General features: G+C 34.4%; 44 protein-coding genes and 6 pseudogenes (1 of these 50 running past the window's edge). 31 read left to right on the top strand and 19 right to left on the bottom strand.

Features of this window, described 5'->3' with window-relative positions; genetic code table 11:
- Nucleotides 1-93 precede the first annotated feature (93 nt).
- Nucleotides 94-972, top strand: a complete 879-nt coding sequence (locus ACXKY9_RS27255) for a radical SAM/SPASM domain-containing protein (RefSeq protein WP_000713633.1) — start codon at nt 94-96, stop codon at nt 970-972.
- Nucleotides 973-1,009: 37 nt separating this feature from the next.
- Here ACXKY9_RS27255 and ACXKY9_RS27250 read toward each other — a convergent pair whose 3' ends face one another.
- From ACXKY9_RS27250 to guaC, 3 genes and pseudogenes are all read right to left on the bottom strand, one after another.
- Nucleotides 1,010-1,114 carry an oligoendopeptidase F gene (locus ACXKY9_RS27250; protein ID WP_009327392.1) on the bottom strand — a complete coding sequence of 35 codons (105 nt, stop codon included), beginning with the start codon at nt 1,112-1,114 and terminating at the stop codon, nt 1,010-1,012.
- A gap of 60 nt (nt 1,115-1,174) precedes the next feature.
- Nucleotides 1,175-1,645, bottom strand: a pseudogene (locus ACXKY9_RS27245) (oligoendopeptidase F); the annotation flags it as partial.
- Nucleotides 1,646-1,781: 136 nt separating this feature from the next.
- Nucleotides 1,782-2,765, bottom strand: coding sequence for a GMP reductase (gene guaC, locus ACXKY9_RS27240; protein ID WP_000432447.1), 984 nt, complete (start codon nt 2,763-2,765; stop codon nt 1,782-1,784).
- Nucleotides 2,766-3,241: 476 nt separating this feature from the next.
- Between guaC and ACXKY9_RS27235 the strand changes: the two are divergent.
- From ACXKY9_RS27235 to ACXKY9_RS27215, 5 genes and pseudogenes are all read left to right on the top strand, one after another.
- A pseudogene (locus ACXKY9_RS27235) lies at nt 3,242-3,556 on the top strand (DEAD/DEAH box helicase); the annotation flags it as partial.
- 91 nt (nt 3,557-3,647) lie between these two features.
- Nucleotides 3,648-4,697 (top strand): annotated as a pseudogene (locus ACXKY9_RS27230) (IS4-like element IS231C family transposase); the annotation flags it as partial.
- Nucleotides 4,698-5,210: 513 nt separating this feature from the next.
- A complete protein-coding gene (gene ltrA / locus ACXKY9_RS27225; RefSeq protein ID WP_000169371.1) occupies nt 5,211-6,518 on the top strand; it encodes a group II intron reverse transcriptase/maturase in 1,308 nt (435 codons plus the stop codon).
- A gap of 143 nt (nt 6,519-6,661) precedes the next feature.
- Nucleotides 6,662-7,054, top strand: a pseudogene (locus ACXKY9_RS27220) (IS4 family transposase); the annotation flags it as partial.
- 126 nt (nt 7,055-7,180) lie between these two features.
- Nucleotides 7,181-8,323: pseudogene (locus ACXKY9_RS27215) on the top strand (DEAD/DEAH box helicase); the annotation flags it as partial.
- A 40-nt stretch (nt 8,324-8,363) separates the two neighbouring features.
- Here ACXKY9_RS27215 and ACXKY9_RS27210 read toward each other — a convergent pair.
- The gene (locus ACXKY9_RS27210) at nt 8,364-8,924 is read right to left on the bottom strand and encodes a DUF1836 domain-containing protein (protein ID WP_000427884.1); all 561 of its coding nucleotides are present in this window, start codon (nt 8,922-8,924) and stop codon (nt 8,364-8,366) included.
- A gap of 164 nt (nt 8,925-9,088) precedes the next feature.
- On the opposite strand from ACXKY9_RS27210, the gene trhA reads away from it, so the two are divergent.
- The 4 genes from trhA to ACXKY9_RS27190 all read left to right on the top strand — a co-directional run bounded on the left by trhA (nt 9,089) and on the right by ACXKY9_RS27190 (nt 12,973).
- The gene (gene trhA, locus ACXKY9_RS27205) at nt 9,089-9,736 is read left to right on the top strand and encodes a PAQR family membrane homeostasis protein TrhA (protein WP_001099730.1); all 648 of its coding nucleotides are present in this window, start codon (nt 9,089-9,091) and stop codon (nt 9,734-9,736) included.
- 184 nt (nt 9,737-9,920) lie between these two features.
- Entirely contained in the window at nt 9,921-10,937 is a 1,017-nt protein-coding gene (gene galE, locus ACXKY9_RS27200) for a UDP-glucose 4-epimerase GalE (RefSeq protein WP_000996548.1), read from the top strand.
- Nucleotides 10,938-11,395: 458 nt separating this feature from the next.
- On the top strand, nt 11,396-11,986 hold the full coding sequence (locus ACXKY9_RS27195) for an AmiS/UreI family transporter (protein ID WP_000542569.1): 591 nt from the start codon (nt 11,396-11,398) through the stop codon (nt 11,984-11,986).
- Between the two features lie 105 nt (nt 11,987-12,091).
- The gene (locus ACXKY9_RS27190; RefSeq protein ID WP_015382520.1) at nt 12,092-12,973 is read left to right on the top strand and encodes an NAD-dependent epimerase/dehydratase family protein; all 882 of its coding nucleotides are present in this window, start codon (nt 12,092-12,094) and stop codon (nt 12,971-12,973) included.
- An 88-nt stretch (nt 12,974-13,061) separates the two neighbouring features.
- On the opposite strand, the gene sodA is transcribed toward ACXKY9_RS27190, so the two are convergent.
- Nucleotides 13,062-13,688: a superoxide dismutase [Mn] gene (sodA, locus tag ACXKY9_RS27185; protein WP_000094035.1), complete on the bottom strand. Its 627-nt coding sequence runs from the start codon at nt 13,686-13,688 to the stop codon at nt 13,062-13,064.
- 217 nt (nt 13,689-13,905) lie between these two features.
- Between sodA and ACXKY9_RS27180 the strand changes: the two genes are divergently transcribed.
- Both ACXKY9_RS27180 and ACXKY9_RS27175 read left to right on the top strand, forming a co-directional pair.
- Nucleotides 13,906-14,976 (top strand): nitric oxide synthase oxygenase, encoded by a 1,071-nt coding sequence (locus ACXKY9_RS27180; protein ID WP_000047618.1) that lies wholly within the window; start codon nt 13,906-13,908, stop codon nt 14,974-14,976.
- Nucleotides 14,977-15,336: 360 nt separating this feature from the next.
- The gene (locus tag ACXKY9_RS27175; protein WP_001242443.1) at nt 15,337-16,905 is read left to right on the top strand and encodes a BCCT family transporter; all 1,569 of its coding nucleotides are present in this window, start codon (nt 15,337-15,339) and stop codon (nt 16,903-16,905) included.
- 52 nt (nt 16,906-16,957) lie between these two features.
- Here ACXKY9_RS27175 and ACXKY9_RS27170 read toward each other — a convergent pair whose 3' ends face one another.
- Nucleotides 16,958-18,256, bottom strand: a complete 1,299-nt coding sequence (locus tag ACXKY9_RS27170) for an MFS transporter (protein WP_001103413.1) — start codon at nt 18,254-18,256, stop codon at nt 16,958-16,960.
- A 324-nt stretch (nt 18,257-18,580) separates the two neighbouring features.
- On the opposite strand from ACXKY9_RS27170, the gene lytS reads away from it, so the two are divergent.
- The 6 genes from lytS (at nt 18,581) to msrB (ending at nt 24,784) form a co-directional block, all read left to right on the top strand.
- Nucleotides 18,581-20,350 carry a two-component system sensor histidine kinase LytS gene (gene lytS, locus ACXKY9_RS27165; protein WP_000933590.1) on the top strand — a complete coding sequence of 590 codons (1,770 nt, stop codon included), beginning with the start codon at nt 18,581-18,583 and terminating at the stop codon, nt 20,348-20,350.
- Entirely contained in the window at nt 20,328-21,068 is a 741-nt protein-coding gene (locus ACXKY9_RS27160; protein WP_000921841.1) for a LytR/AlgR family response regulator transcription factor, read from the top strand. The genes lytS and ACXKY9_RS27160 overlap by 23 nt, the downstream gene beginning before the upstream one ends.
- Nucleotides 21,069-21,200: 132 nt before the next feature.
- Nucleotides 21,201-21,632, top strand: a complete 432-nt coding sequence (lrgA, locus tag ACXKY9_RS27155) for an antiholin-like murein hydrolase modulator LrgA (RefSeq protein WP_000104901.1) — start codon at nt 21,201-21,203, stop codon at nt 21,630-21,632.
- A 35-nt stretch (nt 21,633-21,667) separates the two neighbouring features.
- Nucleotides 21,668-22,360 (top strand): antiholin-like protein LrgB, encoded by a 693-nt coding sequence (gene lrgB / locus ACXKY9_RS27150; protein WP_000168868.1) that lies wholly within the window; start codon nt 21,668-21,670, stop codon nt 22,358-22,360.
- A 323-nt stretch (nt 22,361-22,683) separates the two neighbouring features.
- A complete protein-coding gene (locus tag ACXKY9_RS27145) occupies nt 22,684-23,727 on the top strand; it encodes an AI-2E family transporter (RefSeq protein WP_001166008.1) in 1,044 nt (347 codons plus the stop codon).
- Nucleotides 23,728-23,818: 91 nt separating this feature from the next.
- On the top strand, nt 23,819-24,784 hold the full coding sequence (msrB, locus tag ACXKY9_RS27140) for a peptide-methionine (R)-S-oxide reductase MsrB (protein ID WP_000290157.1): 966 nt from the start codon (nt 23,819-23,821) through the stop codon (nt 24,782-24,784).
- Between the two features lie 27 nt (nt 24,785-24,811).
- Here msrB and ACXKY9_RS27135 read toward each other — a convergent pair whose 3' ends face one another.
- Nucleotides 24,812-27,928 (bottom strand): efflux RND transporter permease subunit, encoded by a 3,117-nt coding sequence (locus tag ACXKY9_RS27135; RefSeq protein WP_001033505.1) that lies wholly within the window; start codon nt 27,926-27,928, stop codon nt 24,812-24,814.
- 140 nt (nt 27,929-28,068) lie between these two features.
- Between ACXKY9_RS27135 and ACXKY9_RS27130 the strand changes: the two genes are divergently transcribed.
- On the top strand, nt 28,069-28,944 hold the full coding sequence (locus ACXKY9_RS27130; protein WP_000659640.1) for a TetR/AcrR family transcriptional regulator: 876 nt from the start codon (nt 28,069-28,071) through the stop codon (nt 28,942-28,944).
- A gap of 51 nt (nt 28,945-28,995) precedes the next feature.
- Here ACXKY9_RS27130 and ACXKY9_RS27125 read toward each other — a convergent pair whose 3' ends face one another.
- The 5 genes from ACXKY9_RS27125 to ACXKY9_RS27105 form a co-directional block, all read right to left on the bottom strand.
- Nucleotides 28,996-30,549, bottom strand: a complete 1,554-nt coding sequence (locus ACXKY9_RS27125; protein WP_000055410.1) for an ABC-F family ATP-binding cassette domain-containing protein — start codon at nt 30,547-30,549, stop codon at nt 28,996-28,998.
- 156 nt (nt 30,550-30,705) lie between these two features.
- On the bottom strand, nt 30,706-31,644 hold the full coding sequence (locus ACXKY9_RS27120; RefSeq protein WP_000175827.1) for a glycosyltransferase family 2 protein: 939 nt from the start codon (nt 31,642-31,644) through the stop codon (nt 30,706-30,708).
- Between the two features lie 96 nt (nt 31,645-31,740).
- Entirely contained in the window at nt 31,741-34,407 is a 2,667-nt protein-coding gene (locus ACXKY9_RS27115) for a YfhO family protein (protein WP_000023702.1), read from the bottom strand.
- Nucleotides 34,408-34,715: 308 nt separating this feature from the next.
- Nucleotides 34,716-36,137, bottom strand: coding sequence for an oligosaccharide flippase family protein (locus ACXKY9_RS27110; RefSeq protein WP_000856129.1), 1,422 nt, complete (start codon nt 36,135-36,137; stop codon nt 34,716-34,718).
- Nucleotides 36,138-36,234: 97 nt separating this feature from the next.
- The gene (locus tag ACXKY9_RS27105) at nt 36,235-37,215 is read right to left on the bottom strand and encodes a glycosyltransferase family 2 protein (RefSeq protein ID WP_000970520.1); all 981 of its coding nucleotides are present in this window, start codon (nt 37,213-37,215) and stop codon (nt 36,235-36,237) included.
- 225 nt (nt 37,216-37,440) lie between these two features.
- On the opposite strand from ACXKY9_RS27105, the gene ACXKY9_RS27100 reads away from it, so the two are divergent.
- Nucleotides 37,441-38,718 carry a glycosyltransferase family 39 protein gene (locus ACXKY9_RS27100; RefSeq protein WP_000901470.1) on the top strand — a complete coding sequence of 426 codons (1,278 nt, stop codon included), beginning with the start codon at nt 37,441-37,443 and terminating at the stop codon, nt 38,716-38,718.
- A 76-nt stretch (nt 38,719-38,794) separates the two neighbouring features.
- Here the strand turns inward: ACXKY9_RS27100 and ACXKY9_RS27095 are convergent, their stop codons facing one another.
- The 3 genes from ACXKY9_RS27095 to ACXKY9_RS27085 form a co-directional block, all read right to left on the bottom strand.
- On the bottom strand, nt 38,795-39,151 hold the full coding sequence (locus tag ACXKY9_RS27095) for a DUF2304 domain-containing protein (RefSeq protein WP_001121767.1): 357 nt from the start codon (nt 39,149-39,151) through the stop codon (nt 38,795-38,797).
- Nucleotides 39,152-39,157: 6 nt separating this feature from the next.
- On the bottom strand, nt 39,158-39,886 hold the full coding sequence (locus ACXKY9_RS27090) for a glycosyltransferase family 2 protein (RefSeq protein WP_000021476.1): 729 nt from the start codon (nt 39,884-39,886) through the stop codon (nt 39,158-39,160).
- Between the two features lie 216 nt (nt 39,887-40,102).
- On the bottom strand, nt 40,103-40,615 hold the full coding sequence (locus ACXKY9_RS27085; protein WP_000412120.1) for an acyl-CoA thioesterase: 513 nt from the start codon (nt 40,613-40,615) through the stop codon (nt 40,103-40,105).
- A 298-nt stretch (nt 40,616-40,913) separates the two neighbouring features.
- Between ACXKY9_RS27085 and ACXKY9_RS27080 the strand changes: the two genes are divergently transcribed.
- The gene (locus tag ACXKY9_RS27080) at nt 40,914-42,227 is read left to right on the top strand and encodes an ArnT family glycosyltransferase (RefSeq protein WP_001015638.1); all 1,314 of its coding nucleotides are present in this window, start codon (nt 40,914-40,916) and stop codon (nt 42,225-42,227) included.
- Between the two features lie 242 nt (nt 42,228-42,469).
- Here ACXKY9_RS27080 and ACXKY9_RS27075 read toward each other — a convergent pair whose 3' ends face one another.
- The 3 genes and pseudogenes from ACXKY9_RS27075 to ACXKY9_RS27065 all read right to left on the bottom strand — a co-directional run bounded on the left by ACXKY9_RS27075 (nt 42,470) and on the right by ACXKY9_RS27065 (nt 44,538).
- Nucleotides 42,470-43,171 carry a methyl-accepting chemotaxis protein gene (locus tag ACXKY9_RS27075; protein WP_370658441.1) on the bottom strand — a complete coding sequence of 234 codons (702 nt, stop codon included), beginning with the start codon at nt 43,169-43,171 and terminating at the stop codon, nt 42,470-42,472.
- A gap of 54 nt (nt 43,172-43,225) precedes the next feature.
- A pseudogene (locus tag ACXKY9_RS27070) lies at nt 43,226-43,771 on the bottom strand (protoglobin family protein); the annotation flags it as partial.
- A 134-nt stretch (nt 43,772-43,905) separates the two neighbouring features.
- Nucleotides 43,906-44,538 (bottom strand): trimeric intracellular cation channel family protein, encoded by a 633-nt coding sequence (locus tag ACXKY9_RS27065; protein ID WP_000924369.1) that lies wholly within the window; start codon nt 44,536-44,538, stop codon nt 43,906-43,908.
- A gap of 494 nt (nt 44,539-45,032) precedes the next feature.
- Here ACXKY9_RS27065 and ACXKY9_RS27060 point away from each other — a divergent pair, with 494 nt between their 5' ends.
- The 8 genes from ACXKY9_RS27060 to ACXKY9_RS27025 all read left to right on the top strand — a co-directional run bounded on the left by ACXKY9_RS27060 (nt 45,033) and on the right by ACXKY9_RS27025 (nt 54,419).
- Nucleotides 45,033-46,505, top strand: coding sequence for an O-antigen ligase family protein (locus ACXKY9_RS27060; protein ID WP_000880749.1), 1,473 nt, complete (start codon nt 45,033-45,035; stop codon nt 46,503-46,505).
- Between the two features lie 95 nt (nt 46,506-46,600).
- Nucleotides 46,601-47,710 carry a glycosyltransferase family 4 protein gene (locus ACXKY9_RS27055; RefSeq protein ID WP_000697464.1) on the top strand — a complete coding sequence of 370 codons (1,110 nt, stop codon included), beginning with the start codon at nt 46,601-46,603 and terminating at the stop codon, nt 47,708-47,710.
- Nucleotides 47,711-47,731: 21 nt separating this feature from the next.
- A complete protein-coding gene (locus ACXKY9_RS27050; protein ID WP_000290750.1) occupies nt 47,732-48,472 on the top strand; it encodes a WecB/TagA/CpsF family glycosyltransferase in 741 nt (246 codons plus the stop codon).
- A gap of 214 nt (nt 48,473-48,686) precedes the next feature.
- Nucleotides 48,687-49,886 (top strand): MFS transporter, encoded by a 1,200-nt coding sequence (locus ACXKY9_RS27045; RefSeq protein ID WP_000521077.1) that lies wholly within the window; start codon nt 48,687-48,689, stop codon nt 49,884-49,886.
- Nucleotides 49,887-50,104: 218 nt separating this feature from the next.
- On the top strand, nt 50,105-50,821 hold the full coding sequence (locus ACXKY9_RS27040; RefSeq protein ID WP_000698256.1) for a LytR/AlgR family response regulator transcription factor: 717 nt from the start codon (nt 50,105-50,107) through the stop codon (nt 50,819-50,821).
- 122 nt (nt 50,822-50,943) lie between these two features.
- Complete coding sequence (cstA, locus tag ACXKY9_RS27035; RefSeq protein WP_000854295.1) at nt 50,944-53,019, top strand: carbon starvation protein CstA; 2,076 nt, start codon at nt 50,944-50,946, stop codon at nt 53,017-53,019.
- Nucleotides 53,012-53,215: a YbdD/YjiX family protein gene (locus ACXKY9_RS27030; RefSeq protein ID WP_000914504.1), complete on the top strand. Its 204-nt coding sequence runs from the start codon at nt 53,012-53,014 to the stop codon at nt 53,213-53,215. The genes cstA and ACXKY9_RS27030 overlap by 8 nt, the downstream gene beginning before the upstream one ends.
- Before the next feature lie 145 nt (nt 53,216-53,360).
- Complete coding sequence (locus ACXKY9_RS27025) at nt 53,361-54,419, top strand: GGDEF domain-containing protein (RefSeq protein ID WP_000942900.1); 1,059 nt, start codon at nt 53,361-53,363, stop codon at nt 54,417-54,419.
- Between the two features lie 86 nt (nt 54,420-54,505).
- Here ACXKY9_RS27025 and pdxK read toward each other — a convergent pair whose 3' ends face one another.
- Nucleotides 54,506-55,330, bottom strand: coding sequence for a pyridoxine/pyridoxal/pyridoxamine kinase (gene pdxK / locus ACXKY9_RS27020; RefSeq protein WP_000174252.1), 825 nt, complete (start codon nt 55,328-55,330; stop codon nt 54,506-54,508).
- Between the two features lie 134 nt (nt 55,331-55,464).
- Between pdxK and ACXKY9_RS27015 the strand changes: the two genes are divergently transcribed.
- A complete protein-coding gene (locus ACXKY9_RS27015) occupies nt 55,465-57,036 on the top strand; it encodes a GAF domain-containing sensor histidine kinase (RefSeq protein ID WP_000488136.1) in 1,572 nt (523 codons plus the stop codon).
- A 20-nt stretch (nt 57,037-57,056) separates the two neighbouring features.
- A protein-coding gene (locus tag ACXKY9_RS27010) for a response regulator (protein ID WP_000695813.1) crosses the window boundary here: on the top strand, nt 57,057-57,671 show its 5' portion. Its footprint extends 33 nt past the window's final position; only the first 615 of its 648 coding nucleotides appear in the window; it begins with the start codon at nt 57,057-57,059; its stop codon lies off the right edge, out of view.

The raw sequence follows: 57,671 nt of genomic DNA, 5'->3' as shown, positions 1-57,671 counted from the left end.
TTTCCTAAAATAAGTATGTTTCTATTTCCATAAAAATATGCTGTAATATGAAGAGGAAAAAGTATAAGTAGTTAGAGAAGTGAGGAATTAAAGGTGAAGAAGTTTAAGAAGTTTTACTTGGAGATTACGAGTGTATGTAATCTTGCGTGTAGCTTTTGTCCGCCGACGGAAAGGCAGAAGCAATTCATTTCTGTGGAGGATTTTGCTAAAAGATTAGACCAAATTAAACCTCACACAGACTACATTTATTTGCACGTGAAGGGTGAGCCGTTGCTCCACCCGAAAATAGATCAACTATTAGACTTAAGTCATGAAAAAGGGTTTAAAGTTAATATTACAACGAACGGAACGTTAATTAATAAGAGAAGACATAGGCTGTTAAATAAGCCTGCGTTAAGACAAATGAATTTTTCACTGCATAGTTTTGATGGACATCCAGGTTCGCAAGATAAAGAGGGCTATGTAAGGAGTATACTTTCCTTCATTAGGGAAGCGACAAGTCAATCAGATTTAATTGTATCGTTAAGGTTATGGAATTTAACTCAGGATAATAAAACGAATGCTGAAATCCAGAAAAATAGAGAGTTATTATCTATAATTGAAAATGAATTTGATCTATCTTATCAAATTGAAGAGAAGCTTACACCAGGAAAAGGTATAAAAATTGCAGAACGTGTCTTTATTAATCAAGACTATGAATTCCAGTGGCCAGCATTACATGAAGAAGAGGATGATGGGAAAGGATTCTGTCATGGACTTCGTAATCAAGCGGGTATTTTAGCGAATGGAACAGTTATTCCTTGTTGTTTAGATGGTGAAGGGATTATTAACCTTGGGAATATTAATAATGATTCATTTTCTAACATTATCGAAGGTGAAAGAGCAACAAACATTGTCGATGGATTTTCGAAAAGAGTTGCGGTTGAAGAACTTTGCAGGAAATGTGGATATCGCAAACGGTTTGGGAAGTAAATATGAAATAAGCCCTCATAAAGCGAGGGCTTATTTTTTATACTTGATAAGAATGCTCTAATTTATCAATTAATGAACCAACGTAAGAAACAGCTTTACGGATTGCGTCTGGTTTTGACATATCTACTCCGGCATGTTTCATTGTACCACCAGCGATCAATAGCGGGTTGTCCTTCCTCTTTAATCATTTGAGCTACTGCAGTGGATGCAGTGTGTGCTGCCTTTTTTGTAGTATTTCTAGTAACGATTTACGGAAAGGTTCAAGTTTTGTTTCTTCAGTTAAATATTTTTCAATTGTTCCTTCGCCGAATATGAGGATTTCATTATGAATAAAGGATAGTGCAGTATGTACTTTCGTCCATAAAGCAGAAATTTTGGAAGAGTTCGCTTGAATACTTGGATTTGTACGATCAGTAGATTCTTTTAAATTTGCATATGAGTACAGTTTTGTTAACGTCATTAAAAGTTCTTCTTCTAAAAGTAGGCAATTTAATAAAGTGTGGGAGCTAGTATGTAAATGTCCTTTAAATGAATCAAGTTTCTGTATATCATTTTCCAATGCGTTTAATGCAGTATGCTATTCGGCATCAGAATTATACAAATCGGATAAATCCCATGTTAGTTCAGCAGGTACCTCTGCGCAATTAAGACGATTTTCTATTACATTTTTCAAGTCGTATATCCTCCTTATTAAGACTATCTAAAAATATAATGATAGAAAATTCGGTTAAATTAAAATATTTTTCATTTTTATATACAAAAAAGAAGGACAAGCATGAAAATGCTTGTCCTTCAAGTTAATTTAAGAATTAATATACTTTGTCACCATTGAAAATCGAGTTTTTCACGACAACATAATCTACAGTACGAATAGCATCTAATTTTGTTCCACCAGCGTAAGAGATAGAAGATTGAAGATCTTGTTCCATTTCGATTAACGTATCTTCTAAAGAACCTTTATGCTCAACGAACATTTTCTTACCTTCAACGTTTTTCTTCTCACCCTTTTGGAATTCAGAAGCAGAACCGAAGTATTCTTTATAAAGTTTGCCATCTCTTTCAATTGTTTCCCCTGGAGACTCTTCGTGACCAGCGAATAGAGAACCGATCATGACCATAGTTGCCCCAAATCGTATAGATTTAGCTACGTCGCCGTGTGTACGAATACCACCATCAGCGATAATTGGCTTACTTGCAGCTTTTGCACACCAGCGAAGTGCAGCTAGCTGCCAACCACCAGTTCCGAAGCCTGTTTTAATTTTAGTAATACAAACTTTACCAGGTCCAATACCAACTTTTGTTGCATCGGCACCAGCATTTTCTAATTCTCTTACCGCTTCTGGAGTTCCAACGTTTCCAGCGATAACGAAGCTCTCTGGTAAATGTTTTTTAATATGTTGAATCATGTTGATCACAGCATTAGAATGACCGTGTGCGATATCAATCGTGATATATTCAGGTGTCAGTTGCTCAGCAGCTAATTGTTGTACGAATTCATATTCGTCCTCTTTTACACCAACGCTGATAGAAGCGATTAATCCACGTGATTGCATATCTCTAATGAATGAGATTCGTTTCTCTGGTTGGAAACGATGCATGATATAAAAGTAGTTGTTCTCAGCTAAATAAGTTGCAATTCTTTCATCAATAATCGTTTGCATATTTGCAGGTACGACAGGTAATTTAAATTTATGTTTTCCTAAAGTGACAGTTGTATCACATTCAGAGCGGCTATTTACAATACATTTTGCAGGAATTAATTGAATATCTTCATAGTCGAATACGTTTTCCATCATTTACACCCCTAAAATACGAATATTTTATTTTTATTAATTAAAAATGTTCGTCCATAGGATAATTTACATTATTTTTATTAAGAAGTCAAAGAATTTCTTAACATTTTTTGAAAAAGTAGATTTTATACCTGAAAAACAACGTTAAAAACGAATTTAAAACGTTTTTTTATTTTTATTGTTCGTTTATGAAAAAGGTTGAAAAATTAAGATAATTACACAAGGTTGTATGTATTCTTTTTATTTTTTTGGAGTGGATGTAGGATACTATGAAAAGGTTAATGCTAACAATGCAAGCAAAAGATGTTATCAAGTAGTTGAACAATATATGAAATGAAAAGGTTTGTTTCTATATAAAAAGATGAATCTGGCATGATTCACCTTTTATGTAAGGTTTCAAGTATAATAAGTAGGGTGATAGTAACGTATACAAAAGATAAAAAAGAAAATAATACAGAATAAAATGAGGTTAATATATGAGTAAAAAAAGTTTTTCTGATTATAAATTAAGTAAGGAAATTGTAAGGGCACTTACTGGGTTAGGGTATGATCATCCAACAGAAGTACAAGGTGAGGTTATTCCAGTTGCATTACAAAAGAAGGATCTTGTTGTGAAGTCCCAGACTGGAAGTGGAAAAACAGCTTCATTTGGTATTCCACTTTGTGAAATGGTGGAGTGGGAAGAGAATAAACCACAAGCATTAGTTTTAACACCAACGAGAGAGCTTGCGGTACAGGTAAAAGAAGATATTACAAATATAGGTCGATTCAAAAGGATTAAGGCTGCGGCACATGCCCATCAACTTAAGAATTTGCACTACCCCCAAGTGTCAAAAAACGTTATTCTTTCTAAAAAGCTAGCTAGAAAGGATGACATTTTTTATGAATCTTTCAATTCAAGATGAATTACAACTATTTTCTGAAGAGCTGTATCGTCATTTAACCCCTTCTCTTTTGGAAGAACTCGCTAAAGAATTAGGTTTTGTAAAAAGAAAACGAAAGTTTTCTGGAAATGAATTAGCTACCATATGTATCTGGGTCAGTCAACGTACAGCGAGTGATTCTCTCGTTCGACTATGCAGTCAATTACACGCCGCCACAGGCACTCTTATGAGTCCAGAAGGACTCAATAAACGCTTTGATAAAAAAGCGGTTGAATTTTTGAAATATATTTTTTCTGCATTATGGAAAAGTAAACTTTGTAAAACATCAGCCATTTCAAGTGCAGCACTCACGTATTTTCAACGAATCCGTATTTTAGATGCGACGATTTTCCAAGTACCGAAACATTTAGCACATGTATATCCTGGGTCAGGTGGTTGTGCACAAACTGCAGGTATCAAGATTCAATTAGAATATGACTTACACAGCGGACAGTTTTTAAACTTCCAGGTAGGTCCTGGAAAAAATAATGATAAAACATTTGGAACAGATTGCTTAGATACCTTACGGCCGGGTGATCTGTGTATTCGTGATTTAGGATATTTTTCATTGGAAGACTTAGATCAAATGGATCAACGTGGCGTGTGCTATATATCAAGACTTAAGTTAAACCATACCGTCTATACGAAAAATCCATTTCCAGAATACTTTCGAAATGGGACAATCAAAAAACAGTCACAGTATATCCAAGTTGATTTAGAGAACATTATGCACACGTTAAAACCAGGACAAACGTATGAAATAAAAGAGTCGTATATTGGCAAGAATCAAAGATTATTTACAAGAGTAATTATCTACCGATTAACAGAGGAACAAATACTGGAACGTAGAAAAAAACAAAGCTATACCGAAAGTAAAAAGGGGATTACATTTTCAGAAAAGAGTAAACGATTAACGGGTATCAACATATATGTTACGAATACGCCTTGGGAAGTGGTTCCGATGGAACAAATCCATGATTTTTACTCCCTCCGCTGGCAGATCGGCGTGTCCAGATAAGGACACATTATCTAGTTGGTGAAAGTCCAATCGGGAGAATAGACTCCACTCCCGTAGCCTGAGAGGCGCCATGAAGTGAAAGCGACATGGCGAAGCCCTCTGACATCACATGCAAAAGGCATGTGGGCAAATCTCCAGGTTGTAACGTACAGTGAACGTAGATGTAGCCTCGTTACACGCAATTCCGGTGGCTGAGACGGTCGATAACGTGCGAAAGCAACAAGAACTGACCGAAACGAGTCTGGAACGGCAGTTCTCACCGGCGGGGTATCAGCGGCGACATGGAGAGAAAGATAATGTGGAAACTGGAGAAGCCCTCGACACCCGATGAAGAAATCTCATCGAGGAGACCGTCTCTATAACCGCGATCGGGAAGTGAGAACGGTAGGTGTCAGGGTGGCGGAACGGATCGTAGTACCAGAGATCTGCGTGCAGCAAAACACGCGGGGAGGAAAGGATCCGAACCTGTAAACATTTCGTATGACTAAAGGAGGCAAGGGTGCTATGACAAAAACACCCATCACTTTGCAGGAACTAAGGCAACGAATCTATCGAAAGGCGAAGTCTGAACCTACGCACCGGTTTTGGGGGATATTTACCCACATTACCAAAATTACAACCCTTCACGAAGCATATCAACAGGCGAGGAAAAACAATGGTGCCCCAGGCATTGATGGAAAAAGTTTTGCTGATATAGAACTAGAAGGAGTTATCCCATTCTTAACGGGTATTCAAGAAGAATTACAAGCTGGAATATACCAACCACAAGCCAATCGAAAAGTAGAAATCCCAAAGACAAACGGCAAAATGCGAACTCTGCAAATTCCGTGTATACGAGATCGTGTAGTACAAGGAGCGCTAAAACTCATATTAGAAGCAATTTTTGAAGCTGATTTCTGTCCAAACTCGTATGGGTTTCGGCCGAAACGCTCTCCACATCAGGCATTGGCAGAAGTACGACGCAGTATATTGCGCCGTATGACCATAATAATTGATGTTGATTTGTCACGCTACTTTGATACAATCCGACACAACATATTATTGGAGAAAATCGCGAAACGTGTCCAAGACCCACAGGTTATGCATCTTGTAAAACAGGTAATTAAGGCAACAGGAAAGATCGGTGTCCCGCAAGGGGGACCATTTTCTCCACTAGCCGCGAACATTTACCTCAATGAAGTGGATTGGACATTTGATACCATTCGACGTAAAACAGCTGATGGCAATTACGAAGCTGTAAACTATCACCGTTTTGCCGACGATATAGTTATCGCTGTAAGCGGACACTCCAGTAAAAGTGGATGGGCTGAACTGGCATTACGACGACTGTGGGAACAGTTAAAGCCTTTGGGAGTTGAACTGAATCTGGAGAAGACTCAGATGGTCAATGTCCTAAAAGGAGAATCCTTCGGATTTTTAGGATTTGACCTGAGACGAATACCGAACCGAAATAAGAATGGATTCTTCGTTTTCATGATCCCGAAGAAGAAAGCTCGCACGACAGTGAAAGCAAAAATTCGCGAACTCATTCAAAACGCAGGAGCGAAGCCAGCACAAGACTTAATAAAACAAATCAATGCCGTACTGACTGGATGGGTGAACTACTTCCGGGTTGGGAACTCTAGTCAAGCTTTCAGTGAAGTACGTGATTATACGGAGATGAAAATTCGCACACTGTTAACGAGAAGGAAACGACGACGAAAGCGTAGCATCGGATGGCAGAGATGGAGTAACGAATATCTCTATGGTGTACTGGGGCTTTACTGGGACTGGAAAGTCCTTCCCCTGAAAAGTGCAGAGAGTTTCCGATGAAAGTGTCTGCCATTTGATAGGTCTCATAACCCTTTTGATGAAGTTTATGGGGTGAGCTGCTTGAGGGAAAACCTCACGAGCAGTTCTTATGGGGAGAGGCTGGAAACGGATCACAACTGATACCGCGCCAGTCTTTTACCCGACAAATCATATTTAAAACGTGGAAATCTCTATTTCAAATTCATCATTGGCAAACTATCAAACAAGAGCGATTAGAATGCCATGTGTATGGAAAACTCATTGCCATTTTTATATGTTCTTCCACGATGTTTAAGATGCGCCAACTTCTGTTGCAAAAGCACAAAAGAGAACTAAGCGAATATAAAGCAATTGGGATGATTCAAGATCATCTATCCCTGTTATATCAAGCGATACAGAGAAACACCCGTATAATAACAAAGGTTTTAATCCGCCTGTTTACCCTACTAAAGAAAAATGGCCGGAAATCCCATCGATATGAGAAGAAAACTATCTTTGATATTATGGGTGTTGTCTATGAGTATAATGGATTGAGAAAACAAAAGAAAGCTGCATAAGAAAAAAATGAAACCCGTTAGGGTTTATTTCGTATGCTCATTTTTAAGAGGATTATACTGTTTAAAAGTTTGTTCATTTCAATTAATGGAAAACCGTAGAGTTTCTATCCTTAAGTTGATGGGCATGAGGCTGCGGCAGTTTATGGGAAATCTCCATTTGCACGTCAAAAATTAGAATTAAAGCAAAAGACACATATTGTAGTTGGTACTCCTGGTCGTGTGTTGGATCATATTGAGAAGGGTACCCTTTCTTTAGAGTGTTTGAAGTATTTAGTTATTGATGAAGCAGATGAGATGCTAAATATGGGCTTTATCGATCAAGTAGAGGCAATTATTGATGAATTACCTACAAAAAGAATGACGATGTTATTTTCAGCAACACTTCCAGAAGATGTTGAGAAATTGTCTCGTACATATATGAATTCACCAATTCATATTGAAATTAAAGCAGCTGGGATTACGACGGATAAAATTGAACATACTCTTTTTGAGGTGATAGAAGACGAGAAGCTTTCACTACTTAAAGATGTAACAACGATTGAGAATCCTGATAGCTGTATTATTTTCTGTCGTACACAAGAAAATGTAGATCATGTATATAGACAATTAAAACGAGCTAACTATCCTTGTGATAAAATACATGGTGGTATGGTACAAGAAGATCGTTTTGAAGTCATGGATGATTTTAGAAAAGGAAAATTCCGTTATTTAGTAGCCACAGATGTAGCTGCGAGAGGAATTGATATTGATAATATTACACATGTTATTAATTATGATATTCCACTTGAAAAAGAAAGCTATGTACATCGTACTGGAAGAACGGGACGAGCTGGAAATAGTGGAAAAGCTATTACATTTATAACACCATATGAAAATAGATTTTTAGAAGAGATTGAGGAGTATATTGGATTTGAAATTCCAAAGGCAATTGGACCTTCAAAAGAAGAAGTTATGAAAGAGAAAGCTGCATTTGAAGAAAAGATACATGCTAAACCAATTATAAAGAAAGATAAAAATGCAGATATCAACAAAGGCATTATGAAGCTGTACTTTAATGGCGGGAAGAAAAAGAAAATTAGGGCGGTAGATTTCGTCGGTACAATTGCTAAAATTAAAGGTGTTACAGCAGAAGATATAGGTATTATTACGATACAAGATAATGTTTCTTACGTTGAAATATTAAATGGAAAAGGACCACTTATCTTGAAAGTCATGAAGACTACAACGATTAAAGGGAAACAACTAAAAGTTCATGAAGCAATTAAGTAAATAAAAAACTATCCACTTTAATAGGTGGATAGTTTTTTATTTATGATTCTTTTAAATCATCCACTAGTTGCTCCGCTAAACGTCTATACATATTACTCATAGTCACGAAGGATGTTAGTAGTAGAAATTTTTCTAGCTTTGTATCTTCTAAGGAAGAAATCTCATTTACTTCTGTAACACGGTTATTTACGTCTTGTTTAAAGCTTTCGACATTGCTTTCAGTAAGAGCAAGATAATTTTTGTATAACGTATTTAATTCGAATGAATCATCATTTAATAAGGAGTCATTTATAGTTTCTAATGAACTTTTTATGTCGTTAATGGAGAGAGCTCCCTTTAATTGATAAATTAGGCTAATTAAAATCATATGCTCTTTTGAATACTTTTTATTTTTGATAGGGATGAATAGTTTCCCTTTTGCGTAATTATTAATCATCGTTTTTGTTAATACTTTTTCATCATCAGTTCTCGTTGTATCTGCATAAGTATTCTCAAATAGTTGGACAACTTGGTCTACATATAAGTCAACATTTGGAATATCCTCAAGTTTAATGTTTTTTTCTAAATGTAATGTCTTAAGTAATTCATTTATATTTTCCACGTAGAATCCCTCACTTTTATAACTTAGTGGAACTTAATGTTTAATATATCTTTAAATATGGTATTACGAAACAAATGAATTGTAAATGTTGACCTTAAAAAGAAATGTGTATATAATTACATGTAGTTATCAAAACTACATGTAATTATATGAGGGGTGTTATTATGAATACTTATGTAAGGGAACCAGTTAATGCATTTACTCACTTAGGTGGAGCGATATTATCATTTATTGCGTTATTAGCTATGCTTGTGAAAGTTTCTATCAAGATGCCATCATTTGCTGCAATTACAGCTGTTATTTTGTTTGGTATTGGAATGATGGTCCTTTATACGGCGTCAGCTGTATATCATAGTGTTGTGGCAAATGAACGTGTTATATACTTCTTTAGGAAGCTAGATCATTCTATGATTTTTATATTAATTGCAGGTACATATGCACCCTTTTGCTTAATTACATTAAATTCAGCAAGTGGTTTGCTATTATTTTGTTTAGTCTATGCAACTGCGATTTGTGGCATTGTATTTAAGATGTTTTGGTTTAGTTGTCCAAGGTGGTTATCGACAGCAATTTATATTACGATGGGTTGGTTAATTGTTTTATTCTTTGCACCGTTAGCTGAGAATTTAAGTACAGGAGGCATTATTTTCTTAGTACTTGGGGGCATTTTTTATACAATTGGTGGATTTATTTATGGAACAAAGCCAAAATGGTTAGAGTTTAAATATATGGGGCATCATGAAATTTTTCATGTTTTTGTATTATTAGGTAGTCTTGCGCATTTTCTAAGTGTATATTGTTACGTAATTTAATAAAAAAACGTCACATAATTTTTATTATGTGGCATTTTTTTATTACCTGATTAGAATCGTATATGTTATAAAATTATTATGGGATAAAATGTAAGTTTCTGTGTTCGCATGTTAAACATAGGATAAGAAATATGTGATATACTTTGAGAAGTTTATAATGAATGAAATATGGAGGACTATAATTATGGCAATACTTGTAACAGGTGGAGCAGGATATATTGGTAGTCATACATGTGTAGAATTACTAAATAGCGGTTACGAAGTTATAGTAGTGGATAATCTTTCGAATAGCTCGGTAGAATCTATAAATCGAGTAAAAGAAATAACAGGAAAACAATTTAAGTTTTATAAAGAAGATGTTTTAAATCGCGAAGCGCTTGACGCAATTTTTGAAGAAAATTCAATTGAAGCAGTTATTCACTTTGCAGGATTTAAAGCTGTAGGGGAGTCAGTAGCGATTCCATTAACATATTATCATAACAACATTACAAGCACGTTAGTGCTATGTGAAGTAATGCAGAAACATAATGTAAAGAAGATAATCTTTAGTTCATCTGCAACTGTATATGGTATCCCGGAAACGTCACCGATTACGGAGGAGTTTCCATTAAGTGCAACAAATCCATATGGTCAAACGAAATTAATGATTGAGCAAATTATGCGTGATGTAGCATTTGCAGATGCAGAATGGAGTATCGCATTACTTCGCTATTTCAATCCATTTGGTGCACACGAAAGTGGGCGTATCGGAGAAGATCCAAATGGAATCCCAAATAACTTAATGCCATATGTAACGCAAGTAGCGGTAGGTAAGTTAAAAGAATTAAGCGTATTCGGAAATGACTATCCAACGAAAGATGGAACAGGAGTCCGTGATTACATCCATGTTGTGGACTTAGCAAATGGTCATGTAAAGGCGCTTGAGAAAGTACTGAGTACAACAGGAGTAGATGCTTATAACCTGGGCACAGGCATGGGCTATAGTGTACTAGAGATGGTTGAAGCGTTTGAAAAAGTTTCGGGCAAGAAAGTTCCTTATAAAATTACAGAGCGTCGCCCAGGTGATGTGGCAGTATGTTTTGCTGATGCATCGAAAGCAAAGCGTGAATTAGGCTGGGAGGCAACACGCGGATTAGAAGAAATGTGTGCTGACTCTTGGAAATGGCAATCAAATAATAAAAATGGCTATTTAGAAGTTTAATGATGAATATAAAAAATGACCTTTGCATAAAAGCAAGAGGTCATTTTTTATATTCATTTTCTACTAAGTTTATTAGCGAACCTAGAAAAGAACGTTCGCTGTTTTAAATGATATGATTTTACAATATCTTATGCTAGAAGGTAGTAGAATGAGATAGAGTAATGTATTATTTTATTAATTTTTTATGGGAATTGAAAGCGTATTATTGAAATGTATTCCAACACTTGTATCATTGCTAGAGTCCGTTTATAATCAAGGAATCCTAGTTCATGTTTTGATAGGAGTATTTATTATTGAAAGCGTTTTAAGTTCACTCCTTTTTTGAGGTAGGAGGTCTGACTTATTTAGGTGAAAAATTATGTATGTAGTTTTAAATGGGAAGAAAAATAATATAAGTATCATTTTATAGTGTGGGGAGGTTAAAAGTGTGAAAGGTAAAGATTTTCACACGAATATATATGGGTTATGTAGGATTATTACTTTCAGGGGCAGCTTTATTTTTAAATAGTCTTGTTATATTAGGGAAAGCAGAGATGAAAAGTGCGGGTGTTTTTAATTTATTTGTGGGTGCACTACAAATTATTATTCCGTTTTATTTGATTATGATTTCTGACCAAAGCAATTGGACAGTGTATTCATATGCGGCTACTTTCTTATTTGGATTAACTTATTTATATGTAGGTGTTACTTTTATAAAAGGAATGGATAGTAGTGGTCTAGGATGGTTTTGTATTTGGGTAGCAATTATAGCCTTATTCTATATGGTTGTTTCATTTGTTCAATTCCATGATGTTGTTAATGCGTTAACGTGGTTTATGTGGGCATTACTTTGGTATTTATTCTTTGTATTAAATACACAAAAGAAGAACATTAATCAATATCTTGGAAGGATTGCCTTCGTACAATCATGGGTAACATTGACTTTACCTTCACTCTTTTATTTTATGGGAGTGTGGGGAGAGGGATTCGTATATGAATTATGGGTTTATGTATCTGTAATTTCTATTTTATACTTCTGTTATTGTATTTATAAATATCGAGTACGTTAATATATTATCTGTATAAAGGCATGGAATCGTTAAACGAATTCCATGCTTTTTATATGTTAGCACTTATAATAGAGAGGTAGTATTTTACAATTTGCTAAAGTGGGGATGATGAAGTTGAAAAAAGTATTGGTGCTAGGGGGAACAAGATTTTTTGGTAAACATTTAGTAGAAGCACTTTTGCAAGAGGGGCACGATGTAACGATTGCGACGAGAGGAATTACGGAAGATTCTTTTGGCAGTAGAGTAAAAAGACTTATTGTAGATAGGGAAGATGAAAAACAACTAGCAGAGCGTCTAGGAGATAAAAGTTATGATATTGTATACGATAATTTATGCTATAGCTCGAATGCAGCGAAGGTAATATGTGAAGTGTTACGAGGGAAAACGAAGAAATATGTTATGACATCTTCAATGGCCGTCTATGAACCTGCCCTAAGCTTATCAGAAGAAGACTTTAATCCGTACGAGTATGCAATCGCGTATGGAGATAGGAATGACTTCAATTATGGTGAAGGAAAGAGATTAGCTGAAGCCGTTGTATTTCAACATGCAACATTCCCAGTCGTTGCAGTGCGTTTTCCAGTTGTTATTGGAGAAAATGATTATACGAAAAGGTTACAATTTTACGTTGAATGTATTGTGAACCAAAAACCTATCGTTGTGGATCATGTAGATGGAACTTTGTCATTTATACATGAAAAAGAGGCAGGAGAGTTTCTAGCTTGGTGCGGAATGGCAAATGTGAGAGGACCAATTAACGCCTGTAGTAACGGAGCAGTTTCTATGGAAGAAATTATTCATTTCATAGAAGAGAAGACAGGAATAAAAGCACTCATTCAGAAAGCTGGGGGAAATATAGCTCCTTATAATGAGGTAACTAACTGTACGTTACATAATGGAAAGGCTCGTGAATTCGGATTTTTGTTCCGAGAGCTGAAACTAGAAATAAAAAATATTTTAAAACATTATATAAATACAATGAAGTAATCATAAATCCCCCGGTGGCAATCCGGGGGATTCTGGAGGATTTCGACAATACTGATTTTACATTACCAAATTTACCTTATACGTACGACTAATGTTTTTGTGATTGAATTGCTTGTAAATACTTCTCGTTTACTTGGTCCCAGTTTACTGTATGCCACCAGTTGGTAACAAACTCTGGGCGCCTATTTTGATACTTTAAATAATAAGCATGTTCCCATACATCAATTACGAGTAAGGGGATTTTCCCTTCTTGCAAAGGCGTATCTTGATTTGGTGTACTCATAACAGAGAGTTCCTCACCGTCAAGAACAAGCCATCCATAGCCACTTCCAAAACGACTAATAGCTGCTTTGGAAAGTTGATCTTTTAAGTTGTCAAAGGTATTGAAATAATAATCAATTACTTTTGCAACGTCTCCATTAGGCTCACCGCCACCTCGTGGGCTCATCACTTCCCAAAAAAGACTATGACAATAGTGACCACCGCCGTTATTTCGTACAGCTGTAACAATTTCCTTCGGTAAAGCATCTAAATTACATAGCAATTCTTCTAAAGATTTATTATGTAATTCAGTATAATTTTCTAAAGTAGCATTTAAATTGTTTACGTATGTCGCATGGTGCTTTCCATGATGAATGGCAAGTGTATTGCTATCAATATGTGGCTCTAGTTCATCATAGTCATATGAAAGCTTTGGCAATTGAAATGAAGACATAACATTCCCTCCTTTCGACTTAAAAAGTTGGTCTAGGTAAAAATACTTTACCTGAGTCAAAAATACACCCATTTTCCATATAAGTCAATAGTAATTCCATTAATTTTCTGAAAAATATTACAATAAAAGTAACACTCTCACTTTCATTTGTGACTCCTATCCTTTTTGCTTATACTGTAAAGTAGCAGGGTTTTGTTGAAATAGAAGGAGATTGTTTATGAGTAAAACGAAACAATTAATAGAGGAAGCAAGTAATTTTATTACGATTTGTTATAAGGAGCTTCATAAAGAACAATTGATAGCAGAACGTATAAAAGAAATTCAAATTGAGATAGAGAAGACAGGGACATATGAGCATACATTTGAAGAACTTGTTCATGGTTCACGAATGGCATGGCGTAACAGTAATAGATGTATTGGAAGACTATTTTGGAGTAAGATGCACATATTAGATGCGCGCGAAGTAAATGATGAAGAGGGTGTATATAATGCATTAATTCATCATATTAAATATGCAACGAACGACGGAAAAGTTAAACCAACCATTACGATTTTTAAGCAATATCAAGGTGAAGAAAATAATATAAGAATTTATAATCACCAATTGATTCGATATGCAGGATATAAAACAGAAACGGGAGTGATTGGTGATTCTCATTCCGCTACATTTACGGACTTTTGTCAGGAGCTTGGTTGGCAAGGAGAGGGTACGAATTACGATGTATTGCCACTTGTGTTTTCTATAGATGGAAAAGCGCCTATATATAAAGAAATTCCGAGAGAAGAAGTAAAAGAAGTGCCAATTGAACACCCAGAATACCCTATTTCATCACTTGGAGTAAAATGGTATGGTGTTCCAATGATTTCAGATATGCGTTTAGAAATTGGCGGTATTTCTTATACAGCCGCTCCGTTCAATGGATGGTATATGGGAACAGAAATTGGGGCGCGCAACTTAGCAGATCATGATCGTTATAATTTACTTCCGGCTGTTGCGGAGATGATGGATTTAGATACATCGAGAAACGGTACCTTATGGAAAGATAAGGCGCTAATTGAGTTGAATATTGCCGTACTACACTCCTTTAAAAAACAAGGAGTTAGTATTGTTGATCACCATACTGCTGCACAACAATTTCAGCAATTTGAGAAGCAAGAAGCTGCTTGTGGTCGTGTTGTAACAGGTAATTGGGTATGGCTTATTCCACCATTATCTCCAGCTACCACCCACATTTATCATAAACCGTATCCGAATGAAATTTTGAAGCCAAATTTCTTTCATAAATGATATTTAGTGTAGTTTTTTTCTGTGAAATATAATTTTTTTAATTACTGTTATGTAGCAAATGGAAGCCTTTACTCTCGGTTATTTTTGGAAGAGGCTTTTTGAACCAAGGAGTTCCTTATGTTATAATCAAATTTCTGTTTCGAAGACCTTATAGAAATATAAGGTCTTTTGTTTTGCTTTTTTATGTAAGAGGAAGAGATTCTTTCTTTTTAATAAGGGATTTGGCATATTTTTAGGGACAACATAAGTATGTGGGAAGTCGATAAAATGTTATGCATATATAATTATTGTGTTTTGGTTTTAAACAATAAAACATAATAAAGTTGTTTTTTTAGATTGCTGAGGAAGGAGGAAGTGTAAATGAGGATGAAGAGTCGAAAAACTGATTGGCCTGTATTTATTATTAGTGGTGGTTCACTTTTATTATTTGTAATTGCAGTTTTTTTGAACAAGGATTATGTAGAGAGTGCGATTAATAAAAGTTTCGCTTTTTCAATTAAATATTTCGGTGCCTTCTGGCAAGTTTTATTATTAGGTACATTTATTGTTGCGATGTGTATGGCGTTCTCCAAATATGGGAGAGTTAAGCTTGGAGGATTAGAAAAACCTGAGATTAGTACGGCAAAATGGCTTGCTATTATTATGTCTACATTACTTGCCGGAGGTGGCGTTTTTTGGGCAGCAGCAGAGCCAATGTATCATTTGATGACGGTGCCACCAATACATGATGGTATATCTGCTGGAACGAAAGAAGCAGTTATGCCTGCTTTAGCACAAAGTTATATGCATTGGGGATTTTTAGCATGGACGATTTTAGGTACAATTAGTGCGGTAGTTATGATGTATGGACATTATCATAAAGATATGCCGCTAAAACCTCGAACGCTTTTATATCCTATTTTTGGGGAAAAATTAAGAAAGAGCCTGCTTGGAACGATAATTGATGCAGCTGCAATTATTGCAGTAGCTGCAGGTACAATTGGCCCAATTGGATTTTTAGGTTTACAAGCAAGTTATGGATTACAAGAATTATTTGGAATTTCTAATGTGTTTACTACTCAATTAGCAATTATTGTTTGTGTGGTGGCCGTGTCTACCATATCGGCAGTAACAGGTATTGATAAAGGGATTCAAATTATAAGTAATTTAAATGTTAGATTGGCAATTGTATTAATGGCATTCATATTACTATTTGGGCCAGGTGGATTTATTATTGATTCGTTTGTTTCTTCGTTTGGATTTTATGTAAATGAGTTTATACCGATGAGCACATACCGTGGTGATACAAGTTGGTTAGGATCTTGGACAATCTTTTTCTGGGGATGGTTTATTGGATACGGACCAATGATGGCAATTTTAGTGAGTCGAATTTCAAGAGGGAGAACGATTCGAGAAATCATCGTTGCAATTGGAATTATCGCACCTATTATTACAACGTTTTGGTTTACTATATTAGGTGGATCAGGCGTGTTTTATGAGTTGATGAATCCTGGGTCTATCTCGGACGCATTAAGTGAATCTGGTATGCCGGCAGCTATGATTGCAATTACAGGACAATTGCCACTTTCTAATATTATTGGACCAGCATTTCTTTTATTAACAATTTTATTTGTAGTGACAACAGGGGATTCAATGGCGTATTCCATTTCAATGGCAGTGACTGGAGACGGAGATCCTAGAATTAGTTTGCGAATTTTTTGGTCGCTTATTATGGGCGCAGTTGCAGCAATTCTTTTATATATGGGTGAAGGAAGTATTAATGCGCTACAATCGTTTATCGTGGTGACGGCAGTTCCGGTATCAATTTTGTTATTCCCAATGCTATGGTTAGCGCCTAAAGTTGCGGGAGAATTAGCATTAAAACAAGGTATTGTAAAAGAAGAAGATAAAACTGCATTCTTATTTCAGAAGGCTAGTAAATCAAAATAAATAAAAACGTAAAAGAGGAAGCATCTTAAATAAGATGCTTCCTCTTTTACGTTTAATCTAATACTTTTCCCTTTGTTTCTGGTACACATAGTAGCATTGTAATTAACCCGATTGGGTAGATGATAAAAATCAAGGACAATGCTCCAAGTAGGTTGCCACCTGTAGCGAGTAAGCCAATAATAACAGGCCCAAATCCAGCTAACCCACGTCCTGTACCGAAAATAAAGTTTTCAGCGGTAGAGCGAGCTTCAGCAGGATAGTTTTCAGCTAAAATTGCTCCAAATCCTCCCATCATTCCATTTGCAAAGAATCCAAGCAATGCACTTCCCCATAATAATAATGTTGAATCTGTGAATAAGAAGAAGTAAATGAGACAGTATGCTGTACCGCCAATATAATAGATTGCAAAAGTTTTACGGCGACCAATTTTATCAGCTAGAATACCAAAGATTGCAATTCCAATTAGCATACCGATGGTAGAAATGAACATCCAGCCACTTGCTTTTGCTAATGTATAGTTATATTTATTTGCTAAAATAGTGGGCATCCATGTGAAGATTCCGTAATATCCGAAGTTTTGGATAAACGACATAATAATAAGACCAATTGTTGTAATTGTTACTTTTTTATTGGCAAATAACTTTCGAAGTGGGAATTTTTTTATATGTTTTAGTTGTTCTGCTTCAGTAGTTGTTAATTTACCTGTAGCTTCTTTTTGCAACAGTTCCTTTTTGTAGCGTTGTTTTTGCTCCCATATTTTCGGTTCACTTAAACTTTTACGGACATAGACAGCTAGTAAAGCTGGAATTAATCCAAATAAGAAAACGGCTCTCCATCCAAAGTGTGGGACAATAAATGCTGGAAGGAGTGAAGCAATCAGTACACCAAATTGCCATCCAAGTGCAACAACAGATGTCGCTTTAGCGCGCATTTCTTTAGACCAGGTTTCTGTTACGATGGCCATTCCGATTCCGAATTCACCACCAACTCCCATTCCAACTAAAAAGCGCAGAATTAATAATTGCCAGTAGTCTGTTGCGAAATAAATGAGTGCGGTTGCTAGTGAAAACAGTAAGATTGTGAAGGCCATTGTACGAATACGGCCAAATAAATCAGCAATAAATCCAAATAAATAAGAACCAATTAACATTCCTATTGTGGTAGCTAAAGTTAAGTTTCCACCTTCAACAGGACTTAAGTGAAACTCTTTTAAAATATAGACAAGTACGAAAGATAATAGCAACATATCTAAACCTTCTGCTGCATATCCTAGCGCAGAACCAAATAATGTTTTATATCTTTTCGCTTTTGTCTCCTCTGTTGTTTGTTGTACATCAGTAGTGACGTTCATTATTACTCCTCCTTATTTTCTACAGTCGCTATGGAAGAATAACAAAAGGCCTTCTCACCTGATATGATGAGAAGGCCAAAAAAGCATACGTATCCCCAAAAAAGAACATACGTATATTGTATTCCGACTTCCTTCTCAACCTCACGGGGTTGGGTTAAAGGACTGTATTATATTACTTTATTTTTAGCACTCTTCTATTGTATTGTCAAATAAAGAGGAAGTTATTATGTGTAAAATATTTCAAAAAACATTTCGTTCTTCTTGACGCCGACTTCATTATTTTCCCATAATAAAACTAACTAAATAAAAAGGAATGAATCAAAGATGCTAAATTTAGTACTCATGATGATCGAACGAGTCGGACTTATAGTTATTTTAGGATTTTTACTCTCTCATATTAAAACTTTCAGACGCCTCCTTCATAAACAGGATGGCTATGTAGATAAGCTGAAGCTTATTTGTATTTTTTCGGTATTTACAATTGTAAGCAATTACACTGGGATTGAAATAGCAGGAAATACGATTATGAATGAAAACTGGTTACAAGGTGTTTCTTCGTCAAGTACAATTGCGAATACGCGTATTATGGGTGTCGGTATTAGCGGCTTACTTGGTGGCCCTATCGTAGGGGTTGGAGTAGGATTTATTGCTGGTATTCATCGTTATATGCTTGGTGGTACGACAGCGCTAAGCTGCGCAATCTCTTCTATTTTAGCTGGGATTATAACTGGTTATATTGGATATATTTTCAAAAAATATAATCGTACAATTACTCCTAAGTTTTCAGCAGTTTTAAGTGTTTTTATCGTATCTTTAGAAATGCTAATGATTTTATTAATTATAGAGGATGGAATTAGCGTTGTGAAAACAATAGCGATACCAATGATTCTTGTAAATAGTTTTGGAAGTTTTATTTTACTTTCTATGATACAAGCTATTTTGCGTCAGGAGGAGAATGCAAAGGCACTTCAGACCCATAAAGTATTACGTATTGCAGATAAAACGTTACCGTATTTCCGCCAAGGCTTAACAGAAGAATCATGTAAGCATGTGGCACAAATTATTCACCGTTTTACAGGAACAGATGCGGTATCCTTAACAGATACAGAGAAAATATTAGCTCATGTTGGATTAGCATCAGATCACCATATTCCTTCACATAGTTTAATAACCGGTTTGTCGAAAGAAGTGTTAAACACAGGGAAAATAATGAAAGCGAAATCACGTGAGGTTATTAATTGTCAACATGAAGGCTGCCCTTTGCAAGCGGCGATTGTAATTCCACTAACTTCGCATGGAAATACGATAGGGACATTAAAACTCTATTTCAAAAATCCTAACCAGTTAAGTCGTGTGGAAGAGGAATTAGCAGAAGGGTTAGCAAAAATATTCTCCACGCAGTTAGAGTTAGGAGAAGCTGAGTTGCAAAGTAAATTACTTCAAGATGCGGAGATAAAAGCATTACAAGCGCAAATTAACCCACACTTTTTATTTAATGCGATTAATACAGTATCAGCTCTATGCCGAACAGATGTAGAAAAAGCAAGGAAGTTATTATTACAGCTTAGCGTATATTTCCGTTGTAATTTGCAAGGGGCACGTCAGTTATTGATTCCACTAGAACAAGAATTAAACCATGTACAGGCATACTTATCACTAGAACAAGCAAGGTTCCCAAATAAGTATGAGGTAAAGATGTATATTGAAGATGAGCTAAAGACAACTTTAGTACCACCATTTGTTCTTCAACTATTGGTTGAAAATGCATTGCGACATGCTTTTCCGAAGAAGCAACCAGTATGCGAAGTGGAAGTGCATGTTTTTGAAAAAGAGGGTATGGTTCACTTTGAAGTAAAAGATAATGGACAGGGAATTGAGGAAGAACGTTTAGAACAATTAGGAAAGATGGTAGTTTCGTCAAAGAAAGGGACTGGAACAGCTTTATATAATATTAATGAACGTCTTATTGGGTTATTTGGGAAAGAAACGATGCTTCATATTGAAAGTGAATTAAATAAAGGGACGGAGATTACCTTTATTATTCCAAAAAAAGTAGGGGAGGAAGAGCCGGGTGTTAAAAGTATTAGTAGTTGACGATGAAATGTTAGCACGTGATGAACTAAAGTATTTATTAGAGAGAACGAAAGAAGTTGAGATAATTGGTGAGGCTGATTGTGTGGAAGACGCATTAGAAGAACTAATGCAAAGTAGACCAGATATTGTGTTTTTAGATATTCAATTATCCGATGATAACGGATTTGAAATCGCGAATATATTAAAGAAGATGAAAAATCCACCTGCAATTGTATTTGCTACTGCCTATGATCAATATGCGCTGCAAGCATTTGAAGTAGATGCGTTAGACTACATTTTAAAACCATTTGATGAAGAGCGTATTGTGCAGACATTAAAGAAGTATAAAAAACAAAAACAAGCGCAAATAGAAACGAAGCACGAAATAAAGGGGACAGATGTAACAGCAGAGATGCATAAATTAGCATTACCAATTGAAGAATCAATCGTACTTGTGAATATTGAAGATATTATATATGTAGGGCTTGTAGATGGGAAAGTAACAGTAAAAACAACGAGGGAAACGTATGTAACACATGATACACTTGTAATTTTAGAGAAGAAGTTACCACAAGCAAGCTTCATGCGCGTACACCGTAGCTTTATTGCGAATATTAATCATATTACTGAAATTCAGCCATGGTTTAATTCTACTTATAATTTAATCATGAAAGAAGGATCGAAAGTACCTGTTAGCCGTACATATGCAAAAGAACTCAAGAAGCTGCTTCGTATTTAAGAAGCAGCTTTTGTATTTCATCCTTTTATATTTGTAACTGATTCTGTATATTTGACGTTCTGTTATGTAAACGCTTACTTATACGTTTGTATCCTATACAATAAAGGTACCAAATCGAAAGAGGTGGCCAAAATGAGTACGAAAAAAGTATATAGTTTCTTATCACAAGCATTCATATTCTCAGCTATTATGTTAATTTCTAATATTATTGCAACACATTTACCAATTCCAATGCCTTCATCGGTAATCGGGTTAGTTATTTTATTTAGTCTATTATGTTTAAAAGTTATTAAATTGGAGCAAGTTGAATCACTCGGAACAGCTTTAACAGGTATTATTGGATTCTTATTCGTCCCATCAGGTATTTCAGTTATTAATTCTCTTGGTGTAATGGGGCAATACTTTGTACAAATTTTAACTGTAATTGTTGTAGCAACAGTTATTTTACTTGCTGTAACAGGGTTATTTGCACAATTTATTTTAGGAAAAGATGAAAAAGAAACAGAAGATACAAAAGAATTGAAAGTAGTAAATAAAGGACGCAAGCACGGAAAGGTTGCGTAACCATTGCATTTATATATTGTTAGGAGGTAATGAACATGGCAAGCACAATGACTCCATATTTCGGAATCGTCGTTTCATTAATCGCATACGGAATCGGAACATTATTATTCAAGCATTCAAAAGGGTTCTTCCTATTTACACCATTATTCGTAGCGATGGTATTAGGGATTGTCTTTCTAAAGGTAGGTAACTTTACTTTTGAAGAATATAATACTGGCGGAAAAATGATTAGTTTCTTCTTAGAGCCAGCAACAATTGCATTTGCTATCCCACTCTATAAACAAGTTGATAAGTTGAAAAAATATTGGTGGCAAATTTTATCAGCTATCGTGGTTGGATCTATTTGCTCAGTAATTGTCGTGTTCATTGTTGCAAAAGCAATCGGTTTAGATACAGCAGTAATGAATTCAATGCTACCACAAGCAGCAACAACAGCAATTGCGTTACCAATTTCAGAAAGTATTGGTGGTATTCCAGCAATTACATCGTTTGCAGTTATTTTCAACGCAGTTATCGTATACGCATTAGGAGCATTATTCTTAAAAACATTTAGAGTGAAACATCCGATTGCAAAAGGTTTAGCACTTGGAACAGCGGGTCATGCATTAGGAGTTGCGGTAGGAATTGAAATGGGTGAGGTAGAGGCAGCGATGGCAAGTATTGCTGTAACGGTAGTTGGAGTTGTAACAGTAGTTGTCATCCCAATGTTCATACCATTCATTGGATAGTAAAACTTACTTAAAAAATAAGAAAAGCAAGCTATTTGTAGGACAGATTTCTACTGATAGCTTGCTTTTTATGTTACAGTAGTGGTAAGACCTATTTAAAAAAATGTAAGTTTCCTTAAATCTTCATTAATACTATGTAGAATACGTTTTGAATTAGGTCATTGTATTGTAAAATAAGAAGTAAGCTACTATATACCTGTTAAGGTAGGCATATAATGAGTTTATAAAAATCTTAATATGAATAATAATTAAAAGTAGAAAAAAGAGAGAAATCTACTTATTAACGTTTTAGTTTATAGGACAGGAGAGAGTATTCGTCGATTATGCAAATAAAAAACCTGTTTCAAAGTAAAGGATTCCAGAGGTTACTCGTATTAGTAATACTTGCTCTCGTGTTATACGGGCTGCAAAGTATGTTGAATTTAATATTAATTACGTTTATTCTCACGTATTTAATGGATCGATTCCAAAAGTTTATTTCCCGCAAATTAGATCATTTCATGCCTATTAATCGAAAAATTATTATAGCGTTTCTATATGTAATGTTAATTGGTGGAATTGCCATTACGCTATTTAAATATTTACCAGTATTAACGATACAAATTTCACAATTGATTTACCAATTCAATGTATTTTTAAGAAACCCACCAGATAGTGAACTAATTAAGTATGCAGTTAATGCTGTCAATCATATGGAGCTTTCTAAATATGTAGGACAAGGCGTAGACATTTTGTATAAATCAATTACGAATGTTGGTAAATTTGGCCTTCAAGTTTTACTTTCTTTAATTTTGAGTTTGTTTTTCTTATTAGAAAAATCTCGTATTGTCGGTTTTACTGCAAAGTTTAAAGAAAGCAGGCTTGCAATTTTCTATACTGAAATTGAGTACTTCGGAAAGAAATTTGCACGTTCATTTGGAAAGGTAATCGAAGCGCAATTTTTAATTGCTGTTGTTAACTGTGTTCTTTCAGTTATCGCATTATGGATATTAGGATTTCCGCAATTATTAGGTTTAGCATTAATGATTTTCTTGCTTGGATTAATTCCAGTAGCCGGGGTTATCATTTCTTTATTCCCACTTTGTATGATTGCTTATAATATTGGCGGTATTATGTACGTTGTTTATATTTTGATTATCGTAACAGTGATTCATGCGCTTGAAAGTTACGTATTAAATCCGAAGTTTATGTCGCAAAAAACAAATTTACCGATTTTCTATACTTTTATGGTATTAATTTTCTCAGAGCACTTCTTAGGTGTATGGGGACTGATTATCGGTATTCCAATCTTCATTTTCTTACTAGATGTTTTAGACGTGACAAGTGATGAAATGGAGAAGGATGTTGGAAAAAATAAAGTGAAGTAGAGAAAAAGCATCGATGTTCGATGCTTTTTCTTTTATAACATTATGTTTCTTATGCCATACTGTAAGGAGAATATAGAATAGGGGTGAAGTAATGGCTGTAAATGAAAAGGTAGAATTGGCTACATTTGCTGGAGGGTGCTTCTGGTGTATGGTTTCGCCATTTGAAGAGATGGAAGGGATTATAAAGGTTGTTTCTGGCTATACAGGTGGTCATAAAGAGAATCCAACGTATAAAGAAGTATGTTCTGAAACGACGGGACATTATGAGGCAGTACAAATTACATTTGATGCAAATAAAATGCCGTATGAGGAGTTATTAAATATATATTGGAGACAAATTGATCCGACCGATATTGGGGGGCAATTCCACGACCGCGGGCAGTCTTATGAAACGGTGATTTTTTATCATAATGAAGAACAACATAAAAAAGCTGAGGCCTCAAAAGAAGGGCTTGAGCAGAGTGGACGCTTTTCAAAACCAATTGCGACAAAAATACTACCAGCAGCTACATTTTATCCAGCTGAAGAATATCACCAAGGATATCATAAGAAAAACACATTCCGCTATGAGTTATATCGTAAAGGCTCAGGACGAGATGCTTTTATTAAGCAACATTGGCCAAAGGATACTGCTCATTTAAAAGAAAAACTCAATGAGATGCAGTTTTATGTAACGCAGGAAAATGGTACAGAACCACCATTTCGAAATGAGTATTGGAACCATAAAGAGGAAGGTCTTTATGTAGACATCGTTTCAGGTGAGCCGCTATTTACTTCTCTAGACAAATTTGATAGTGGATGTGGATGGCCTAGTTTTACAAAACCAGTTATGTCAGCAAGTGTGAAAGAAAAGATGGATGTGAGTCATAATATGACACGTACAGAAGTGAGGAGTAAAGAAGGAGACTCACATCTTGGGCACGTATTTCCAGACGGTCCAGGACCAAATGGCCTTCGTTACTGTATTAATTCCGCAGCTCTTCGATTTATTCCAAAAGAGGAATTAGAGAAAGAAGGCTATGGCGATTTCCTAATCTTGTTTGGAAATAAAAAATAACCTCGCAGTTAGCGAGGTTATTTTTTATTATTTTGTTTTTTTCTTTTTAAATTTGCTTAATATTTCATAAACGATTGGAACAATAAGAAGTGTTAATAACGTTGAACTTGTTAATCCACCAATTACCGTTACACCAAGCCCTTTAGAAATTAAGCCACTACCTTCAAATCCTAATGCAAGCGGGATAAGAGCACCGATTGTTGCAATTGCAGTCATTAAAATTGGACGAAGGCGTGTTGCACCAGCTTCTAATAAAGCTTCACGTGTTGATAGTCCTTCATTTTCTTTATGAATAACGCGGTCGATAAGCACGATTGCGTTTGTTACAACGATACCGATTAACATAAGCGCACCAATCATTGCAGATACACTTAATGTTTCACCAGAGATTAATAAGGCAACAAGAGCCCCAATAATTGTAAATGGTAGCGAGAATAAAATTGCGAATGGTGCAAGGGCACCACCAAATGTAACGACAAGAACGAAGTATACAATGGCAATCGCAGCTAACATCGCTAGGCCAAGTTGCTTAAATGATTCTTGAATATCTTTAGTAACACCGCCCATAGAAACATCTACACCAGAAGGAAGATCCATTTTATCTACTTCTTTTTGTACTGCAGCAGATGCTTTTGAAACGTCATCAGATGTTAATTTGGCACTAACCTCTGCATAAACACGTCCATCTCGGTGTGTTACTGTATTCGATGTTTCACCTTCTTTTACAGTCATAACATCTTTCACAGCTACTTCATTACCAAGTGGTGTTGTAATTTTGCGATTTGTTAAGTCATCGATTGTTTCATAATTTTGTTTTTCAGCTTCTACATATACATTGATATCTTTACCGTCTTTTTTAATTGTTGTCAGAACAGGGCGATCATGTTGATTAGAAAGTCCCATTCCAATTTGAGCAGCCGTTAAGCCCATTTTACTCAGCTTTTCTTGATCTGCGACTAAAGTGTACTCTGCATATGTTTTTGCAATACTAGAATCTATATCTTTTAAGTCTTTATTTTTCTTCATGATATTTTGAATATCTTTTACGACAGGCTTAATGTCTTCTGAGCTATCTCCGTAAACGTATAGTTTAATTTCGTTACTACCGCCACTTGCTCCGAAGTCTTGGTTTTTCCATTCGCCTTTGCCAGACATCTTCTGTAAATCTTTAACGACTTGTTCTTTCTCTTTTTCAAAGTTTTTCGTGTCGTTATCATATTGCACGAAGAACATTGCTTGGTTTGATTGACCAGGACTCATTGGATTCTCTCCACCTAATGAGAACTGAATTGTTTTGACGTTTTTATTATCTTGGAAGTGCTTCTCAGCTTTTGTTGCAATTTTTTCAACGTCTTCTAACGTTTGACCTGGTTCAGGATTATATGTTGCAATAATCATTTTTTCTTCTTCAGAAGGTAAGAAACTTACACCGATAACTGGTACAAGTGCAAGACTACCAACCAATAGAAGGACAGCGATACTTGATGTAATAATTTTGTGATTTAAAGCCCATGCAAGTATGCGTTTATACCCATTTGCTAATTTACTTGGTTTTTCTTCATGATGTACTTCTTTTTCCCTCATACTCTCTTTCTTAAATAAAGAGTGAGCTAGCATCGGTACGATTGTAACAGCTACTAGTAATGATGCTAATAAAGCGAAGACGATAGTTAAGGCGAATGGTAAGAACATTTCACCAATCATACCTTTTACTAGTCCAAGTGGTAAAAATACAGCAATTGTTACGATGGTAGAAGACATAATTGGGATAAACATTTCTTTCGTAGCTTCACGAATTAAATCTTTTCCGCGCAATTTCTCTTCTGATAACGACATACGTCGGTAAATATTTTCAATAACAACAATTGAGTCATCGACAACGCGGCCTATAGCAACGGTCATTGCTCCAAGTGTCATAATGTTAAGTGTAATATCCATTTGCTTTATGACTAAAACAGCAATTAATAAAGAAAGTGGTATTGAAACGACAGAGATTAACGTTGTTCGAATATTTCGCAGGAACAGCATAATAATAACGATCGCAAAGATAGCACCGAAAATTGCTTTGCTTAGCATTGTTTCAACTGATTTTTCAATAGGTGCACCTTGGTCGAATGTTGAAATAATCTCTAAATCTTTATATTTTTTCTCAAGATCTTTTACTTTATCTTTTACTGCATTTACAACATCAACTGTATTTGCATCAGAGGCCTTCACAATTTGAATTCCAATTGCTTCTTTTCCATTTGTTCGAGAAATGGATTCTGCTTTCCCAACTTCTTTAATGTCAGCAATTTCTTCTAATGTAACTGTTGGAATCCCGTTCATAGCAGCTGGATTCATTTGCGGCGTTTGTGCACCAGCGCCGGCATTTTGACTACCTTGACCGTTAGGTGAGGAAGGTATAGCTGGGATTTTAAGTTCTTTTAATGCTTTAATCGTTGTAATATTGCCATCTACAACAACTGATTTTTCCGTGTCTTTAAATGTATATAAGCCAAGTGGTAAAGATACATCCGATCCCTTAATCACATTTTTTACAGTATCTTCACTTAGTCCTAGTTCTTTCATTTTATCTTTCTTGAAGACAAGCTGTACTTCATCTACTTGTTGGCCAGCAATTTGGACAGATGCAACACCATCAAGTCCTTTTAATCCTGGTACAACATTCTTTTCTACATTTTCAGTTAAGGTAGCTAAAGATTCATTCTTGCTTGCTACGCTTAACGAAATAACAGGAAAAGCATTGAAGTTTACTCGTGAAACTTTAGGGTCTTTAACACCATCTGGGAGCTTCACATTCGTAAGAGCTTCTTTAATTTCTGTTTCTGCTTTTTCCATATTTTTATCAAAATCGTATTCTACTCGAATAGAAGATGCGTTTTGAAAAGATGATGAGCTCACAACGTTAACACCGCTTAAATTTTGTAGTTGTTCTTCCATCGGCTTTGAAACTTTATCAGCTACTTCTTCTGGTGTAGCACCAGGATAGACCGTAGTTACTGTCACAATCGGTGTTGTAATATCAGGGATTGTTTCCAGCTTCATATTGAGTCCAGAGTAGATCCCCGCAATAGTAACAATAATGGTTAGTAGCCAAACTGCGAACTTATTTTTTAACGAGAAATTGATGATTTTGTTCATGTTTGCGCTCCCTTTTTATTATATTGACCAACTGGTCAGTCTAATACATAATATAACTGACCGTTCGGTCAAACGTCAATAAAAAGAGATGGTATAATACATTTATAATCAGATGCGAGATTAAATTTAGGAGAGAAGATATGAAAGAAAAAGAGCGTTTAATTATAGAATCGGCCATGAAGTTATTTGCTACTAAGGGTGTAAATGCGACATCAGTGCAGGAAATTGTGACAGCTAGTGGTATATCTAAGGGAGCTTTTTACTTATATTTTAAATCAAAAGATGAGCTTTTATTAGCGACACTTCGATATTATTATGACAAAATCCAAAAGAAAATGCTGGATATTGAACAAGAGTCTTTATTACCACGTGAAAAATTTGCAAAACAATTACACTGTCAGTTTAATGATATACAAAAACATAAAGAATTTATTATTATGCATGCAAGGGAAAATGCAATTCCGTTTAATAAAGAAGTGGAAGAATTTATGATGCGGATGAAGTTAGAGTCTCATGCATTTTATCGGAATAGTTTATTGTCCATTTATGGTGAAAAGATTATGCCATATTTATTGGATTTAGTAATTATAGTAGAAGGCATATGCCGTGGTTATTTAGAATTAATTATTTTACAAGCACCAGAAATTGATTTATCGTATGTCGCTGCTTTTATTTTAAAAAGAGTAGATCATTTAGTAAATGGTTTGGTAGAATCTTCAGAAGAACCTATTTTACATGAAGAAAAGCTTGGAGAATTCCTTTGTAAATCAGAGCTCATTAAGGAACAAGTTAAAGAGCATTTTTTAAAAGAAATTATTGTATTTAAGCGTAATTTAGCGGATCAATTAGAGGATGATGAGTTGTTAGTAACGTTAGATGTTTTAGAGGCGGAAATGCGATTGCTTAATCCAAGAATTCCGGTAATTAGAGGTATGTTAGCAAATTTAGAGGCGTATCCGGAATTAAAAGAATTTCGATTACGCCTTATAGGATACTACAATATAAAAAATTCTTAATAGAAACAAGTAAAAAACTCCTTGTGTACACAAGGAGTTTTTTCTTAAAGACTATTTACTATTTTGAGACCATTCTTCAACATCCCAAACTTTTGTGATCCAATCTTCATAGAAGTCCGGTTCGTGACATACAAGGAGGATTGTTCCTTTATATGCTTTCATAGCCTTCTTAAGTTCCGCTTTTGCTGTAACATCAAGATGGTTTGTCGGCTCATCAAATAGTAGCCAGTTACTTTCCTCACCCATTAGCTTACATAAACGAACTTTTGCTTGTTCTCCACCACTTAATTGACTTAATGGGCGAGAAATATGTTCATTTTTTAATCCGCATTTTGCTAACATCGCACGAATTTGATGCTGGTCTAAACCAGGGAATGTATTCCATACATCATCAATTGGTGTTATATTATCAGCTTTAACTTCCTGTTCAAAGTATGCAGGCTCTAAGAAGTCACCAAGGCTTGTTTTACCGCTTAAAGGTTTAATTTTACCTAAGATTGTTTTTAGTAACGTTGATTTACCAACACCGTTACATCCAACAATAGCAATTTTTTCACCACGTTCAATCGTCATTGATAGCTTTGGTAGTAGCGGATGTGTATATCCGATTTCTACATTTTCACCTTCAAAGACGAAGCGACTACTTGCGCGACTTTCTTTAAATGAGAATTCCGGTTTAATTGCTGTTTCCGGACGATCAATAAGCTCCATGCGATCAAGTTGTTTTTGACGACTCTTTGCACGACCTGTTGTTGAATAACGAGCCTTGTTCTTTGCAATGAAGTCTTCTTGCTTTTTGATAAACTCACGCTGCTTTTCATAAGCGTTTATATGTTGATTTTTATTGATTTCTGCTAGTTCTAGGAATTTTTCATATGTCGCTGTATAGCGTGTCATTTTTGTGAATTCTAGATGGAAAATAACATCAACACATTTGTTCATAAATTCCGTATCATGAGAAATTAATAAGAATGCATGTGGGTATTCTTTTAAATAATTTGTTAACCAATGAATATGTTCAACGTCTAAATAGTTAGTAGGTTCATCAAGCAATAATACTTCTGGCTGTTCAAGTAATAGCTTTGCAAGCAATACCTTTGTACGTTGTCCACCACTTAGTGCTGAAACATCACGATCTAAACCAATAGCATCAATTCCAAGACCACGTGCAGCCTCTTCAATTTTCATATCTAGTAAATAGAAACCACCTGCTTCAAGTGCATCTTGTATTTCTGCCATTTGTTCAAGAAGTTCTTCTAGTTCTTCTGGTGTAGCAGTTCCCATTTTTTCTGTAACTTCATTTAAAGCTTTTTCCTTTTCGAATAACGGTAAAAATGCATCCGCTAGTACGTCACGGATCGTACGTCCAGGCGTTAAAACAGTATGCTGATCTAAGTAGCCGTAATGTGTGCCCGGTGTCCATTCTACACGACCTTGGTCATGAATAAGCTGACCAGTAATGATATTCATGAATGTTGATTTACCAACACCGTTTGCACCAACTAATCCAACGTGCTCACCTGCTAATAATCGCATAGATACATCTTTAAATAATGTACGATCACCAAATGTATGTCCTAATTTTTCAACTGTTAATAAGCTCATAGTATCCTCCGTCCAACTTGAAATAGTACCTTGAATCATGATACTAAATTCTTTCATATAATGCCATCATTTCAAAATGTATATTTTTTCAAAAGAAGTGTTTGTAAATGTTAGTATATAAAAAAGTTACTTCTACCTACAGAAGTAACTTTTTGGTTATGCCTTTTGTTTAACTTCACTAACTTTCTTTTCAGCTACAATAAAATGCGGTCTACGTTTTGTTTCATAATAAATACGACCGATATATTCACCAATAACACCTAGGAATATGAGTTGAATACCGCCAATAAATAGTATAGCGGAAATGAGAGTAAAGTAACCAGGAACTTCCACACCACCAAGGATGATTTGAACGAACGTAGTGATTACGTATAAAAGTCCTAAAATGGTTGTTAGTAATCCGAGATATATAGATAGACGTAACGGTTTATTATTAAATGAAATTACACCATCAATTCCGTAATTTAATAATTTCGAGAAGGTCCATTTACTTTCTCCATCAGAACGTAATACATTTTCATATTCAATGATTAATTCGTTATAACCGATCCAAGAAAATAAGCCTTTTGAAAATCGGTTGTATTCACTTAAAGATAATAAAGAATCTACTGCTCTTCGACTTAAAAGTCTAAAGTCACCAATACCGTCTACTAATTCAATATCTACAAATTTATTCATCACTTTATAGTAAAGACGAGAGACGAAAGAGCGAACGGGTGAATCACCAGTTCTTGTTCTTTTTGCAATGACTTGGTCGTAGCCGTCGTTATATCCTTCTAACAGTTCTTTTATTAACGTAGGAGGGTGTTGTAAGTCAGCATCCATAATAACAATTGCATCGCCTGTAGCATATTTTAAACCAGCTAACATTGCAGCTTCTTTTCCGAAGTTTCGACTAAATGATATGTAGTGTACTGACGAATCTGAACTAGCTAAATCACGTAAAATATTTAAAGTATCATCTTTACTACCATCATTAACAAAAACAAATTCATAATCGGTAGTTAATTTATGAATTTCAAGAGAAGTCTCTGAATAAAAGGCTCGAAGCACCTTTTCTTCATTGTAGCATGGTACAACGATTGAAAGAGTCATTTTTGACACTCCTTGTTTGTAGTGGGTTAAAACAATGTTATGCGTTTTTATATGAATCTATCCAATTGGATAGATTCATGATTCATTGATTGCTCATTATTGCTTTTTAAAAGAAAATTTTCGTCGTGCTTTTGGATTTTTGAAAATTAGTAAAGCTATACAGATAATTAGTGAGATGATTGATATAATCATACCTAATTTGAAGTAAGGTGTAACGTAAGTCATTTCGATTACATGTGAACCTTTTGTAATGGGAACACCGATAAAGGCAGAATTCGCTTTCGTAAATTCTGTTTCTTTTCCATCAATTTTTATAGTCCAGCCTTTACTATATGGGACAGATAAATATAAGAGCCCGTCTTTATTTGATTTGATATCCCCTTTTAAATAATTGTTCTTATAATAAATATTTTCAAGCCTATTTTCAGTTAGTTTTTTTGTTTCTTTTTGTACACTTTCATAGTTTACAATATTTGCTTGCAAGTCACCTAATTCATACTCACCTGCCATATCAATAGAGATAGTTAGGTTTTCTGGACGCTCATTGCCCAAATTGTAAACAAACCTTTCTAACGGATAAGAGTATGCACCAGCATCGTCCCCTTTTCCTATCGTTTTTCCATTAACAGTTGCATTGAATGTGCCTGCATTTTTTAATTTTAATTCTATCAGTAGATCACCAGGTGTATCAGGATAATTGATAGGTACAATCATATTTCCAAAGCCATGAACAATTAGTTTATTTTCTTGTTTTTCTATGTTTTCGAATTTTGCTTTTTCCGTTTTAATAGATACTGCCTTTGATTTAAGGTCTTGTTTATTAAAATGGTTTAATGAAAATTCTTTTGTATTATTAACGACAACAGCATGTAATAATAATTGATCACGCTGAGCGAAGTTTAATTTAGAAAATTCTTCCTCACTTATAGCCGAATCATATACATATCCTAACGGTAAAGCATAGTCATTTTTGTAAATATTATACGGTCCTACTTGCTGTAATAGTTTATATCCATAAGGCACATTCTTTGAATCTGTATCAGCACTTAATACGCGATATTTTACACCTAGCATATTTTCAAGTAGTAGTCGACTATCAGCTTGATAAAACATTGAAGGTGTATCGTACATTTGGAATACACCATATTTATTTTTCATAAAGTCATGGACATAATAATTAACTAAGCTTTGATACGTACTTAAGCCATGATAACCTTGTAGCATTGGTGTGTTATATTCGCTATATGGATTAAGAATACGATAAAAGTCTTTATCATTTTCTTGTATGTAGCGAATTGCAGCAATTTCTTCTTTATTATCATAGCCTGGTTCGTGTAACTTTTCAGTTGAAATCTGGCTCTGTCCGTAAACGGTGCTAAGTATATTATTCGCATACATATAATTCATAGAAATTGTGCTAACGAGTACATTCAATACAACTAAAAATTGTATGAAAGGTTTGGAAATATAACGCCATAAACATACTGTAATAACAGAAAGAACGACAGTTCCGAGTAAAATGTTATCAACGTCTTGTAAAGGTTTATCAGTTACATTTATATTTGCTTTTCTATAAAATGCATAAATGAATAATCCAATAGACACTAATAAACTTATTAAATAAGGTAATTTGTAGTCTTTCTTATGAATAATCATCCAATCTAGAATGTATGCAATTGTTTGGGCAATTACAAATACAAATAAATAGAACCATCTAGATTGCATTGCTGAAAAACCATTAAACACAGAATATGTATATGGAAGCATAAACAGAATGAACATGAATAACGTAAAGAATACTTTATTTTTAACGAGTTTATCACGTATAAACATTCCAAATACGATTAAGAATAAAATTAAAGCTGGTAAAGCTAATTGATGATTTTCAGCATTATACATGAAGAAAATATTTTCCATTAAATCTTTATAAAATTTATCTTCAAATAATAATGGTATCTCAAACTTTTTTGATAGTCGATCAGCACTAAATACGGCATTAACTGATGGGAGGAAGCAAACGGCGGCTAAACCGAGTGATAATCCATACAATAAACCGATTCTAATATAATAAGTTAGAAAAGAGACAATCGTTTTATTTTGTTGTGTCGCAAAGTATTGGAATAATGCATAAATAAATATGAAAATACTTGTGATAAAAGCAAAATAAAAGTTTGATGCTAACATTAAAGTAGCAGCGATTAGGAAAAGTCCGCGCTTCTTTTCAATAATATATTTATCAAGTCCCCATATTACTAATGGTAAAAATACAATGGCATCAGCCATGAAATCCCATAGTAAAGAGTGGCGGATGAAAGTAATACAACCACCATATATAATAGCAGCAACAAAAGATGAGAATGCTGTTTTATTATGGTAACGTAAAGAACCATATATGAATACCATAGCTAAAAAGTTTTTTAAAATACTCATGTATAATTTCACGTCATATACTTGCTCAAGACTTAGTTTAGGTAGTAACAGTGTAATCCAGAAAAACGGTGATGTGCTGTAATAATAACTAAACTCTCCAAATAAATCTCCACCTAATCCATAATCAAAAGACCAAAAAAGGTTGCCATCTTTAAAGGCATGTTGTAGAAGAAACGTAAAAAAACCAAATTGACGTAACGCATCCCCTGTACCAGAAAAGGCTTGATTAGATGTTAAAAAGAAATAATGAAAAGCAAAAGCGCACAATAATAATATTGGCATAATTATTATTGTTTTCTTGGAAAAGAATTTATTATTCGGCTTTATGCTCATAAAAATTGATAATCCTCCTTTGAAAGTCGTTACATGTAGCAACTAGTTTTTAGGTAGCATATAAAAACACACCAATTTTTAAAGGTGTGTTCTTTAGTTTTAACATGAGAAAATATATATTTTTGTTGAAGCATATATATTTTTACAAGCGTTGAAGTTCATAGTTTACATGTAATTTAGTATAAGGCATTTTCAGAAAGTAAGTCAATTTGAGCTGGAATATATAGCATTTTTTTACTGAAGAAAAATGATGGTATATAAAAAAGCAAAAAGCTTTTCCATTTTTAAATAGGAAAAGCTTTTTGCTTTTAAGCATGTTTGCGAATAAGCTTTTGTTTTATAAATCCTAAAACGAATCCACGTATTTGAGGATCAATTACAATTCCGATTATACCGTATAGTATACCAGTAAGAGTTAAAGCAACTAATGGTGGTAAGTTGATTAATGCAATTCGGTATATACCGTAACTAATAATAAAGGCTAAGGAATTAAATATAATTCCTTTAACTAATAATTGCATGCCTTTACGAATAAAGAGGGTAAATCCAATTAATAGTGTAATTTCGGTAATGATGGCTGCGGCAGCTGCCCCCATCATTCCATATTTACTACCTAATACAATATAACCTATGATGGCAACAACTAATCCAATAGTCATTGTTGTTGCACGTTTCCATTGCTGGCCAATCGTTGTTAAATTATCGGCTAGTGGATAGTTAATTGATTGTAAAATAACCATAAACGCTAGAATAGCAAGAGCGTCACCAGCGGGAGCGTATTTTTCTCCTAATAAACTAACAATCCAGAAACTTGGATCAGCAATAAAGGGGATAGAAATTCCCATTCCTAAAAAAGACATAAGTTTTAATTCAAAACTTGATAATTTTCTATGTTCTTCAATATTTTTCTCATTACCAAAAGCAAAAAGTCTTGGATAAAAAGCAGCTGCAATTACTCCAGGTATTTGATATAGTACAGCAGGTATTTTAGATGCAGCACCAAAGAATCCAACTTGCTTATATGTTGAAACCTTTTCTAATATAATAGGGCCCAATTGTGGTAAGAGCATAATAATGATTCCGTTGATCGTGAAAATAAGTAGTTGATCTAAAATGCCTTTATCCCAACCCTTATGGACTTTCGTGTAACGTATTGTCATTATAAAGGCGATAACACCTGTTACAAGACTAGATACCCCGTACATGGCAGCAACCATCATAAGTGACCATTGGAAAGACATCCCTAGTAATAGGGCAGCAGCAGCTGTTACACCTTGTAGTACAGAAATAATAGCTGTAAATTGCATGCGTTCTGTTACTTGGAAGTAAGCCATACCAACACCTTGTAAGGTTGCTCCGAACATTGTTGGTAGGACAACCCAATATACCATCGCACGTAAGTAAGCATCGGGATAGAAGAACTGGGCAAAAATAGCGAAAAGTACAGAAATTACGATAGCTAATATTAAACGAATACGTAAATAACTACTTATTAGCACACTAATATTAGCATCGCTTCTCGTTCCTTCACGCATAAACGTATGTGTTAAACCTGCATCTGTAAAGTAACAAATAACAGCTGAAACTGCTAACGCAGTTGTAAACATACCGTAATCACTTGGAGAAACATATCTTGCAAAGAAAATTGTTGCAATAGCCAGTACAAAGCGGACAGTAATGTTTCCTACAAAGAGGTAGGATGCGTTTTTTAGAATTTTATTTGTTTTCATGAGAAAAGACCTTTCTATTCTTTAGGACCCGGTTAGTTTGTCCTATTTGTAAATTTAATTTGTTCACAGAAAGAGAGAGTATCGTTATATTTTCAGTTTAAGAAAACAGAAATTTAATTCGTACAAACCAAAGCATTGCATATAGTTTTTTACTACGCTTTCCATTCTTTGAATAGATTTTACGGCAATATTTCCTTATATCTTTTTTGATTAATTGAACTTGTGATTTATCTAATCGAGAGTTTTCTTTAATATATATACAAGCGTTATTGATGACTGTATAAGGGAATAAATAAGTCTCAAGAATCTCAATCAGTGACTGAGGGTCTTTCGTAATGAAGTCTTGAGATTTATTATGTACCCAATCTTTCATACGATTGAATACTTCTAGCTCTTTTGTTGTTTTTAATTCATAATCTTTATACTTAGAAGAAAGATTTCCTTCTGATAAGATTCTATAATAAGTTAAGTATTCATCGACATAACATACATTTGTCAAACTCATAAGTTTAAATAAAAACTCTAAATCTTCTCCCCAACTACATCCTGGTGTAAAACGAATGTTATGATCCATTACGATGGATCGTTTGAAAATCCAAGTACTTGTTTGAGCAACAACTTGATGTGTTAGGAATGCTTTTGCCATATCACCTTTAATAAAGTTTGTTGTATGTTCAACCTTCTCGCCTGTTTCTTCGTAGAAATTCATATAACCACAATAGCACGCGTCCATGTTGTTTTTATGCATACTCTCGATTTGTTTCTCAATTTTAGTTGGATGCCATAAGTCGTCACTATCAAGGAAAGCGATATATTCTCCGCTAGCATTTTCGATACCTGTATTACGGGCTACCGAAACACCTTGGTTTTTTTGATGAACGTATTTTACTTGCCCTGGGTATTTTTCAGCAAGGTTTTTCACAATAGAAGGTGATTGATCTTTACTTCCATCATCTACAATTACAATTTCAATGTTTTTATATGTTTGATCTAGTATTGACTGCATCGTTTCTTCAATATATTTTTCCGTGTTATACAGGGGTATGACAACAGAAACAAGTTGCTTTTGTTCCATCATAGAATTTTTATCTCCTCAAGTTTTTTATGTCTTGCATCATATATACAAGCCTTTTGGAAGGAAGAAGATTACAAGAACATCTGTATAAGTTTAACGCATATAAACTTTGTAAATCAACTTTCTATTGTTGTACTTTGTATAAAAAGTATTTATTATAGAACGTATTGTGTTGTAAAAATATAGAAATATATTTTGAAAATTATGTATCTGAAGGGAGAAGATGAGATGTTAGGGCGATTTACTCGCAAATCTAATATAATCCTTTTAGGGATTATTATGATAGTCGGTTTTGCACTTCGTTTTGCAACTTTACAAACACATGGTGCAGATCTATCTATAGCTAGCGATGATATAGGTTATCAAAAAACGGCAAATATTTTATTGGAAACAGGGATGTTAACATATCATGAACCAGATAAACCAACGATTCATATTATGCCGGGTTTTCCAGCTTTATTAGCTGTTGTATTTTATTTTTTTGGAAATGGCAGTGAAGGTCTTTTTGTAGCAAAATTAATTATTATCCTATTAGGGGTACTTAGTATTTTGCTAACTTATAAGATTGGTACTTATTTATTGAATTCTGCTGCAGGATTAATAGGTGCTTTCTTATTAGCTGTGTATCCTCCAGAGATTGTTATGGAAAATTTAACTTTAACAGAAGGACCGTTTCTATTCCTTTCATTAGGATTAGTATATTGGAGTTTAAAATTAGCTGATACTCATAAAACGAAACATCTTCTGATTGTATTAATTTTCTACTTTTTAGCACTGTACCTCCGTGTACAAATTGCCTTATATCCAATCTTACTATTTGGGTATCTTTTAATGAAACGCTACCCATTCCGTATTATGATGAAGCAAGCGATTATAAGCATAGGAATAGGACTTATCGTACTTGGACCATGGTGGGCTCGCAATTACATTCAATTTGATAAATTTATCCCACTAACTGCTGGGGCAGGGAATCCGTTATTACTTGGAACGTATCAAGGGAAAGGTTACCCAGAAGGTAAGGATATGGGGGAACTTGAAATAGAGTTACATGCAAAATACCCTAATCTTGAAGCACATGAATTTATGGAATTAGAAGAAAAAATAGCGATTGATAAAATGAAGGAATGGTGGAAAACTGATAAGGAATCTATGATAGAGAGTTATTTAGTTTTGAAGCCAGAAATTCTTTGGAAAAAACCGTATTATTCTATAGAGCATAATATTGAAGTATTCAATGTTTCTGCAAAGGATATGAATGAAATATATAATTTTATTAAGACGACGTTTTTAATATGTACAGTACTTTCATTTATTTTCCTTTTAAAAAGGTGGAGAGAGACTACATTTTTATGGTCAATCCTTTTATTGCAAACAGCTTTAACATGTTTTTATGTTGCATATGAACGATATGCATTACCGTTAATACCATTCTTATTTATTATAATTGGAGTTGGGACCGTGGCAACTGTTATGAAAATTAGTAAATTATTAATTAGAAAAAAATAGTTTGCAATAAAAAACATCTTAATTTTTTTAAAAAATTAAGATGTTTTTTTGTATATGTTCATATTTAAATAGAAAACTATTCTTTATCGGTTTCAGGTTGCGTTACTTTTAATTTTTGTTTTAATAACGCATAATCTTGCGTTAACGTTACAAGTTGATGATGTAATTTAGAAATTTTTCTTGTTAAGTCAAAAATTAATATGAAACAGAATAATAGTCCAAATAAGAATAAAACAGATGGAGGATATTCTACGTGTAATAGTTGGCCAATCCAATTTATAATTTTTTCAGTAGAACTTAAAATAGCCATTGCAACACAAACAAAAATCCATAAAATAGCATATTTAGTTTCTAAAGCTCCACGACGAATGGAATTAATAATTAATAAAAATAATAATAGAATGAAGATAAATGAAAAGGTAATTATAGGCATTTATTATCAACCTTTCACAATTTTTTGCATCAATATAGCAAGGCTTACTTTAATCATGTAATATGCAGATTTAAGAGGTGTGATAGAAGATTGTCCCCCTTGACGCTCTTGCATATTTACGGATATTTCATTAATGCGTAATTTTTTCTTTTTTAAATGAATAAGGACTTCTGGTTCTGGATAATCTTTTGGATAATTATGTGCAAAAATCTTAATTACTTCTCTATTGATAGCACGATACCCAGAAGTTGGATCCATAAAGGTTTGTTTTGTTAGTACTTTCAGTAGAGCAGTAAAATAAAAAATACCAATTCTTCTAGAAATACTACCTTTATAGGCTGTTTTCTCTGTAAAACGTGAACCTAGCACCATATCGCATTGGTCTTCAGCAATAGGTTTTATAATTTTGTACAAATCATCAGGATTATGTTGCCCATCAGCATCGAACTGAATCGCAATATCATATCCATTCTCATAAGCGTATTTATAACCAGTTTGTACAGCTGAGCCAATACCTAGGTTATATGGTAAGTTCACAAGGTGAACAGGAAAATCATTTACGATTTGAGCTGTTTTATCATGTGATCCATCATTAATAACGCAAATGCTTAATTCTGTAAAATGCTGTTTTAGTTTTAATAATCTTGTTAATGTATCTGCAATTGCTTCTTCCTCGTTATACGCAGGAATAATAATTAACGTTTTTGGTATTGAAATTGGTACCTCAATAGACATTATCGCACCATCCCTTATATACTTAATTATATTATAGTTATTTTTAAACGAACCTTATCTAATATACCATTAATAGTATAGCAAAATAAAGGAAAAACTGGTGGATTATTTTAGGAGACAAACAGTAAATAAAAGATAAGAGGTGGAATTTTTTACAATAAAAAATACATGCAAGGATGAAATAAACCTGTGCATGTATGAAGTGAGAGTATCGTATTATATATTCCATGGCTTACTTAAAGTTAAAACTTCAGCCATCTCTTTACTTTTTAAACGTCCCTTTTTTCGGTTTTCCGCGCGTTCTAAACCGGTTGTGTGTAACCAATGTTCTTCTTCAGTTTCAGGAAGTACTTGTGGTACGGATGAAGGTTTTCCATCTTTTATTGCCACAAATGTAATGAAGCAAGTAGCAGCAATTCTACGCTCGCCTGCTAATAAGTTTTCTGCGATTACTTTTACGAAAACTTCCATTGAAGATTTCCCTGTATAACATACAAATGCTTCATAACAAACAGAATCAGCTTGGTGAATTGGAGTTAAAAAATCAACTGAATCAATAGATGCTGTTACGCAATGTTTACGACTATGTCTTGCAGCCGCAATTGAAGCAATACTATCAATTTCTGCTAATAATTTCCCTCCAAAAAGTGTTTGGTGATTATTTAAATCGTTAGGAAAAACACGTGTTGTCTTAATTGCTTTAGATTCTCGCATGAATTTCTTTTCCATATATTCAGCCCCTATAGTCTGTTTTCAATCAGAATAATATGTGTAAGCAGATTACTCATATTAGATATTTAATGAAGTAAAGTGTATTCCAAAAGAGGATTATTTAAACTTCTGTATTTGTATTCATGTAACTGAAAGAAAATTTATTTTATCTAAAATGTAGTGTAAAAGAGGATTCGCTTACATTGCAAGTAAAAAGTAATGACTATGTATTTGTCATAGAAATTCCCTATCAGCCGTGTCCCCATTCATGATAGAATCGTTTTGTTATGAATGGAAATAGAGGTGCAATGGACATATGAATCATATACAAACAAATTTTTCATCTTTCTTCAATAAAATTACAATCGGTGCGATGCTCGCATTTTTTGTTTATAGTTGTTGGGCAGCATTTGAGACAAGTAAGCAATTTTTTGGAGGAAGTACAACAAGTGTAACAATCATATTAGCAATTTTCGTCATACTTATTTTGTTAGTGGCATCAATTCTACAATATCGTTTTACAGATAAACAATTTCTTATTTTTCTTATAAGTATATCTATAGTTGTGAGGGTTAGTATGCTGTTATTTGTAGATGCTCCAATAATTGGTGATATGAAAGTGATGTATGAGTCTGCAAAGCAGATTGCAATTGGTAATAATATAGGGACTGTAACTCATTTGCCTTTTATTATATATGAGTCGGTAATTATTCGTATATTTGGTGATTCATTATTCGCTTTACAACTATTTAATGTGCTATTTTGCACAGGAACAGCATTATTTATTTATCGTATTGCGGGAATGGTTTTTGGAGAAGAATGCGGTCGTATTGCTTCTATCTTTTATGCTCTGTATATTCCAAATATATTCATGAGTTCCGTATTAACTCCTGAATCACTTGCAATATTTTTATTTTATTTTGCTTGTTACATACTTTTATATAAAGGATTAGATCATCCTTATATGTGGGTGTTTTCAGCGATTTTATTTGCATTTAGTAATATGGTTTTCCCAATGGGATTATTTCTTCCTATTTTTATTACGGTATATGTATTATTAATCGAAGTATTTCAATCAGCAACGAAACAAAAGGTGTTACTAAAAATGATAGGGATACTTATTCTATTTTATAGTGCCCATTTTAGTGTGAATTATGGAATTAAGGCAATGGGATTGTCACAATATACGATTTCAAATGAGACGTATGTTCAATCTGTTTTAATTGGAAAGACGCAACATGAAGAAAAAATATCGAAAAATCAAAGTGTAACAGAGCATATTGATCAAAAGTTAAAAGAGATTGAGGGAGAAAGATTTAAACTTTTAGAGCCGATGATAAATCAGTTTTCAGATGAAGGGGTAAATTCTATTCTTTTCAAATGTGAAAAACTGATATATATAGCCGTAACATTGTTTATGACTATAGCTCTATTACACTTCCTTATTAAGAAACAACAAAATGAGGGATATATGTTGTTCTTATTTTTAATTAGTGGCTACGTATTGTTAAAGCTCTTTCAAGTAGATATGGCATATTACAATGTAATTATGCCGTCATTGTTCATTTTGCAGAGCTTTGGTGTTTATATGAGTTATGTGTATTGTCAAAAAATATTTTTCAGAAAATAAAAAGAATCCATTCTGGATTCTTTTTTTGATGGAAGATGAAATTTAGTAGTCAGTGCAGATGAAAAGTATGCCTGACTTGAATTTGATCCCGCTATTTTCCAGGCAGTAAGACCCCCACCTCAAAATCAGCGAAAGCAAAGAAGTTAGGTGGGGGGCGGGCTGCCCGTAAAAGCCCGATTGGTGAGGGCTGATAATCAACGGGGGATGAACAAAACCTCCGTTGATTAAAGTTTCACTTTATCTTATCGATTTAGTTCTAGTTGTAAATTATCGGCTGTTAGAGCCATTTGTGAGGAATCATCTTGAATTCCTTTCATTACTTGTGAAATAGCTTGTAGCTCGTGTTCAATTTTCTTATTCTGTTCTTTTGAGTTAGACATATCTTTTACAATTTCTTGGAAGTATCGATCTGTTGCTGACATACTATCCGTTCCTTCCGATACGAGAGAGCTAATTTGTTTCACGGAAGACGAGACACGGGTAATTTGTTCATTTGTTTTTTCAACGAGCTTTGTAACGTTAAATATAGATTCTTTCGTTTGCTCTGATAATTTTCGAATTTCACCAGCAACAACAGAAAACCCCTTCCCAAATTCTCCAGCACGTGCAGACTCGATAGCTGCATTTAGTGCGAGTAAATTGGTTTGCTCCGCAATCGATTTAACAATATCTATGATTTCATTAATTTTGTTAGAAATATTAAGGAGTTCATGAGTATCTGTAATAATCGTTTCCATATTCATTTGAATAGATCCCATTCGTTTGTTTTGCTGGTTTAATTGTTCTTTCCCTTTATTGGCTTTTTCTTCAGATGTTGTAGCTAATGATGTACCTGTTTTAGCAATCTCTACAATAGTTTCAGATTTGGCGGTTAGTTTTTGAATAGAAGAGCTTGTTTTTTCAGATACAGCAGCTAGTTCTGTTGCGATATGCGTAATTGTCATAGCAGTTAGTTCTTTTTCTTTCTCATGCTCTTTTTGCATTCTTTCATATTCAGATTCATAAGCTGCAAGAACAAGTTCTTGTTCAAGAGTAAATAATTTATTTATAACATTTATAGAATAGGAAAAATCATCGATTGTTGTTATTTTTGTTTGCAAAATCTTCATGATAGAGCGGAACAATTCTTGATAAGCAGCAGTATACCATTTTCGATGTAAACCAATTTGTACATGCCTTTTGGCAATCCTAACACGCTGTTCAATAAAATCTTCATGCATATTGCCGCTGAATAATTCTTTAATATGTGTTTTTAAAGTTTGTTTTAGTTTTGGAATAGAGCTGTAACGTTCAATAATAGTAATTAAATTAGGTTGTTTTGTAATGTTGGCATAGAATTTTTCAGTAATCCAATCAATTTCTGCATAAATAAAAGGCTGTAGTACTTTTACAACTTGTAAATCTTCTTTTGAAATATGTAGCATATCCATTTGAATTTTTAATTCAGAATTAGTAGGGACATTAAAAGTTATTTGTTGGTCCTTACTTAATTCGATTATACTGGCATTTGTTTTATTAATATTTTTTTTGAAAACCCCAAGCATCATTCTTCCCCCTGTATATAAAACGTTTTCAATTTTAAAACTAATATAGAGTAATTATATATGCTTATATATAATTACTCTATATTAGTTCGTTGAATAGTATATAAATTAAGAGAATTCTATCTAGAATTCTCTTAATGGCCTTTATTAATTTTAGCATGTGTTTTAAAGAAAACAGGGAAATGAACATTATATATTACAGTGACGACACGAATAATGAATGTTACTAATAAACAAACATAGAAAGCTAACACGTGCGCCCCCATAGCGTGTGTGATTAGGAAGCTAATTGCTCCTAAGATAGAAGCGATTGCGTAAATCTCTTTTCGGAATACGTAAGGGATATCTTGAGCACAAATGTCACGCAAAATACCGCCTCCAATACCTGTAATGACTCCCATTGAAACAACTAGAAATGAGGCGTCAACATGATGTGACATTGCCGCATTTGCACCAATAGCTGTAAAAACACCTAAGCCAACAGCATCAGAAAGCATAATAACGACTTGAAGTTTATTGATGCGCTCAAAAAACATGCAAGTAAATAATGCTGATAATACACTTACGAAAAAGTAAATGGGTTTTACAAATGCGACAGGGGGCAGGTTACCAATCATGATATCACGAATAATACCGCCGCCGAGCGCAGTAGCTACAGCTAAACAAAGGACACCAAATAAATCTAAATCTTTTTTTAAACCAACTAATGTACCAGAAATGGCAGCGGCGATAATGCCAAGAAACGTAAATATATCGATTAATAACATGGCCTTAATCCCTTCCTCTTAAAGATGTTCCAGAGAAAAAATATACACTAAAGTATTGGAAATAACAATTACTTTTCGCTACATGTAGAAAAACGGATAAAATTCATAAAGAAAGCGTTTGAAAATGTTTGGAAAATAGCCATAAAGTAATTTGAAAAAGATATGAAAAGATTAATTTTACATTTTTTGATGTTGTTTATTTGGTAAAACATTACAATTATAGGTAGGTTATTTATATTTGTATAAAATGATAAAAAAATATTTATATACTGACAAAAATAAGGGGATGGTTGTTAGATAGATTTTATAAAAATAGGGGAGTATAGCTAAAGGACGATAATTTCTATTACTGATTAATACTTGTCCTGGCTAGTTTTAGCTGGAAAAATAGTTCTCGATTTGAATATGAGTTATGTTATAATTGCTAGGTGTGTTTGAATGATAAAAAATTATGATTAAAAGATAATGTTAAGATTTTGTATGGAGGTCTTGGAATGTTAGCAAATCAAGCTAGGGTTAGATTTGAGCATTTTTTGCTCTTTTTTATTATTTTACAGCCTGTTTTAGATTTATTAACGTCTCTTAGCATCACTTTATTAAAGTCAAATGCTACCGTTGGAATTTTAGTAAGATTCCTTATTATGGCTGTTGGTGGTATTTACATTTTAATTCAGGCAAAAGAGAAGGAAAATAGAAAGTTTTTAATTTATCTTATATTGTTAGCCGGAGTTTTAGGTATAGGATTTATTAATAACAAACTAGTTAAGGATCCTATTGTACTTAGTGAAGAGGTTAAATTCGTTGCGAAAGCATTATATATATATATCATGCTGGGATCATACATTTTAGCTTTAAAATCATTGAAAAAGACAGTTAATATTAGTGATAAGGTTCGAAATAGTATTGTATATTCTACATTAATCATTAACGCAATTATGGTTATTTCTATTTCAACATCTACTGACTTTGGTAGTTATGAATGGATGAAGGTTGGTTCTCGAGGTTGGTTCTATGCAGGGAATGAACTAGGTTCAATCTTAGCTATTATTTTCCCTATTGTAGTACTATATTCTATCCAAAAAACAAAGAGCTGGAAACACATTCTATATTGGATTCCATCACTTTTAATGATTTATTCGCTAATTCAAGTTGGTACAAAAGTAGGAATGGGCTCAATTGGTGCTACGCTAGCGGCAGCAATCGGGATTATTTTACTACAATTATTATTTGATAGAAAAAATCCGAACAAAAAATCCCTTGCACTTAATGCAGTAATTGCTATTGTCCTATTAGCTGGTGTAGTCGGAACGTTTAAACAAACGCCATTAGCACAAAATATGGGTATTCACAATAATTATTTATCAGAGCAAAATGTGGCACAGCAAGGTCAAAAAGAAAAAGAAATTAAAGAGAAGCTGAAAAAAGAGCAAGAACTTAAAGCAAAAGAAGAAAATCATCATAAAGTTGAAAAGCCAGAAGAAAAGGCGAAGATAGAAGAGGAAGTTAAGAAAGAGCTTGAGAAAGAGCAAAAGAAAGAAAATCAAGAAAATCTTATTTTCAGTGGACGTCAAGTATATGAAGAAAGACATAAGCAGTTCTTTAAAGAAGCGCCAATGTCACAAAAGTTATTAGGAATGGGTTATGCAGGTAACTTTAAATACAATGAACAAAAGCAGCCAGATCCAAAACTAATTGAAATGGACTTCCATGATTGGTTTTATGATTTCGGGATTATTGGCTTTGTATTACTAATGATTCCATTTATTTATTACGGGCTAAGAATTCTACTAGCATTTGCTACGAGATTTAAGGACATATTTAATATAAAATATGGAATGATTTCAGCAAGCTTATTGTTAGCGTTAGGTATTGCTTATATTGCAGGACATATTTTAACAGCACCAGGAGTTGGGATTTACTTTGTAGTGGTGTTAGCTTATCTAATAGTAGACCTAGAAATTGAATGATAAAAATAAAAGCTAACTTTTGTTAGCTTTTATTTTTTAGTACAGTAAAATAAAAATAGATGGAAACGTAGCGAGGATTTAAAGGAGGAAAAAATATGAAAATATTGCATATGAATGCAGGAGCAGAAGATGGGGGAGGGAAAACACATATTATTTCACTTCTCGATCAGTTTCCAACTGGTGAAGTAGAATTAGCAGTATTTGAAGATGGAATTGTTGCGAAGGAAGCAAGGGAGTTAGGGATAAAAGTCCATGTGTTTTCACAAAAATCGCGCTATGATTTATCCATTTTAAAGAATATAAGTGAATTTATTAATAAAGAAAAATTTGATGTAGTTCATACACATGGCCCTAGGGCTAATTTCTATGTTTCTTTAATGAAAAAGAGAATAAAGGCAAAATGGGTAACGACTATTCATAGTGATCCATTTCAAGACTTTACTAAACAGGGCTTAAAAGGTTGGATTTTTACGAAATTAAATTTGAAAGCCTTAAAAAATATAGACTTATTTTTCGTTGTAACAAATAGATTGAAAAAAAGCCTGGCAGCATTAGGTATTTCAAATGAAAAGATGCATGTTATTTATAATGGAATTGAATACGATAAGGAAAAAGCAGAAGGCTATAATAAAAAAGAAATGTTCAATATTGATGAAGATGTATTTACGGCAATCCAAGTAGCACGATTACATCCTGTCAAAGGACATGAAGTTTTATTCGATGCGTTACAACAAACAAAATTAGAGAAAATTAAAGTATTATTAGTTGGCGATGGCCCATTAGAAGAAAATCTAAAGTCATTAGCTACTGAAAAAGGGATTAACGATAAAGTAGAGTTTTTAGGACATCGTCAAGATGTAAAACAATTATTTGCGTCGTCACATGTAAATTTATTAACTTCCCATAGTGAAGGGTTCCCACTAGTTTTATTAGAAGCGGCAAATCAACGCGTACCATCAATTGTGACTAGGGCTGGAGAAATTGAACCATTAATCGTAGATGAAACTTACGGATGGATTGTGCCAACAGGTGATGGAAAGGCATTAGCATTAGCTTTAGAAGAAGCGTATGATAAGTGGAAAACTGGAGAGTTAGCAGCAATGGGTAAACATATTTATGAGCATGCTACTATGAACTTCTCACTTCAAAAACTATATGAAGATACAAAGGAAACATATAAGCAATTAATAGCGAAAAACTTGTAATGATAGAGAGGATAGTTAACTATGGCAGTACAAACAGTTGATATTCTAGGCGTTCCTTTTTCTACAATGACAATGGATGAAACGGTCCAATATTTAAAAGAACAACTAGAAGCGGAGCGAACTCATACGTTTCAGGTAGTAACAGCAAACCCTGAAATTGTTATGTGCGCAAAAAAGGATGAAAAGTTCTATCAAACATTATTGAATACAGATTTAATTACACCTGATGGTATTGGGGTTGTAAAGGCAAGCGGGATGCTTGGTACACCTTTAAAAGAACGTGTAGCAGGTTTTGATTTAATGTGTAATTTACTTGCGAAGTTATCAGAAGATAGTAAGCCGGTATCTGTTTTCTTATTAGGTGCAAAGCCGCATGTTGTACAAGCTGCAGCAGATCATTTAACAAAGACATATTCAGCTGTATCCATCGCCGGTATACAAGATGGTTATTTTAAACAAGAAGACGAAGAGAATATTATTTCTCGCATTCAAGAAGCAAAACCAGATTTATTACTTGTTGCACTTGGTTTCCCGAGACAAGAGAACTTTATACAAAACAATAAGCAGCGTTTAGAAACGAAAATGGCTGTTGGAGTAGGTGGAAGTTTAGACGTATGGGCTGGAGAGGTAAAACGTGCACCAAAATGGATTCAAGCAATTCATTTAGAGTGGTTTTATAGATTATGCAGTAATCCAACACGCTGGCGTCGTCAGTTAGTATTAGCGGAATTTTTAAAAGAAGTAGTGCGTTCGAAAAAGTAGCGAAATATCGCTGCTTTTTTTATTTGTTCATTTTTAATAAATTGAAACTTTAATCAGTGAGGCATCCCCACAGATTATTAGCTCTCACCAATCGGGATAGACGTTTTACTTTTTGGGAATGATGAAGGAGAATTTTTTACACAAAAGTATTTTACTTATACAATTCACACATGTAAAATGATGTGTAAAGACACCTGTGTGAGGAGGACTTCTAGTGGGCAAGGTTAAAGAAATTTCGAAGCGCAAACTACTAGGTATAGCTGGGCTTGGATGGCTATTTGATGCAATGGATGTTGGAATGCTTTCATTTGTAATGGTAGCCTTGCAAAAGGATTGGGGATTAAGTACGCAAGAAATGGGCTGGATAGGCAGTATTAACTCAATCGGTATGGCAGTAGGAGCGCTTATTTTTGGGATACTATCAGATAAAATAGGGCGAAAATCAGTCTTTATTATTACATTATTATTATTTTCTATCGGTAGTGGTTTAACTGCATTAACAACAACACTTGCGATGTTTCTCGTTTTACGCTTTTTAATTGGTATGGGGCTTGGCGGAGAGCTTCCGGTTGCCTCTACACTAGTATCAGAGAGTGTTGAAGCGCATGAACGTGGGAAAATTGTTGTGTTATTAGAAAGTTTTTGGGCAGGTGGATGGCTAATTGCAGCTCTTATCTCGTATTTTGTTATTCCTAAATATGGTTGGGAAGTTGCGATGGTATTGAGTGCAGTTCCAGCATTATATGCTTTATATTTAAGATGGAATTTACCGGATTCCCCAAGGTTCCAAAAAGTTGAAAAAAGGCCATCTGTTATTGAAAATATAAAATCAGTTTGGTCTGGGGAATATCGTAAAGCAACAATTATGCTATGGATTCTATGGTTTTGTGTTGTCTTTTCCTATTATGGAATGTTCCTTTGGTTACCGAGTGTAATGGTGCTAAAAGGATTTAGTTTAATAAAAAGTTTCCAATACGTACTTATTATGACATTAGCTCAACTTCCAGGATATTTCACCGCTGCTTGGTTTATTGAACGTCTCGGTCGTAAATTTGTTTTGGTTACGTATTTAATTGGGACAGCTTGCAGTGCTTATTTGTTTGGGGTTGCGGATTCATTAACAGTATTAATCGTGGCAGGTATGTTACTATCCTTCTTTAACTTAGGTGCTTGGGGAGCATTATACGCCTATACACCTGAGCAGTATCCAACGGTTATTCGTGGTACAGGTGCAGGAATGGCAGCAGCATTTGGTCGTATTGGTGGTATTCTTGGGCCACTATTAGTGGGATATTTAGTTGCTTCAGAAGCTTCACTATCATTAATATTTACGATTTTCTGTGGATCAATTTTAATTGGTGTATTCGCTGTAATAATACTTGGACAGGAAACGAAGCAACGAGAATTAGTATAAAGTGAAAATTTGAACGTATCCCTGACCGTTTATTATCCTACACTACTCGGCTCTTTATAGGCAGTTAGTGCGGGATAAAAGGGGAGAGGAAACCGAAGTGGTTTCCTTTTTTCTGTTTTTTTAGATAAATAATGGTATAGTAAGAAAAAGGGATTATTTCTTATAAAAGCGAATGTATACAACAGGACATATGGACAAAGAATTAGGTGGTTGAAGAAATGAAAATTTTACTGATCATGGAAGAGGCAGAAGAGAGAAGAGAGTTAGCTGAAAATTTCACTGAAAATATGAGAAATGTAGAATGTTTTGAAGCAAAGACAGGAACAGAATCTTTATTTATGATGAAAAAACATATACCAGACTTTGTTTTTTTAAGTTCCAAATTACTAGATGGTACTGGTTTTGAATATGCAAGTTTATTACGAGAAATAAATTGCTATACAAAATTTATTTTTGTAGGTGAAAACATAGAAGAATCTATTACAGCTTTTCGTTTCCAAGCATTTTATTATTTATTGCGACCATTTCGTGAAGAAGATTTACAATTTCTTTTATATAAAATAGGTAAAGAACAAGGTGAGAAAGCAAAGAGTTATTTGCGAAAACTACCGATAGAAAGTCAAGAGGGTATACGATATATTCTCCCAGAAGATATTGTATATGTAAGTAAAAATAAAGAAAATAAAACTGTTTCAATTTACACAACGAATAATCAGTATATTTCAACATATACACTTCAGGAATTAGAAAATAAGCTAAATGCATATGATTTTTTACGTGTACATAAAAGCTATTTAATTAATATGTCATATGTAAAAGAACTGAAACCTTATTATAATGGCACGTATAATTTGTATTTAGATAGGTATGATGAGCAACCGATTCCAGTCAGTCGTAATTATGTAAAACGCCTTCGAAATAACATTGAATTATAGTAGGTAATGAGAGTATTTTAACATGATAAACTGAAAATCCTTCATGATAGGGAGGATTCAAGTTAAATATTCAGAAAATTTAGTACAATCTCCACTAAGAAATAGTATTGGGGGAATTGTATGTGAAGACATTGAAATCGATCTTACTTTGGGGCATTATTACAGCAGTAGGAGCAGGTGCTTTTGGGGTAGTAGCTTTATCACAAGGTGAAACCATTAATGCTGTATGGCTCTTAGTAGCTGCCGTATGTGTATATGCAGTTGCTTATCGCTTTTATAGTAGATTTATAGCGAGAAAGGTTTTTAATTTAGATGATAATCGGCAAACACCAGCCCATACATTAAACGATGGGAAAGACTATGTTCCAACAAATAAGTGGGTATTGTTTGGACATCACTTTGCAGCGATTGCTGGGGCGGGACCTTTAGTAGGACCGATTTTAGCAGCACAAATGGGATATTTACCAGGAACCATTTGGATTATTGTTGGGGTAGTTGTTGCGGGGGCTGTCCAAGATTTTGTCATTTTATTTGCTTCGATGAGACGTAATGGTAAATCGTTAGGAGAAATGATTAAGGATGAGATTGGACCTGTTACAGGACTAATTGCAATGATAGGTATTTTAGGAATTATGATTATTTTATTAGCAGTATTAGCGTTAGTCGTAGTAAAGGCACTAATCGGAAGTCCTTGGGGAATGTTTACGATAGCAGCAACGATTCCTATCGCTATTTTAATGGGAGTTTATATGCGCTATATTAGGCCTGGTCGTGTTGGAGAAGGATCAGTAATTGGTATTATCCTACTTATTTTATCTCTTGTTGGAGGACAGTATGTAGCAGAAAATCCAACACTTGCAAGTATGTTCACATTTAGTGGTGAAACAATTGCTATTATGCTTATTGTATATGGATTTATCGCATCGGCATTACCAGTTTGGATGCTTTTAGCACCACGTGATTATTTAAGTACATTTTTAAAAGTCGGAACAATTGTAGGGTTAGCAATCGGTATCTTAATTGTAGCACCAGATTTACAAATGCCAGCAGTTTCGAAATTTATTGATGGAACTGGTCCTGTGTTTTCTGGAAACTTATTCCCGTTCTTATTTATTACTATTGCTTGTGGTGCAGTGTCTGGATTCCATGCTCTCGTTTCATCAGGTACGACGCCGAAGATGATCGAGCAAGAGGGACACGCACAGCCAATCGGTTATGGAGCAATGTTAATGGAGTCGTTTGTAGCAGCGATGGCGATGATTGCGGCTTGTGTATTAACACCGGGAACGTATTTTGCAATTAATAGCCCCGCAGCACTTATCGGTACAGATGTTTCGCAGGCAGCTCAAGTTATTTCCTCATGGGGATTTGCTATTACACCAAATGAACTAAAAGATCTCGCTGTAAATGTTGGAGAGCAAACAATTTTATCACGTACAGGTGGTGCGCCAACATTAGCGATAGGTATGGCATATATTTTCTCACAAGTAATAGGTGGAACGGCCATGATGGCATTTTGGTATCATTTTGCGATTCTCTTTGAAGCTCTATTCATTTTAACAACAATTGATGCCGGAACGCGTGTCGGCCGATTTATGATTCAAGATATTTTAGGGCATGTATATAAGCCATTTGGGAAAACGGATTCTACATTAGCGAATGTAATCGCTACAACATTATGTGTATTAGGGTGGGGATATTTCTTATACCAAGGGGTAATAGATCCGCTCGGTGGAATTAATACATTATGGCCACTTTTCGGTATTGCAAATCAAATGCTAGCAGGTATTGCATTATTACTTGGAACGACAATTTTGTTCAAAATGGGAAAAAAGGCGTACGTTTGGGTAACACTTATTCCAACTGTCGGGTTGCTGATTGTAACGATGACGGCGGGATATCAAAAGCTATTTCATGAAAATCCTAAAATTGGATTTCTATCGCATGCAAAGGTATTTCAGGGAGCATTAGATGAGGGAAAAGTGTTAGCGCCAGCAAAAAATGTTGCTCAAATGAAGCAAATTATTTTCAATGATTATATCGATGCGGCGCTTTGCGGAATTTTTATGATAGTTGTAATCGCTGTGTTAATTTCAGCACTTCGAATTTGGATCCAAGTATTAAGAAATAAGCCAATGCCGTTAAAAGAGGCACCATATATTCCTAGAGATGAAAGTGAGTCGAGGAACTATGCTTAAAAAGTTGTGGCAAGTATGGGGTGAAAGAAAACGCTTTATTAGTTTGCTCGTTGGGGTACCAAGTTATGAAGTATATGTGGAGCATATGAAAAAGCATCATCCTGAAGAAGAGGTTGTATGTCAAAAGCAATTTTTTGCTGAGGCACAAGAAGCAAGATTTAATGCAAAGGGTGGAAAAATATCACGCTGTTGTTAATGAAAAAGGGCGAGTTTTCGCCCTTTTTATTTTTTTGCTGTTTCACGTGGAACAGCAAAAATAAACAAAATATTTGGGAATTAAAGGTATTTCGTATACAATAAGGTGAGGAAGGGGATAGATGGAAAAGTAGGGAGATTATTTTATGTTAAGGGACTTATTTGTAAATACAACAATTATTCTTTCCTTTATTTTTATTGGAGGTCAGCTTTTAAGGGATAAGCCGTTAAAAGAAGGATTCTCTTTTGGGCAGAAATGTGTAGTAGGCATTTTTACTGGGATACTAGGTATAGTATTAATGTATTTCAGTGTTCGTGTTGGTACCATTCTATTGGATTTACGCTACTTAGCTGTTATTCTAGCTGTTATTATTGGAGGACCGATAGCGAGTACCATAACAATTGGTATGATTTTAGTAACTAGGCTGTTGTTTATGGATTATTCATTAGCTTCTCAAGTGGCTTTTTATACAATCATTGCGATAGGAATAGGGAGTATCTTTATTTCGCGCATGAAGCTTTCTTTAGGGGGAAAGTGGGTATGGTTACACACATATATTTTATCTATTCTAATCCCAGCGTTATATATATGGTTAATTAAAGAGATCCACATAGTGGGATTATATTTAATTTCTAGTATTATTACAGGTTACATAACATTCATAAGTGCAAATTATGTTTTACAATCCAATGAGTTATTTCAAAAGATGAAACAATACGCAACGATAGATGCATTGACAGGTTTAGGAAACGTAAGACAGTTTGATTTAGAGATGAATCGTCATATTAGTAATAAGAACATGAAAAATGATTCGTTTTGTTTACTACTTATAGATATTGACCACTTTAAGTATGTAAATGATACGTACGGGCATCCTGCAGGGGACGAAGTGCTAAAACAAGTAGGATGTATTTTACGAGAAACTTCACAATTTCCAGATTTGGCTTTTCGAAAGGGTGGAGAGGAGTTTGCACTTTTGATACCGAATAAGGGATTAGCTTACGGAATTCTTACGGGCGAGCAAATTCGTACAGCTGTTGAAAGTCACTCATTTCAATTGTTAGATGAAACGAAAATAAAAATTACAGTTTCGGTGGGGGTTTCAGAATATGAAGAATCACCGGAGCAATTTATTCAAGCGGCAGATGATGCGTTATACTACTCGAAACGAAATGGTAGAAATAAGGTCAGCTCTGTATCTTAAAGATAAGATGACCAGAAGACATAAAGCTTATAAAAAACACTCACAGAGGCAATGTATGAACTTTGTGAGTGTTTTTTATTTATATATTAGACAAGTTCTTTTGATACAACAAATTTACGATATGCACCATGGTGAGTTGGACCTACGTATTCGTTAATTTTGAATGAGTAACGAATAGCAGCTGTGATGAATTCTTTAGCAGTTTTTACTGCTTCTTTCACAGGTTTTCCTTTTGCAAGTTCTGCTGTAATTGCAGCAGAATATGTGCAACCTGCGCCGTGTGTATTTGTCGTATCAATTTTTTCTGATTCTAGAAGGTCGAATGTTTCTCCATCATATAGGACGTCGATTGCAGTTTCCGTACCAAGTTTGCTACCGCCTTTAATTAGGACGTATTTCGCACCTAAAGCATGGATCTTTTTCGCTGCTTCTTTCATGTCTTCAAGAGAATTAATCTTTACGCCACTTAATTGGTAAGCTTCAAATAAGTTTGGTGTTACAACTAATGCCTTTGGAACAAGAACGTCACGTAAGCAATCATTCGTTTCAGGATGTAATGCTTCATCAGCACCTTTACATACCATAACAGGGTCAACTACTACATTTTTGAAATTGTGCTTTTCGATTGTTTCTGCAACCATTTCAATAATTTCTACTGATCCAAGCATACCTGTTTTTAAAGCGTCTACGCCAACACCTTCAATTGTTGTTTCTAATTGTGGTTTTAATGTAGAAGCTGGGATTGGAAATACGTTATGTGCCCAACCGTTATGTGGATCCATCGTTACGATTGTTGTAAGAGATGTCATTCCGTATACGCCCAGTTCTTGGAATGTTTTTAAATCTGCTTGTATACCAGCACCGCCACTTGTGTCAGAACCAGCGATAGTAAGTGCTTTATTTAATGTCATTATGAAAGCCCCCTCGAGTGATATAATGAAAACTATGTTCTCACCATTATATCAATGTTACGAATAAGTACAAAGTGAAAAGTAGATGATTTATTTTAAGAGCTATTTAAAATCTTGTATGCAGGAGACTGAGTATGTTTCGAGATAATCGTACAAATGAATTAGTTATATTAAAGGAAATTGCAGAAACATTAAATACATCAAATGATACATATCATGTATTGCAAGCTGTCCTAGAGAAATTACTAAGTGTAACAGGTTTAACGACAGGATGGATTTTTCTTGCGGATGAAAATGGGAAGTATACGAAGTTAATTGATTATCAATTACCAGAGGCACTTACATATGAAAATAAACGCCCGATGTGCGAAGGTGAATGTTGGTGTTTACGAGGTTTTGTAGATGGAAAATTAGAGAGAGCCGTTAATATTATTGAATGTAAAAGAATTAATAATGCAATTGAATATAATTGGGGGGATACGGAGGGCATTCTTCATCATGCTACGGTTCCTTTAAAAGCTGGGGGAGAAAAATTTGGGTTGTTAAATGTTGCAAGTCCGGGTAAAACACATTTTTCAGAAGAAGAATTAGTATTACTCCAATCGGTTGCCTTCCAAATTGGTACGGCTTTAAAGCGAACAAAATTATATGGAAATGAAAAGAGAAGAGCACATTATTATGTGAAATTAGAGCGTTTCATTCAAGACTTAAAAACGATTCATAAGTTTAATGTACTACCTGAAAAAGTGGTAAATCACGTAGGTGAAGTATTTCAATGGAATCAAGTAGCGCTTTTTATTAGGGAGGAAAAAGAATTATCTCTGCGAGCGTCTTACGTTCAGGAAGAGTTAAAAGAGGATATAAAAGAGGCGGCCAAGAGGGCGTTAGAACAAGATGAACCAGTTCTAATAAAACATCAAATAGGACATAATGTACATCTAAATCGAGCTGTTATTGCTACACCAATACATATTCAAAACCATATATTTGGTGTTTTATGTGTTAGCCTGAATAATGGAGAGTTTGATGCTAATACAATAGACGTAATTCAAGCATTATCGAACCATGTTTCGTTAATAATAGAGAATTTGAGGTTAAACGAGCAGCGCCGTGAACTTGTGCGAATGGAAGAAAGAAATCGGTTAGCAAGAGATTTACATGATTCTGTTTCGCAAAAATTATTTTCATTAACCTTCATGACAAAAGGCGCCGAGGCAGTTTTAAAAGGTAAAAATGAAAAGGTAGATCAATCTTTGCATGAGATGCGTGAACTTGCGCAAGGAGCTTTGAAAGAAATGAGGACATTAATTTGGCAGCTTCGTCCGGCGGGATTAGAAAAAGGATTATTGCCAGCTCTAAAGCAGTACGGTGAAAATTTGGGACTGAAAATTAGGGAGCAAGTTACGGGTGTTCGTGATTTACCTCGTGTAGTAGAAGAAGCTTTGTGGCGCATAGGCCAAGAAGCACTGAACAATGTAAGTAAGCATGCAGGTATAAAAGAAGCGACGATTTATTTTACAGTGAATGAGAAAAATGTATCATTAGAAATAGTTGATCAAGGAAAGGGATTTGTGGAAAAGAATATAAAAGAAAAGAAATCACTAGGTATGACTACGATGCGTGAAAGAGTAGAATTAGTTGGTGGAACAATTAAAATTGTAAGTAGTAATAAACGAACGAGCGTAAAAGTAAATGTACCATTATGATGTGAAAATGAGGGAAGTTTGTGAAAATAAAAGTATTGTTAGTTGATGATCATACAGTCGTTTTAAAAGGATTAGCATTTTTCTTAAGTACACAGGAAGATTTAGAGTTAGTTGGAGAAGCGAATAATGGGAAAGAAGCGTTAGTGAAAGTAGGAGAAACAACTCCCGATGTTATATTAATGGATTTATACATGCCTGAAATGGATGGTGTTGAGGCGACGGCATATATTAAAAAAGAGTATCCAAATGTGAAAGTAATTGTATTAACTAGCTTTTCTGATCAGGCGCATGTGTTACCTGCATTAAGGGCTGGAGCAAGTGGGTATATTTTAAAAGATGTAGAACCAGATCAGCTTGTTGAGGCTATTCGAAGCGCATATAAAGGTAATATTCAATTACATCCGGATATAGCAAATGCTCTTCTCTCTCAAACATTACCTGTAGAAGAAAAGGAAGAAGAACCTTCTATTCAAGTGGATGTGCTAACAGCGAGAGAAAATGAAGTATTGCAGCTATTAGCGAAAGGGATGAGCAATAAGGAAGTTGCATCTGTTTTAGTTATTACAGAAAAGACGGTTAAGGCGCATGTAAGTAGCATTTTGAGTAAGTTGAATTTATCTGATCGTACGCAAGCG

It is taken from the genome of Bacillus sp. 2175 (assembly GCF_057812155.1).
The sequence above is the reverse complement of the archived record's forward strand: the minus strand, read 5'-3'. Positions and strand labels throughout refer to the sequence as shown.

Excerpts from the sequence above, each read along its gene's own strand:
- ACXKY9_RS27250 (WP_009327392.1), bottom strand. The coding sequence starts at position 1,114 with ATGAAACATGCCGGAGTAGATATGTCAAAACCAGACGCAATCCGTAAA.
- guaC (WP_000432447.1), bottom strand. The coding sequence starts at position 2,765 with ATGGAAAACGTATTCGACTATGAAGATATTCAATTAATTCCTGCAAAA.
- ltrA (WP_000169371.1), top strand. The coding sequence starts at position 5,211 with ATGACAAAAACACCCATCACTTTGCAGGAACTAAGGCAACGAATCTAT.
- trhA (WP_001099730.1), top strand. The coding sequence starts at position 9,089 with ATGAATACTTATGTAAGGGAACCAGTTAATGCATTTACTCACTTAGGT.
- galE (WP_000996548.1), top strand. The coding sequence starts at position 9,921 with ATGGCAATACTTGTAACAGGTGGAGCAGGATATATTGGTAGTCATACA.
- ACXKY9_RS27195 (WP_000542569.1), top strand. The coding sequence starts at position 11,396 with ATGGGTTATGTAGGATTATTACTTTCAGGGGCAGCTTTATTTTTAAAT.
- ACXKY9_RS27190 (WP_015382520.1), top strand. The coding sequence starts at position 12,092 with ATGATGAAGTTGAAAAAAGTATTGGTGCTAGGGGGAACAAGATTTTTT.
- sodA (WP_000094035.1), bottom strand. The coding sequence starts at position 13,688 with ATGTCTTCATTTCAATTGCCAAAGCTTTCATATGACTATGATGAACTA.
- ACXKY9_RS27180 (WP_000047618.1), top strand. The coding sequence starts at position 13,906 with ATGAGTAAAACGAAACAATTAATAGAGGAAGCAAGTAATTTTATTACG.
- ACXKY9_RS27175 (WP_001242443.1), top strand. The coding sequence starts at position 15,337 with ATGAGGATGAAGAGTCGAAAAACTGATTGGCCTGTATTTATTATTAGT.
- ACXKY9_RS27170 (WP_001103413.1), bottom strand. The coding sequence starts at position 18,256 with ATGAACGTCACTACTGATGTACAACAAACAACAGAGGAGACAAAAGCG.
- lytS (WP_000933590.1), top strand. The coding sequence starts at position 18,581 with ATGCTAAATTTAGTACTCATGATGATCGAACGAGTCGGACTTATAGTT.
- lrgA (WP_000104901.1), top strand. The coding sequence starts at position 21,201 with ATGAGTACGAAAAAAGTATATAGTTTCTTATCACAAGCATTCATATTC.
- lrgB (WP_000168868.1), top strand. The coding sequence starts at position 21,668 with ATGGCAAGCACAATGACTCCATATTTCGGAATCGTCGTTTCATTAATC.
- ACXKY9_RS27145 (WP_001166008.1), top strand. The coding sequence starts at position 22,684 with ATGCAAATAAAAAACCTGTTTCAAAGTAAAGGATTCCAGAGGTTACTC.
- msrB (WP_000290157.1), top strand. The coding sequence starts at position 23,819 with ATGGCTGTAAATGAAAAGGTAGAATTGGCTACATTTGCTGGAGGGTGC.
- ACXKY9_RS27135 (WP_001033505.1), bottom strand. The coding sequence starts at position 27,928 with ATGAACAAAATCATCAATTTCTCGTTAAAAAATAAGTTCGCAGTTTGG.
- ACXKY9_RS27130 (WP_000659640.1), top strand. The coding sequence starts at position 28,069 with ATGAAAGAAAAAGAGCGTTTAATTATAGAATCGGCCATGAAGTTATTT.
- ACXKY9_RS27125 (WP_000055410.1), bottom strand. The coding sequence starts at position 30,549 with ATGAGCTTATTAACAGTTGAAAAATTAGGACATACATTTGGTGATCGT.
- ACXKY9_RS27120 (WP_000175827.1), bottom strand. The coding sequence starts at position 31,644 with ATGACTCTTTCAATCGTTGTACCATGCTACAATGAAGAAAAGGTGCTT.
- ACXKY9_RS27115 (WP_000023702.1), bottom strand. The coding sequence starts at position 34,407 with ATGAGCATAAAGCCGAATAATAAATTCTTTTCCAAGAAAACAATAATA.
- ACXKY9_RS27110 (WP_000856129.1), bottom strand. The coding sequence starts at position 36,137 with ATGAAAACAAATAAAATTCTAAAAAACGCATCCTACCTCTTTGTAGGA.
- ACXKY9_RS27105 (WP_000970520.1), bottom strand. The coding sequence starts at position 37,215 with ATGATGGAACAAAAGCAACTTGTTTCTGTTGTCATACCCCTGTATAAC.
- ACXKY9_RS27100 (WP_000901470.1), top strand. The coding sequence starts at position 37,441 with ATGTTAGGGCGATTTACTCGCAAATCTAATATAATCCTTTTAGGGATT.
- ACXKY9_RS27095 (WP_001121767.1), bottom strand. The coding sequence starts at position 39,151 with ATGCCTATAATTACCTTTTCATTTATCTTCATTCTATTATTATTTTTA.
- ACXKY9_RS27090 (WP_000021476.1), bottom strand. The coding sequence starts at position 39,886 with ATGTCTATTGAGGTACCAATTTCAATACCAAAAACGTTAATTATTATT.
- ACXKY9_RS27085 (WP_000412120.1), bottom strand. The coding sequence starts at position 40,615 with ATGGAAAAGAAATTCATGCGAGAATCTAAAGCAATTAAGACAACACGT.
- ACXKY9_RS27080 (WP_001015638.1), top strand. The coding sequence starts at position 40,914 with ATGAATCATATACAAACAAATTTTTCATCTTTCTTCAATAAAATTACA.
- ACXKY9_RS27075 (WP_370658441.1), bottom strand. The coding sequence starts at position 43,171 with ATGACAATTACGCATATCGCAACAGAACTAGCTGCTGTATCTGAAAAA.
- ACXKY9_RS27065 (WP_000924369.1), bottom strand. The coding sequence starts at position 44,538 with ATGTTATTAATCGATATATTTACGTTTCTTGGCATTATCGCCGCTGCC.
- ACXKY9_RS27060 (WP_000880749.1), top strand. The coding sequence starts at position 45,033 with ATGTTAGCAAATCAAGCTAGGGTTAGATTTGAGCATTTTTTGCTCTTT.
- ACXKY9_RS27055 (WP_000697464.1), top strand. The coding sequence starts at position 46,601 with ATGAAAATATTGCATATGAATGCAGGAGCAGAAGATGGGGGAGGGAAA.
- ACXKY9_RS27050 (WP_000290750.1), top strand. The coding sequence starts at position 47,732 with ATGGCAGTACAAACAGTTGATATTCTAGGCGTTCCTTTTTCTACAATG.
- ACXKY9_RS27040 (WP_000698256.1), top strand. The coding sequence starts at position 50,105 with ATGAAAATTTTACTGATCATGGAAGAGGCAGAAGAGAGAAGAGAGTTA.
- ACXKY9_RS27030 (WP_000914504.1), top strand. The coding sequence starts at position 53,012 with ATGCTTAAAAAGTTGTGGCAAGTATGGGGTGAAAGAAAACGCTTTATT.
- ACXKY9_RS27025 (WP_000942900.1), top strand. The coding sequence starts at position 53,361 with ATGTTAAGGGACTTATTTGTAAATACAACAATTATTCTTTCCTTTATT.
- pdxK (WP_000174252.1), bottom strand. The coding sequence starts at position 55,330 with ATGACATTAAATAAAGCACTTACTATCGCTGGTTCTGACACAAGTGGC.
- ACXKY9_RS27015 (WP_000488136.1), top strand. The coding sequence starts at position 55,465 with ATGTTTCGAGATAATCGTACAAATGAATTAGTTATATTAAAGGAAATT.